The following is a 56746-nucleotide window of genomic DNA, read 5'->3' on the forward strand; positions in this document are numbered from 1 at the left end:
AGTCCGAGGCTCGCCGGGCCACCGCGTGGCTGGCCGACGCCGAGGCCCTCATCCTCGGCCGCTTCCCGCAGTACCAGACGGCGCCCACCGCCATCTCCAAGAAGGTGGCGTGCGCCATGGTGCTGCGGGTGCTGACGAACCCGGACGGGAAGCGGCAAGAGGCGCTGGACGACTACTCGTACACGGTCGACTCGTCACGGTCGCGCGGCGAGGTCTACCTCTCTGACGACGAGGCCGCCGAGCTGCGCCCCCAGCCCGGCGGGGGCGCGTTCAGCATCGTCTTGGGGGCAACGTGAACGTCGACGGCGCCCTCGCCTCGGGGCGGGCGGCGGCCGAGGCCCGCATGCGGGACACCGTCCGCCTGTACACGCAGGCCGAGGACACGTTCGACCGCCCCAGCGGGACCACGGTGCCGGGCGCGCAGTCGACGCTGTACAGCGGCAAGGCCCGGGTGAAGGCCATCTCGGCGAGCACTGGCGAGGAGACCGCGGCCGGCGAGCGGGAGATCGTGCTCCGCGAGTACGAGGTCCACTTGCCGTGGTCGACGACCCTGCCCGGCGGGACACGGGTCGTACCCGGCGCGCGCGTCGAGGTGACCGACTCCCCGGACTTGCGGATGGTCGGCCTGGTCCTGTGGGTGACGGGCGTCAGTTTCTCGGACCAGGCCACGGCGTGGCGTATCAGGACGGAGGACCGGTCGTGAGCAGCGCTCGTTTCGACATGTCGGATGTGCGGCGCCTGGAGCGGCACCTCGCCCGCGTGGTGCCCCGGGCTCGACGGGATGCCCGCATGGTGGTGCGCCGCGGCGCTCTGAACGTCAAGAAGGACTGGCGGGCCAACGCGCGCGCCTCGGCGCCGAAGCACGCTCCGTACTACCCGCGCACCGTCAACTACGACGTCGCCTCGTATGGGCCGGACGTCACCATGGCCATCATCGGCCCGGACAAGGGCGGCCCACAGGGCGCGCTCGGCAACCTGCTGGAGTACGGCAGCGTAAAGAACCCACCGCACCGCGATGGCGGCCGTGCCTTGGATGCGGAAGAGCCGCGTTTCGAGGCGCAGCTCGCGCTCATCGTCGCGCGCGGCCTGGCCTGGTGGTGAGCGATGAGCGCACCGACAGTCCTGCCGCACGTCGACGCGGTCCAGGACGCGCTTGAGGGCGTCGGCCTGGTGGTGTACCTGGGCGGCGCCCCTACCGCGTCCGGCTGGGTTCCGCCCGACCTGTACGCGGTGCTCTACCCCGAGCCTGGGGAAGCGGTGCGGGACTCCCTCGCGGACACCCGCGCCGACTTCCAGACCACGGTTCAGGTGACCTGTGTGGGCGGCTCGGCGGAGCGTGCCCTGTGGGTGGCCGACAAGGTCCGGCAGGCACTGTCCGCGCCCCTCGTTGTGGAGGGCCGGACGGCGTGGCGGCCAGAGGACTTGGGCGGGCCTCCGGTGCAGCGCGACGACGACACCAACCCACCGAGCTACTTCGTACCGGTGCAATACCGGATCAAGTCCCTACCCGCCTGACAGGAGTTCCCCATGCCTCTGCTCGCACAGCAGGCCGTCGCCCTGAGCGGCCTGACCCCGACCTACTCGGCTGCCGCCGCGTCCACCACGGTGACGTGCGGCGAGCGTTCCTTCCTGCACGTGAAGAACACGGCCGGCTCGTCCATGACGGTCACGATCAGCGCGACGGCGAAGACGCGTGGCCAGGCCGTCACGGACCTGGTCGTGACCGTCCCGGCGACCACCGGCGACAAGATGATCGGTCCCATCACCCCGGACCTGTTCGCGTCGCCCGCGGACGGCGTGAGTGCGTCGATCACCTACTCGTCGACGACCAGCGTCACCGTGGCCAGCCTCGTCATCTGACCCCGCCCGCCATCATCCGCCCTGCCCCGCCTGGGGCTTTTTTCATGCCCTGAGGAGGGCTCATGTCTGACCTGATCAATGACGGAATGACTCGGGTGTACTGGGTCCCGAGCATCGCGAACATCAACGCGCCGACCGTCGCCGAACTCAACGCCGGCCAGGACTTCACGCCGCGCATCACCCCCGACGGCCTCAAGGTGGACCCGTCCACCGCGGACGTCGACACGTCCTCGCTCGCGTCGACGTTCGACACCAAGACCGTCGGCCGCATCGGCTACGACAACGAGCTCACCTTCAAGCGCGGCACGACCGGCGCCGAGGACCTGCCGTACACGACCCTCAGGTACGGCGTGAGCGGCTACCTCGCCATTCGCCGTGGCGTGGCCTACACGACCGCCTGGGCGACGTCCCAGAAGTGCGAGATCTACCCGACCGTATGCGGCGAGCCCCAGAACGTCGCCCCGGCCGGCAACGAGGTCATGAAGTTCGTCAGCCCGATGAAGGTCACCTCGGCGCCCGCCACCGCCGCGACGGTTGCCTGATGGGCGGCAGCTTCGAGGACATCCTCGCCCGCGCCCGTCCGCGCGAGAAGACCGTCATGGTCTGCCTCGCCGGCGACCTCGCGGGCGAGGCTGAACGCCTCCAGGACGAACTGTCCCGCGTCTCCGAGGACTGGGAGCCCGAGGACCTCACGGCCGTCCACCCGGGCCGCGCGCTCGCCGAGCAGCTCAAGACAGTGCACGCGCAGGTGAGGGAGGCCGAGGAGCCGTTCACCTTCCGGTACATCGGCGACCGGGCGTACTCCGACCTGATGGCCGCGCACCCCGCCGAGAACGACAACGAGGCCTTCAACTCCGAGTCCTTCCCGCGGGCGCTGGTCGCCGCCTCGTGCGTCCAGCCCGCAATGACCGTGGAGCAGGTCGCCCAGCTCTTCGAGGTCATCAACGAGGGCGAGATCAAAAAGCTGTTCGATGCAGCGTGGGACGTCCACAACGCCTCGGACATCGTCCCTTTCTCGCTGGCCGCCTCCGCGCTCCTGGCCTCCCTCATCGGCGAGAAGTAGAGACGGCGCGAGCGTGGGGCGTGCCGCGGTCCGTGTTCCTCGGGCGCGTGGTCGCCGAGGGCGAGCCGCTGTGGCTGGACGAGGACCGCTATTGGGCGCTCGCCCTGGCCGACGTCGAGGCGGACTCCTGTCCTGACTGCAAGCAGCCCTGGGGCGAGGCCACCGACCCGGACAGCGAGGGCGCCTACACGGCGCATCTCGTGAGGTGCCACGCCTGTGCCATCTCCGCCAAGAGGGTGCGGGTCCACCAGGACAACAAGGGCGACACCGACGGCCTGCATGTGCACGTCGAACGCGACCGGAGGTGAACTGTGGCCACCCGTACCGTCACTGTGCGGCTGCGCGCCGATATCAGCAGCTACACGCGCGGCATGCGCACGGCCGCCCGCGACACCTCCCGGCTCGCTGGGGCGGGCGCCGCGGTCGGCACGGCGATGCTCACCGGGTTCGCGGTGGCCGCCGCGTCGGCCGCCAAGTTCGACAAAGCCCTCAGCAACGTGCGGGCGGTCACCGGGGCGTCCAGCGCGGAAATGGCCAAGCTGCGGGCCGCGGCGCTGGAAGCGGGCAAGACGACCTCGTACACGGCGACGGAGGCCGCCGACGCCGAGGCGGAGCTCGCCCGCGCCGGCGTCTCGGTCGCGAACATCACCGGCGGCGCTCTCAAGGGCAGCCTTGCTCTGGCCGCTTCCGGGCAACTCGACCTGTCCGAGTCGGCGACCGTCGCCGCGCAGACGATGAACACATTCGGGTTGGCGGGCAAGGACGTAGTCCACATCGCCGACGTTCTCTCCGCCAGCGCCAACAAGTCCGCGTCCGACGTGCACGGCCTGGGCATGTCGCTGCGGATGGGCGGCCTGCTCGCCCACCAAACGGGCCTGTCCCTCGAAGACACCGTGGGCACGCTCAGCGCATTTGCTGACCACGCCCTTATCGGCTCGGACGCCGGTACCTCGCTCAAGGTGATGCTCCAACGTCTTGTCCCGCAGTCCGACGAGGCCAAGGCCGCCATGGACGCCATCGGGTTCTCGGCCTACGACTCACAGGGCAAGTTCGTCGGGCTCAGCGAGCTCGCCGGGCGGATGAAGACCTCGTTCTCGAAGCTCACGCCCGAGGCCCGCAACTCGGCCATGGCCACGATCTTTGGCGCGGACGCGGTCCGCTCCGCGACGATCCTCTATGAGCTCGGCTCGCAGGGCATCGACAAGTACGTGAAGTCGGTAAACGACCAGGGCGCGGCCGGCCGCATGGCGTCGATCCAGACCGACAACCTGGTCGGCGACCTGGAGCGGCTGCGCGGCGCCATCGAGGTCGCCCTCATCGAGGGCGGATCGGCGGCGAACGGCACGCTCCGCACGATGACCCAGTGGATCACCGGCCTGGTCAACGCGTACAGCAACCTGCCGCCTGGGCTACAGCGAGCCGTTACTGGCTTCATGGGGATCGGTGGAGCGGTCACGCTCGCTGGGGCCGGCATGCTGCTGTTGATCCCGCGCATCGCTGCGACGCGCACGGCGCTGGTCGGTATGGGTGTCACGGCTGCGCGCACTCGGTTCGCCCTGATGAGCATGGCGCGCCTCGGCGTCGTCGTGGCAGGCCTCTCGGCTGTGACGTGGGGCGTCGACAAGCTCATGTCGCGCTTTGATGAGGCGCCGCCGAACGTCACCAAGATGGCGAATTCCATGCTGAATTTCGCCAAGACCGGTAAGGCTGCGGGCGAGCTCACCAAGGCGTTCGGCAAGGACCTCGACGGTTTCGGCGAGGCGGTCGCCCGAGTCGCGCACCCGGGCGTCCTGGACCGTGTGGGCGACTCCCTGTACACCATCACCCACGTCGGTGCGGACGACCACCACCTCGAAGAGGCCCGCGACAAGATCAAGTCGGTTGATGAGGCGCTCAAGGGCCTCGTTGAGGGCGGCGCCCCGGACGTCGCAGCGCAGGCCTTCAGCAAGATGGCCAAGGAGGCCGAGGCGCAGGGCACCAGCACCGAAAAGCTGCGCACCCTGCTCCCCGGGTACGCGGAGGCCCTCACGGCCGCGGACACCCAGACGAAGCTGTCCGCAGACGCACAGGCCAAGTTGGGCGAGGAAGCGGGTATCACCGCCGATGAGCTCCAGGACCAGCGGTCCGAGGCCGAGAAACTGTCGGACGCCCTCAAGACCCTAAACGGCGTCGCCATCAACGCGGCCGAGGGAGAGATCAGTTTCCGGCAGAGCCTCGCCGACCTGAACGAAGCCGTGAAGGAGAACGGCCACTCGCTCGACGTCTCCACCGACAAGGGCCGAAAGGTCAAGTCGGCATTCCTCGACGCGGCCAAGGCCGCCATGGAGCACGCGCAGGCGGTCGCCGACCAGAAGGGCAGCCAGGAAGCAGGGCAAGCGGTCCTGGAGAAGGACATTGCGCTGCTCAAGAAGGACATGCGGGCGCGGGGATTCTCCAAGGACGCAGTGGACAAGCTCGCGGCGGCCTACCTGAACTTGCCTCCCGCCGTGTCGACCGACGTCAAGGCCGACACCAAGGGCGCTATCAGCGACCTCGAAAAGGTGAAAGGCAAGCTCAAGTCCACCAAGGGGAAGACCGTCACGGTGGACGCGCTCACCAAGGATGCGCGCAAGGCTCTTGAGGACCTCGGGTACAAGATCAAGACCACCAAGGGCAAGAAACTGTCCGTCACCGCGCCGACCGGCACGGCGGTGGGCGACGTCCGGGCCCTGGCCCGAGCCATCGCGGCGCTGCACAACAAGAGCGTGACGGTGACCACGAACAAGGTCACCAAGTTCACGAGCGTGCAGGGCGGCGTGACCGTGGCCAAGCGGGATTACGCCCGCGGCGGCCGTATCCGCGGCTACGCGGGCGGCGGCGGTGTGCAGTTCGGCCCGGACGGTCTGCTGAGCGGGCCAGGCACCGGGACGTCCGACGACATCCTCGCCATCATGGCCAGCGGCGCCGTTGCCCGGGTGTCGGACACGGAGTTCGTGGTGAACGCGGCCAGCACCAAGCGGTACCTGCCGCTGCTGACCGCGATCAACGCCAACCGGATTCCTGGCTTTGCCTCTGGCGGCCTGGCCTCTGGCGGTATCCCCGGGTTCACGTACACGCCGACCGGCCAGGCCGTCCTTGGCGGCCCAACGGACGCCAAGAGCAGGTACGACCAGGAGATTGAGGACCTCAAGAAGGCCTGGGACGACCTCAACAAGGCACTGAAGGACCAGAAAAAAGCGGCCGACAACCTCAAGGCCGCGGAGAAGAACCTCAGCAAGGTGCGGCACGGCCACCACACCGCGGCACAGCTGCGGTCCGCTGAGGAGCGCCGCGACAAGGCCAAGGCTGCGAAGCGCTCGGCCGACAGCAAGGTCAAGAAGGAACGCGCCGACGTCTACGCGGCCGACAAGGAGCTCGGGCTCAAGAAGGGCGCCAAGCCGCCCAAGGCGTTCAGCCTCAAGGCCTATGAGACCCAGCTCAACGAGTCGGTCCACGACACGGAGAAGTGGCGCAAGAGCCTGGAGAAGATCGGCCGCCGCGGCGGCAAGGAACTCCAGACCATGCTTGAGGGGATGGGCGAGGAAGGCTACTCCCTCGTCAACGCCCTGGCGGGCGCCTCAGACAAGCAGTTCAAGTCCATCACGACCAAGCTCCAGAAGACTGGCGAGCTGGCGAAAGCGACGCTCGCGGACTTCACCAAGCAGCTCGGCTCCAGCACCAAGGAGTCGCAGCAGTTCGCGGCCGACCTCCAGAAGTTGGCGGCCAACGGGTTCGGCGACCTCGCGCAGGCGCTGGCCGCGCAGGGCGACGCGTCCGCGCAGGCGCTGGCGCACGAGGCGGCAGGCTCCACCAAGAAGGCCGCCGCGGCGAACAAGAGCGTCGGCAGCGCACAGAACGTGCTCACCGGCGACGAGCTCGCCGCGAGCCTGACCCTGCTGTCCACCCTGCGCGGCGGGCCCGGGAGGGGCTTCTCCGACCTCATCGCCGCGGGCCTGGACGTTGCCACCATCCGCGCCCTGGTCCCCAAGATGACCAAGCAGATCGGCGCCCTGCCCGCCGCGAACAAAGACACGTTCGTGCGCCAGTGGGTCGCGCAGGGCGGCAAGGCCATGGCAACCGGAGGCATCCTCTCCCGGCCCACCATGGTCCTCGGCGCCGAGGCAGGCGTCCGTGAGTCGTGGATCCCGTGGAACGGCTCGGCCCGGTCCGCGGCGCTGCTGGCCAAGACCGCGGCGGGCATGGGCTACCAACTCGTGCCCGCCGGCCGGTACGGCGGTGGCAGGGCGTCGTCGGCCGCGATTGCCCGGGAGGTGTCCAAGCAGATCACCGTGAACCTGTACGGCGCCAAACAGTCGGCCATCGAGCAGGCCCACGACATCGCCCGCGTCATCGCGTTCTCGGCCTGAGAGGAGTTCCCCATGCCATCCATCCCGGGCGCCGCCCTGGACGGCCTCAGGGCAAGCCTGGGCGGCGTCGACCTCGGGCGGGTCGACGCCGACGGCACCGCCTGGTACCTCCAGACCCTGGAGGGCTGGGACAGCCCAGAGTCCCGAGGGGAGTTCACGGACCGGGAGGGCGACCACGGGTCATGGGCCGGCCCGGTCTACCTCGGGGCACGGCCGATCACCCTGGGCGGCACGATCGTCGCCGCGTCCCGGGATCTCCTGGACGGCGCCATGGAACGGCTCAGGATGGCCGCTGGCCTCGCGGACACGGTGCTGACCGTGTGGGAGACCGTACCCAAGCAGGCCACCGTGAGGCGCTCGGGAAAGCCCCTGGTGCAGTACGTGACAGACACGACGGCGACCTACAGCGTGATGGTGACGGCCGCCGACCCTCGCCGCTACAGCACCGCCCTTCAGTCGGACGTCACGGGCCTGCCAAGCACCACGGGAGGCCTGGCACCGCCCGTGACTCCGCCGCTGACCAGTACTGCGGTCACCGTGTCCGGCGAGATTGATGCCGAGAACGAGGGCACGTTCGAGACGCGGGCCGTGTTCACCATCACCGGGCCGGCGGACAGCCCGCAGGTGCTCACACAGATGCCCGACGGCTCGGTCGTGTTCCTCAACTACACCGACGTCCTGGTCTCGGGCGACAGCCTCGTCATCGACACCGACGCCAAGACCTGCGTCCTCAACGGCGTGGTGAGCAGGCGCCGCTACCTCGTCACCCCGACGGGCTGGCCCACCATCCCGGCGCAATCGCAGGTCTCGTTCCAGTTCCGCGCCCGCTTCTACAACAGCTCGGCCACGCTGACCGCCTCGTGGCGTTCCGCATGGATGTGAGAGGAGACCACCCGTGACCGCCACCAATGTGTCCTGGATCGACGGCCTCGCCCTGGACGGCTACCGGCTGCGGCGTATCGACTCCCTGCTGACCATGCACAACGGCAACGCGCTCGGCGCCAGGAGCGGCGTCGTCCCCGGCGCCGGCGGCTTCAACGTGAGCATCGTCGGATCCACCATCACCGTGGGGTCCGGCATCGCTGCCGTGTACTTCGCTGGTGAGGGCGTCTTCCGGGCCCCCATGACGTCGTCGAGCACGCTCACGCTCACCGCGGCGCACGCGACGCTCTCGCGCATCGACCTGGTGTACCTGCGCGTCTGGTGTAACTCGGTGGACGCGTCCGGCCTCAACCAGGCGGACGCCGTGTACCTCGCGGGCACCGCGGCGTCCAGCCCGGTTGCGCCGACGCCGGCCGGAACGCAGATCTACATCCCGCTCGCCACGATCACGGTTCCTCCGTCCGGTGGCGGCTCGCCCACGGTGTCCCAGGCGGTCATGCCGTACACGGTCGCCCCGGGCGGCATCCTGCCCTTGCAGTCGAGCGCGCCCCCGTCGCCCTACGTCGGCCAGTACTACGACGACGGCACCAACCTGCTGCGCTACAACGGCTCCAGCTGGGACACGTACTTCAAGGTGCCTGCGGGCTGGACCGCCTACACGCCGGCGTGGACGGCATCGACCACGAACCCTTCCCTTGGCAACGGCACGATCGTCGGCCGCTACCAGAAGGTCGGACGGCAGGTCACCGTCCACATCAACCTCATCACCGGGTCGACGACCACCTACGGCAGCGGGAACTACAACTTCTCCTTGCCGTTCAGCTCGGCCAACGTGGGCGCCAGCTACATCATGCAAGCGCATCTGCTCGGCACCGACCGGTGGCTCGGGCAGACCGTCATCTCGCCGGGCGTGAACACCACCAGCGCGTTCTTCCCCACATCGGGCGGCAACAGCAAGGCCGCTTTCTGGCAGTCCAACAGCCCTGAGGCCATGGCAAACGGGACGCAAATCCGGATCACCGGAACCTACGAGTCGGCAACCTGATGGGCGCTCCCTACGAGCTCGCCTGGTACGGCTGCGACCTGCGGACCGGCGCGATCGTCGAGGACCTCCCTGTCCTCAAGCCCACCGGCGCCCTCGGCCGGAAGTTGGGTGCCACGACCACCCTTCAGTTCGACCTCGCCCTCGCGGGCGCCTCCATCGACTGGGAGGCGGCCACCGCCCCGGGGCGGAGCATGGTCGTGGCCGTCGACCAGGCCACTGATATCCCTCTGTGGGCGGGCGCCGTCCTGCCCCGGGACGGCGGCAGCTCCACCACCGTGCAGATCGGGGCGGCCACCCTTGAGTGCTACCTCGATGCCCGCTACCCAGGCACTCAGTCCCTCGTCGGCATGGACCAGGCCGCCGTCGTATCCGCCCTCGTCACGCCCGCACTCAGCTCGGGGCCGCCTATCGTCATCGACGCCGTGTCCACCGGCGTGACCATGGACTACCTGACCGACGACGGCGACGACCGGACCATCCTGTCCTGTCTCCAGGAGGTCATGAGCCTGGAGGGCGGCCCCGAGTGGACCATCGACGTCGCCTGGAACAGTGGGCATTCCGGGTTCGTGTTCCCGCTCAGGGTCCGCTCGGCGGTGGGCACTCAGGCCACCAGCCCGGAGGCCGTGTTCGACTACCCGGGCAGCGTCGCCGAGTACACGCTCAGCGAGTCCTATGAGCAGGGCAAGGGTGCCACCCGCGTCCTCGCCCGCGGTGAGGGTGAGGGGTCCTCGCGGCTCACCTCCAGCCCCCGCACGGCCACCGCGCTCATCGCAAACGGCTGGGCATTGTGGGAGTACCGGTTCACGCCCGCGACCGGGGTCACCGACCCGGACCAACTGGCCAAGCATGCCGCCAAGACGGGCGACCTGATGGCGCAGGGCGCACAGGTCTGGACGGTGCAGGGAGTGGCCTCCGAGTCCCCGCGCCTCGGCAGAGACTGGACGCTCGGCGACACCATCCGCCTGAGCGTCGACCACTCCCCCCGCCACCCGGCCGGCGCCGAGCTCGTCGCCCGCTGCTGGGCATGGGAGCTGGAGCCGTCCGCGAACCGCGTCCGCCCGATCCTGGTAGAGGAGGGCTGAATGCCCCGACAGGTCGACCAGCTGCCCACGGACGCCACTAGCCTGGTGCGCCGTATCCAGGCCCTGGAACGGCAGGTGACCGAGCTCCGCGCGGCCCGCCGTCTCACCTCGGCGACCGTCGGTACCGTGCGCACCGCACCCGATGGCGCCCGCTTGGAGCTCCGCCAGGAGAGTCAGTCTCTCCAGGTCTACGGCGACGACGGCGAAACCCTGCTCGCCGAGCTCGGGCCGGAAGCTAGTGGCGGCGGTGGCCTGTGGACCCGCGGCCTCCAGTCCCCCTACAACATGTCCGCCTATCTGGGGAGTGGAGAACTCTCCTTTCGCCCCGTACAGAACGGGCTGGTGGCGCTTCCGGCCGCTGTCACATACGACACCGACTCCACCCAGTACGTCGACCTGATCTTGTCGTCCGGGGCGCTCGGCGCCTCCGACAAGCCTGCCCGCATCGTCCTGGAAAGCACGTTCGCCGGCAGCATCCCGTGGGTGTACGTCACGGGCGCCCAGTCCGGACAGGCCAACCTCGACGTCAACGGCATCCTGTTGAGCAGGAACATGGCGTTCGGGTCGGTGAACATCACCCCCTCGGCCGTGAACACGCCGACCAGCGTCAATGTGACCGGGCTGAACCTGAAGGGCAACAGCTTCTACGCGCAGGCCACCGCCAACAGCAGCGTGCCCGGCAGCCAGGTGACCGGCGTCGGCGTCACAAACCTCACGTCCACCGGGCTCACCGTCTGGTTGACCAGGACCAACACGACTCTGACAACCGTGTACTGGATGGCGGTAGGCACGTGAGCGTGACGTTCGAGCCGGCCAAGTGGTACGCAGCGACCGCCCGGGACAACAACGAGGCCTGCGAGAACGCGGGCCGCGAGTTCGAGGTCAACCCGCTGTACTCCAATGGCGGCACCCCGCAAGTCGAGTGCGGCCTGTGCGGGCAGCCCATGGAGATCCTTACCGCCACCCTGCTGGAGCCCCAGCCCGAGATGCCGTGAGAGGCCCTGTGCTGACCTTCAACGATCTGCCGGACGTCTTCTACTCCGCGCACCGCGGCGGCGCCGGGGAGGCCCCAGAGAACACGCTCGAAGCCCTGCGCGCGGGCGCCCGCTGGGCGGAGGTCCTCGACCTGGACACCCAAGTCCTCGGCGACGGCACCCCCGTGCTCATGCACGACTCCACCGTCGACCGCACCACCAGCGCGAGCGGCCCCGTGACCGGATACGGGATCGCGCAGTGGCAGGCCCTGCGCTGCAACCCGTCCTACTGGTTCGCCTCCGGGTACCCGAGCCTGCCCGCGCCGACCGTCGAGCAGGCCCTCGACGCGTTCGGCGGGCGCCGCGTCATGACGGTGGAAGCGAAGAACCCGGACGGCGTCGACGAGCTCGCGCGGCTCATCCTGGACCGCAGCCTCGCCGAGTCCGTGCTCATCAACACCAACGACGTCGAGACCGTGGCCGCTGTCCGGTCCGCAGGCTGCCGCGCCCACCTGTGGCGTTCTGCCGCGCAGATGACAGGCGACGACTTCCCCGCCCTCGTCGCAGCGGGCGCCGACGTCCTCGACGTCGACCAGGCCGCCAGCGACACCCTGATACGGCAGGCCGTCGCCGCTGCCCCGCCGCTCGGCGCATGGGCCCACACCGTCACCCGGCGCTGCCAGCGCGACCGCCTGCTCGGCCTCGGCTGCCGCGGCATCGTCACCGACCACCCTGGATACGTCACCGGCCGCGCCCCCGCGCGCACCTCCGACAGCCTCGCCGCAGGCTGGGGCAACGGCTACGTACCCTCCGGGACCGCGCCCCGCCCCGCCCTGCTGTCCGGTGGCGTCCTGCACTTCGACTGGACGTCCGGCACTCAGGTGCTGCTGCTCGGCGAGCTCGCCCCCGTCGACGCCGGCACGTTCACGGTGGAGGCCAAGTTCTCGCTGTCGGCGGCGACCTCACGCCCGTGGGTGGGCCTGCACCTGGCGCTCGATGACGCGGACGCGGCACTGAAGTCCACCAGCGTCGTGCATGACGGCTACACCTGCCAGTTCACCGGCGGCGGGAACCTCGCCGTGTACCGCGACGACGCGGCGCCCCGGACGTCCGCTCTCCTGACGAGCGTCGCGGCCGGCGGGACGGTGGCCGCCGACACGACGTACACGCTCCGCGTCACCGTCACCCCGACGCAGGTACGGGTCACGGTTCCCGAGCTCGGTACCGCTGTCGCCACCGCGACGGACAGCACGCACCGCGGGCCCATGTCCCTGTACCTCGGCCGCGCTGCGTCCAGTGCTGGCGTCACAGCCAAGGCCTGGGACATCACGGCCGTCTGACCACCCCCCCCTTCCCATACCGCCCCGAGCCGCCCGGCCGGGGCGTTTCTCATGCCTGGAGCATTCATGGCGACACCACCCGCCGCGTCCACGTTCGCCGCGCTGCTGCGCGCCGAGGGCGTCACCGTCGTCGAGGTCGGCGACTGGGAGCACCACAACCGCAACCACAAGGGACCCTGGGGCCCCGTCTACGGCGTGATGATCCACCACACCGTCACCCGTGGCACCGCAGCCACGGTGAAGCTCTGCCGTGACGGACGCGCCGACCTGCCCGGCCCGCTGTGCCACGGCGTCATCGACAAGAAGGGCGTCGTGCACCTCGTCGGCTACGGCCGCGCCAACCACGCCGGCCTGGGAGACGACGACGTCCTGCGCGCCGTCATCGCCGAGACCGCGCTCCCCGCCGACAACGAGGCGTCGACGGATGGCAACCGGCACTTCTACGGCTTCGAGTGCGAGAACCTCGGCGACGGGAAAGACCCGTGGCCCGCGGCGCAGCTGGAAGCCATCGAGCGCGTGTCGGCCGCAATCTGCCGCCACCACAAGTGGACCGAACGCTCGGTCATCGGCCACCTGGAATGGCAGCCCGGCAAGGTCGACCCGCGCGGCTTCGGCATGGACTGGCTGCGCGGCCAGGTCCGCGACCGCCTCAAGCCCACCGTGAACTACACGGTCCGCAAGGGCGACACCCTTTGGTCGATCGCCGCCTCGAAGCTCGGCGACGGCGCGCGCTGGCAGGACATCGCCAGCCTCAACCACCTCAAGGACGCCGACGACATCGCCGTCGGCCAGGTCCTCAAACTCCCCAAGAAGTGAGGTAGACCATGCCTGAATTCACCCTGCCCGGCGAGGCCGAGACCGTCATCAAGACGGCGAAGACCTACGCGAGAGACCTCGCCGAGCGCACCCTCGCCACGGCGGTCGTCGCCGCCGGCGGCATCGCCGTCGCCGCCGGGCCGGCCGACATGTTCCACGCCAGCTTCTGGCAGACGATGGGCGCGGCCGGCATCACCGCGGCCGGCACCCTCGTGAAGGGCATGCTGGCCCGCGCGTTCGGCGAGAAGAACAGCGCCAGCCTGGTCAAGGGCGTCTGATGCCCACGGCGGTCCGGCGGCTCCGCAAGCAGCTGGGCCGCCGCGGCCACTTCCTGCTCATCATCGGCATCGGCAAGACCTGCTGGGGCGCGTCGTTCCTCGTCGACCCGCCACCCGCGCAGGGCCTCCAGTTGCTCACGCACTGGTGCGACCTGCGCCACTGGGCATGGCTGTGGATCACGTCCGGCATCGTCACCACCACGTGCGCGTTCCTCCGAGTCGGCCGCGACTGGGCTGGCTTCATAGCCGCGCTCGTACCCCCCACTGTGTGGGCTACGGCCTACACGGCCGCTGTCGTCAGCGGCCAGTACTCCCGCGGCGCCTACGTCGCACTCTGGTATCTCACCTCGCATGTCGGGGTCATCTTGTGGGCGGCCGAGGTGCCCGAGTATTCGGTCCCCCACGCGCCGAGAGCCGCCAGGAAAGGCGGGCCCGGATGAGTATCTGGGCAGGCATCGTTGCCGCGTTCGGCACGGTCGGCATGGTGGTGGCTGGACTGTTCGCCGCGAGGGCGACGACCCGAGCGGCGGCAGCCACGGCGGAGGCGACACAGGCAGCGGCACGCGTGCAGGTGGAACCTGCCCAGCGGGCCGCGGACTTGGCCGCGTTCCAAGCGATCCGCGACGACATGCAAGGTGAGCTCGAAGAGATGCGCACTGACACCCGCTCTCTGCGGTCCCTGGTGCGCGCGTTCGCCTGGTACGTGGGTGAGCTCACGGCGCAAATGCGCGGGCACGGCATAGAGCCGCCCGCGCCCCCCGACCGGGTGGACCAGTACAACCGGACCGGAGTCTGAACTCAGCGGCCTCGCCCTCCCACGGGAGGGCGAGGCCGCTTTCGTCATGCCTGGGGGTCGGCGACAAAGGACCCCATGCCCGGGGTGGTGACGATGAGCCCCTCTTCCCGTAGCGCGGCCGTGGCCTTGCGCACGGTGCCGCGGGCGACCTCGAACTCGGCCTCCAGCTGTACCTCGCTCACGAGCGCGCGGGGCGGCAGCTCGCCGCTGGCGATGCGGGCGCGGAGCACCTCGGCGATCTGCTCCCACTTGGGCCGCGTCGGGTCGTAGTCGATCACCCGTCCGACTGTAGATATTCGGGCGTATCAGGGCATAGAGAGACATAGGCATAGCTAGGCATAGACAGGGGTGTACAGGGCTCCTACGCTGCGACAACAGCAAAGCCTCCGCGACCGTGCGACCGGTCCGGAGGCGTGGACGACGCTTCGAGGAGCGACGACATGGCAGAGACTACCGACACGTCCACGCGTACGGGAGACGGCCGGCAGGGCTACGGCTGGTGCCACTGGCACCGAGGCCACTCACAGACGGCCCGCCTGGTTCAGATCATCGAGCAGAGCTCGGGCCCCGGGGCGGGCCTGTACGCGTGCGCCCCGTGCCGGGAACAGCGCGGCCTCACTCCCGTGGCGGACCGGCCATGAAGGACCCGGAGACAACTCCCGAGTGCGGCCTCAAAGAGCACGCGATGTGCCGCGGCCCGCAGGTGCTCAAGAGGCCCGGGGCGCCAGCCTGGGAGGCGCCGCTCATGACGATCCGCTGCGAGTGCTCGTGCCACGGGCGGCCCCGCAAGCGGTGAGCGCTCCCACCAGTGGCGCATGAGCGCCATGGCGCCGATCGGACACGCCAGGAGGTTTGGCGGTGGGGTCGGCGCGGCCAGGATGATCAACGGACGAGGTCGGGCAGCGGCACGCCAAGGACGTCGGCGAGCAGCAGCAGGTCCACCAGGCTCGGAACGGTCGAGGCCGTCTCCCACCGGTGCACAGTCTTGTGATCCCGCCCGATGCGCTCGGCTAAGGCGACCTGCGACAGGCAGGCGTCACGGCGGGCGCAGCGGATGCGCTCCCCGACCTCCCGCTGCCGGGTGAGTACCCATTCGGGCAGAGGGTCGCGAGGCACCCTCACACGCTGGAATGATCATGATTGAAAGTCTTTACCACCGATGGTAAAAATTGCGATCTTGACGCTGTCACCTCGGGGGACACGAGACGCCGAGGCGCTGGGGCTCATGCTCCGGAGAGGACGCCGAGGCGGACCGGGCGGCCACCCCCGTGGGTGGCCGCCCGTGTTCATGCCTGCCGACCTGTTGCCTAGGACCCTAGGGTCCTAGTAACTTGTTCTGCACTGACAAGCTGCGAGCACAGGAGCGACGATGGAGAAGCTGAACCCTGACGCGCTCGCCGAGTGCGGCGACGACCTCGACGACCGCCCCGAGGTACAGCCCGTCACCGAGACGATGATCCGCGTACACGTCATCGACAGTGGCGAGCTGCCCGAGTACAGCGCGCGCCCGTTCGCGTCATGGCTGTACGAGGTGTGGAACGACTTCAACGAGGACGGCGACCTGACCAACGGACAGGTGATCGAGGGCGCGCTCGCCGGCTGGCGCGGCAACGCTTGACGCTCGCCTTTCGGGCCAGCAGCGGGCCAGCAGGGCGGTATGAGGCGGCACGAAAACGAGCGAGCCCCCGGGCCAGATTGCCTCTGGCCTGGGGGCTCTTCGGTAGACCCTGTGGGACTCGAACCCACAACCAATGGATTAAAAGTCCACTGCTCTGCCAATTGAGCTAAGGGTCCACGCACCGGCCGAGGCCGACGCGCCGCACCGGCACGCGCCGATGCATCCCCGAGCATAGCCGGACGTGGCCGGGACTCCGATCGGGTATCGGCGCACCGGCCACGCCAAAAGCGCGCTAGGTCACGGATCGACCGGTTCGGGCGCACCCCTGCGCGCCGCCTCACGGGCGATCGTCCGTTCGTGGTCGGGATTGAGGAACCAGTGGCGGGCCGAGGCCAGCCACCAGGTCGCCGCGAACCCGAGGACCACGAGCACCGCCACCGGGGCGTAGTTGAAGGTCTCCCAGGTGACGGGCGAGACCTGCGGCAGCATGAACAGCACCGTGATGACCACGACCCAGGAGACCGCGACCACGCCCACGGGGCGCGACCAGCGGCCCAGGTGCCAGGGGCCGGGTTCGAAGGCGTCACCCTTGCGCACCCGCAGCAGCGTCGGGATGACGTACGCGACGTACAGCCCGATGACCGCGATCGAGGTCACCGCCGCATAGGCCGTGTAGTTGATCAGGTACGGCAGGCCGAGCACCAGCGCTCCCATCGCGGCCAGCCACACCGCCGCCACCGGCGTCCGCGTCCGCGGGTTCACGGTGTGCCACACATGGGAGAACGGCAGCGCCCCGTCCCGCGAAAAGGCGTAGATCATGCGGCTGTTGGCCGTCACCGACGCCATCCCGCAGAACAGCTGCGCGCCGATCACGACGAGCAGGAGCAGCTTGCCCGCCGTCGCGCCCAGCGCGTCGAGCAGGATCTGGGCGGGGGGCGCGCCCGTCGCCGAGTTCAGCTCCGCGTCGTAGGACTGGATGGCGTACGTGAAGCCCAGCAGCAGGACGAAGCCGGCGATCCACGACGTCCAGATGGACCGCACGATGCCCTTGGGGCCCGCCGTGGACGCGTCGTGGGTCTCCTCCGTCATGTGGGCGGACGCGTCGTACCCGGTGAACGTGTACTGGGCCATCAGCAGACCGACGAGGACGACGTACACCCCGCTGCCCCAGCCCGTGTTGTTGACGAACTCCGTGAACACGAAGGACGTGGACTGGTGGTGGTCCGGCACGAACGCGAGCGCGCCCACGATGACCGCCACGCCCAGCACGTGCCACCACACGCTGATGCTGTTGAGGAGGGCGACGATCCGGACCCCGAAGGTGTTCAGCAGGCCGTGCAGCACCAGGATCCCGGCGAACAGGACGACGGTACGGCCCGGGGTCACCTCGAAGTCGAACTGGAGGTTCAGATAGGCCCCCAGGAAGGAGGCCGCGCCGAAGTCGATACCGGCGGTCACCGCCACCTGGCCGAGGACGTTGAACCATCCGGTGAACCACGCCCAGGCCGCCGCGCTGCGCTCCGGGGCGAGCCGGTGCGCCCAGAAGTACAGCCCGGCCGAGGTCGGATAGGCCGAACAGATCTCGGCCATCGCCAGCCCGACGAACAGCGTCATCAGTCCGACCGCCACCCAGCCCCAGGTGATCACGGCGGGGCCGCCGGTGTTCATGCCGAACAGATACAGCGTCAGACAGCCCGACAGGACCGAGATGATGGTGAAGGAGACCGCGTAGTTGGAGAACGCCGACATGCGGCGGGCGAGAACCTGCGTGTAGCCGAGCTGGGCAAGCCGTTCTTCGTCCGACAGCCCACTCGCGATGGCGTCATCTTTCATGCCCCAGCGATTCCCTTGCCGGGGGCATGACATGCGCCCATCGGTTGGCCAAAAGAGGCCCTTGCGGCCCTGCCGTCCGCCGGCGATCTTCACCCGCGGGCTGAAGGAACCGTTCCCCTTGCCGTCGTCGCGGTACGGCGTGCCGTTCCCGTCCCCCGTCTCCCGCTCTCGGGCGACGGGAGGACGTCTGCGCGGCTCCCGTCGCCCGAACGACGACGTGGCCCCCACCCGAGTCGGGTGGGGGCCACGTCAGTTCACTGCTTCAGCGGGCGTCAGCCGTTGCGCTTCCAGCGCGGCTTCTCGTCGCGGCGGCCGAAGGAGCCGGTGCCGCGATGGTCGTCACGACGGCCGTACGGGCGGTCGTGGCTGCCGGAGCGGAAGCCGCCGGAGGGGCGGTCGCCCTGACGGTCGCGGTTGAAGGGGCGGTCGCTGCCACGGTGGCCACCGCGGTCGTCACGTCGCTCGAAGGAACGGCCACCACGGTCGTCGCGACGCTCGAAGGGACGGCCACCACGGTCGTCACGACGCTCGAAGGAACGGCCACCACGGTCGTCACGGCGGTCGTCGCGACGGTCGCGGTTGAAGCCGCCACGGTCGTCACGGTTGAAGCCGCCACGGTCGTCACGGCGCTCGAAGGGACGGCCACCGCGGTCGTCACGGCGGTCGCGGTTGAAGCCACCGCGGTCGTCACGGTTGAAGCCGCCACGGTCGTCACGGCGCTCGAAGGAACGGCCACCACGGTCGTTGTCCCGACGGAAACCGCCACGGTCGTCACGACGCTCGAAGGAACGGCCACCACGGTCGTCGCGACGGTCGCGGTTGAAGCCGCCACGGTCGTCACGGCGCTCGTAGTTGCCCCGCTCGTCGCGGCGCTGACGCGGCTGCTCGTAGGCGGGACGCTCGGCGGGCTGCTCGGCGACGGCGGCCTCGGCGGGCTCCTCCGCCACGACGGCCTCGGCGGCCTCGGCCGCCGCGGCGACGGCGGCCTCCGGGTCGTCGCCCCGCTCACGCGCGGCACGGGCGACCAGACGGTCGGCCTCCTCGCGCAGCTCGGCCGCACGACGCGTCGCACGCTCCAGCTGCTTGGTGAGGTGCGAGACCTCACGCTCGGCCTGCTGTGCGGCGTTGCCCGCGGACTCGGCCTGGACCTCGGTCATCGAGCGGGCGCCGGTGATCTCGGCGACCTCGGGCTCGAAGGCCGTACCGGAGTTGATGATGTGGCGCGAGGCGTCGACGCCCGCGTCCTCCATCAGCCGGAAGATCTGCCGACGCTGGTGCGGCAGGGACAGCGACACGACGGTGCCGGAGCGGCCCGCGCGGGCGGTACGGCCGGAACGGTGCAGGTAGTCCTTGTGGTCGCCCGCCGGGTCCACGTTCAGCACCAGGTCGATGCCGTCGACGTGGATGCCGCGCGCGGCGACATCGGTCGCGACGAGCGCGTTGACGTAGCCGTCCTTGAAGTCGGCCAGCGTGCGGGTGCGCGCGCCCTGCGTCATGCCGCCGTGCAGCGCGTCGGCCTTCACACCGGCCTCGCGCAGCTGCTCGGCGATGCGGTCGGCGCCCAGCTGGGTGCGGACGAAGATGATCGTGCGGCCCTTGCGGGAGGCGATCGCGGCGGTGACCGGCGCCTTGTCCTTGGGCTTCACGATGAGGATGTGGTGCGACATGGTCGTCACCGCGCCCTGGGCGGCGTCGACCTCGTGCGAGACCGGGTCGACCAGGTAGCGCTTGACCAGCGTGGAGATCTCGTTCTCCATCGTGGCCGAGAACAGCATGCGCTGGCCGCCGGCCGGGACCTGGTCGAGCAGCTCGGTGACCTCGGGCAGGAAGCCCAGGTCGGACATCTGGTCGGCCTCGTCGAGGACGGCGACCTCGACGTTCTCCAGGGAGCAGGCGCCGCGGTTGATGATGTCGCGCAGTCGGCCCGGGGTGGCGACGAGGATGTCGACGCCGCGCTCCAGGGCGTAGATCTGGTTGCCCATCGACGTACCGCCGCAGACGACCTTCATCTTCAGGCCGAGGACGTCGCCGTAGGGCTGGAGCGCGTCGGCGACCTGCATCGCGAGCTCACGGGTCGGCGTGAGGATGACGGCGCGCGGCTTCTTCTTCTCGGTACGGCCGTCGGCGAGGCGGGCCAGGGTCGGCAGACCGAAGGAGAGGGTCTTGCCGGAGCCGGTGCGGCCACGGCCGAGGATGTCCTTGCCGACCAGGGCGTCCGGGATGGTCGCGGCCTGGATCGGGAAGGGGGTGGTCACGCCGTTCTGCGCGAGCTTGCGGACGACGCCCTCGGGCAGACCGAGGTCACCGAAGGTGATCTCGTGAGCGCTCTGCGTGCTCTCGACGGCCTCGGCGCCCTCGTTCTCGTTGTTCTCGGGCACGACGACGTGATCAGTACTGGAAACGGACATGCGAAATGCGAACCTTCCGGAGTTCTACGGCACGCGCCCAAACTCCGTGAAGTCGCAATCGACCGCCTCAATGCGGTCCGGCCACGGCAAGGGAGAGTACGCGCCAACGCGGCGCTCTCTGCAATGGCGCCGGGCAAATGGGATCAAACGATCTACCACCATACGCACCCACCACCCCTGAAGGCAAACCGAGCCCGAAGAAGCAGGTCAGCGGCGTCCGCGGCGGTCCGCGGCCCGCGCGCCGGTCAGGCCGGTGCCCCCGCCTCGGGTGCCGGCTCCCGCTCCACGAGCTGCGCGGCCTGCTGCTCGTGCGCCGAGGACGACGGCTCCGCCGTGCCGGGATCGGTGGCCGGCGGCGGTGTCTCCGGCGGGGGGGGTGTCGGCTCGGCCGTCGCCTGCGTGGGGGTCGGCTGCCCCGGCGGCGGCTCCGGCACCGTGGAGGATCCCTTGCCGCCCTTGTCCGTGGCCTTGGCGGAAGGTTTCCCGCCCTTGGAGGGCGACGCCGACGCGGACTCGTCGCCGGACGCGGACTCGCCGGGCTTCGCCGCGCGGGAACCCCCCTTCGCCCCCTTGCCCCCGTGGAAGCCGGCGCCGCCTCCGTTCACCGCGCCGCCGCCGTCGGGAGCCTGTCCGCCGTGCTGTCCCGCCGAGTGCGAGGGCCCCGGCTGCTGCCCGTCGTCACCGACGTTCATGCAGCCGGCCGCCGCGGCTGCGGCCAGGACCGTGACGACCAGTCGGACGGGTACGTACATGGCGCGCACGGGCAGCCACCTCCGAGGGCGGGTACGGGAGTCCCCCTGCCCAACTCCCGCCGCCCGCAAGAGGACACGCGCCCCGGCGGGCCGGCCCGGCGAAGCCGGCCGCCGTCACCCGTAGCCGAGCGCGTGCAGCCGGGCGTCGTCGATCCCGAAGTGGTGCGCCACTTCGTGCACCACGGTCACCTCGGTCTCCGCGACGACGTCCTCGCGGGTGTCGCACATCCGCAGCGTCGGGCCCCGGTAGATCGTGATCCGGTCGGGGAGCACACCCGCGTACCACTCCCCACGGTCCGTCAGCGGAGTCCCCTCGTACAGACCGAGCAGCTCGGGATCCTCGGCGGGCGGTTCGTCCTCGACGAACACCGCCACGTTGTCCATCAGCCGGGTCAGTTCCGGGGGGATCCGGTCCAACGCCTCGGCGACCAGTTCCTCGAACTCCTCGCGCGTCATCTCCAGCACAAGGCCATTGTCCGGCACGACACCGCCGTACGAGAGCCGGCGACGCCCGTCCGCGAGAGCCCGCGACGACGGCACACGGGAGCGCCGACGACGGCACGGGCGGGCCGACGGCGCGCGCGAGGGAGGAGTCGACGGGCGAAGGACCCGTACGCCGGGCGGGCCGCGCCCGCATACCCGCCCGCACACCTGGGCATACGGGACCAATGGCCCGCGTCCCCGCTGCCGTGACCGCCACCGTGCACCGCATACGAAACGGCGTGCGCACGGTGCCCCGCTCCCTGACCCGCCGCCACCGCCCGCCCCGGACCCTCACGGCGGTCGACCTCGACCCCCAGCCGCGCCCCTGGACCCGTGCGCTCGGTCTGCTCTGCGTCGTCCTCCTGGGCGCCTGGCTGGGACTGCTGGTCGTCGGCAACGTCCGCGTGCCGGTCGGCCCCATGAACACCACGATGACCCTGCGTCCCTCCCTCACCGGCGGCACCAAGATCAACGTGTCTCCGCTCGGCGCGCTGGAGCTGCGCAGCCACGAGGCCCCGATCCGCCTCGACGTGGATGTCGACCAGCTCGACCCGGTCCGCTCCCAGGCCCTGGTCGACCACCCGGAACGGCTCTCGGGCCTCCAGGACGAGGTCGCCCGCGACGTCGAGCACGGCACCCTCGACGTCGCCGTGCGGTCGTGCATCGCCGTCGTGTCCGGCGCCACGGCCCTCGGCCTCGCCGTCTACCGCCGCCCGCGCCGCGCCCTCGCCGCGGGCGGGCTCGCGCTCACCCTGCTGGCCGCCTCCGGCGCGACCGCCTTCGCGACCTGGAATCCGAACTCGGTCCTGGAGCCGAAGTTCTCCGGACTGCTCTCCTCGGCCCCCTCCCTGGTCGGCAACGCACGGAGCATCGTCAGCGAATTCGACGTCTACCAGAAGGAGTTGGCCCGCCTGGTGACGAACGTGACCAAGCTGTACGACGTCACGTCCACCCTGCCCGCGTACGAGCCCGACCCGACGACGATCCGCGTGCTGCACGTCTCCGACATCCACCTCAACCCCGCGAGCTGGAAGATCGTCGCCTCGCTGGTGAAGCAGTACTCCATCAACGTGATCGTCGACTCCGGCGACACCATGGACCACGGCACGGCCGCCGAGAACGGCTTCCTGGACCCCGTCGCCGACCTCGGTGCCCCCTATGTCTGGGTCCGGGGCAACCACGACTCCCGCGTCACCCAGCGCTATCTGGAGCGGATGAAGAACGTGCACGTCCTGGACGACGGCCGGGCGGTCACGGTCGCGGGCGTGCGGTTCGCCGGCATCGGCGACCCCCAGTTCACCCCGGACCGTTCCGTCGAGCCCGGCGGCGGTGCCGCTGAGGAGCTCGCGGGCGCGCGGCTCGCCTCGGCCCTGCGCGACCAGCGGGCGGCGGGCACGCCCGTGGACGTCGCCGTCGCCCACGAACCGTCCGCGGCGCGCGAGACGGACGGCGACGTGCCCCTCGCCCTGTCCGGCCATCTGCACCACGAGGAGATGGAGGTCATGAAGTACGGCACCCGTCTGCGCGTCGAGGGGTCGACGGGGGGCAGCGGACTGCGCGCCGTGGAGGGCAAGTACCCGGACCCCATCGAGGCGTCGGTCCTCTATCTGGACCGCGACACCCGGCGCCTGCAGGCCTGGGACGAGATCGAACTGGGCGGCCTGGGCCTGACGACGGCCGAGGTCAGCCGCCATCTCCCGAAGGAGAACCAGCCCGGTGCCACCCCGACGCCGACCCCCTCCCGCACGCCCTCCCCGAGCGCCCCGTAAACCGTTTTGGCGATACCTCCCGCCATCCCATATGCTTCTCACGTCCCCGACGCGCTGAGAAGCGCGCAGGCGGGCCGATAGCCCTCATCGTCTAGCGGCCTAGGACGCCGCCCTTTCAAGGCGGTAGCACGGGTTCGAATCCCGTTGGGGGCACGCAAGACGGTGTGCGACACTAGGTTCGCCTGTTCGCACACAACAGCTTGGTCCTGTGGAGCAGTTTGGAGTGCTCGCCACCCTGTCAAGGTGGAGGCCGCGGGTTCAAATCCCGTCAGGACCGCTGAGGTTTCCACGGAAGCCTCGTGGCTGGGTAGCTCAGTTGGTACGAGCGATCGCCTGAAAAGCGATAGGTCGCCGGTTCGACCCCGGCCCCAGCCACAAGAACGAAAACCCCCTCCGGGTACTCCGGAGGGGGTTTTCGTCGCTCGTGAGACCTTAGGGGGGTTTCTTGAGACATGTCGCCAGAGGACTCGTGACGGCCGGCGCCGTCCTGGTCGGCACCTTCGCACTACCTGGCACGGCCCACGCCGCGGGGCCGAACGTCACGAACGCGTACAGCGACCAGGCCGACTGGTCGGTGCTCGACGTCCGCCTGAACTACAGCGGCTCGATCGACAAGATCACAGCGAGGCTCCGCCCGGTCGGCAGCAGCCAGTCGGACGCGCCCGTGGCCACGATCACCGACTTCACGCACAAGTACGACTACAGCCCGTGGGACGGCACGTGGGCCTCCCAGCCCATCCATCTGGACACCCTGGGCGACTACACGGTCGACGTCGAGGCCACGAACTCCTCGGGCGAGACCACCGTCCGGCAGGACGCCGGCACGCTGCACTACGCGAAGCAGCCCGTGATCACCGGTTACTCGGTCACACCGACCGCACCGGACATCGAGCACAGGACGGTCACGGCCACCGGCGACATGGTCGTCCGCGACCCCAGCACCCGCGAGACGGTGCCGCTGCCCGGCGCCACCGTGGACCTCACGTTCGACGGGAACGACGAGACGACCGCCGTCACGGACGACGCCGGCCACTTCTCCGCCTCCCACGAGACGACGAGTGGCGGCTGGGCCTTCGCCGAGTACCGCGGAGACCTGGGCTTCGCCTCCGTCCCCTGGGTCGATGTCAGGCCGAAGGCCGCGCCGACCCGGTTCGTCCTCGACAAGAGCAGCTTCCACGTCACCGCGAACGACAAGTTCACCGTCACCGGCACGCTCCAGTACCAGAGCGGCACGGAGTGGAAGCCACTGTCCGGCATCCCGCTGGAGATGGACTACAAGGACTGCACCACCTGCAGCCCCGTCCAGTCGACCACCGACGCGAACGGCCGCTTCTCCTTCACCAGGTACGCGTACGGCAGCAAGGAGGTCTACGAGGTCGGCTTCCCGCCGTACCCGTACAACCCCTTCATCCAGCGCACCGCGACCGCCGACGTCACCGTCGCGGCCACCGCCACGACGAAGTTCACCGAGTTCACGGCGCGGCTGGACGAGTACGCGCGGCTGGACGTCACCGGCAGCGTCGAACTGGTCGGGCGGGAGGGCAACGACAAGATCGCCGTCGACATCCAGTACTCGCCCGACGGCAGCACCGGCTGGAGCACCAAGAAGACGGTGCAGACCACCGACGGCTCGCAGTTCGTCGTCGAGAAACTGCCGGGCTACACGGACGGCTACTGGCGGCTGCACTACGCCGGCTCCGCCACCAAGGACATCAAGGGCGGGGTCAGCAGCAGCCTGCACAGGTACCGCGCCCTCACCCGGATCAAGGACGCCAACGCGTCCCCCGAGCCTGTCACCAAGGGCCGGACGATCACCGTCAAGGGCGTGCTCCAGTCGCGCGCGGCCGGCACCACCACCTGGAAGGCGTACGGCGCCAAGAAGGTGCAGATCCTCTTCCGGCCCAAGGGCAGGACGACCTGGTACCTGATGTCCACCGTGACCACGACGTCGAGCGGGTCCTTCAGCAAGGGCTTCAAGGCCCAGCAGGACGGCACCTGGGTGCCCGTCTTCCTGTATCCCGACAGCAAGCACTTCGTGGGCGAGGGCCGGGAGGACTACGTCGACGTGCGATGACAGCCGCGCGGACGGCTCGAGCAGGGGCGGACCCGAACGGGTCCGCCCCTTGTCCGTGCACGGGGACAGGCGTGATCACCGGTGCGGCCGGCTCGCTTGGCACCGCACTCGGTCGGCGCTACCTTCTGGCTGATCGAACGGGTTCCATGGGGGGCGGGGAAGACATGAGCCGGGACGAGGCCACGGTCGTTCGGGACACCGAACTGGAGAGGTACCGGGCGCGGTACGGGCTGCTGTCGGTCGTCATCAGCAATCTCGCCATCGCCGGCGTCGCGGTCTTCGGGGTCTGGCGGCTCGACGGCGACAAGGCCGTGATCGTCGGCGTGCTCACCTCCGCGTTCACCGCGGTGAGCAGCATGACCACCGCCTACCTGGGCATCAAGGCCATCTCCAACACCGCCCGGTCCATGGCCCCGGGAGCCGGTCCGGCCGGTCACCGGCGGGAGCCCGCACCCACCCGGGAGCCCGCGCCCGCCGCACCCGCCGCAGCGGCGCCCGAACCCCCCGCGCAACGCGCGCCCTGACCCCGCGGCCACGCGCGAGACAAAAGCGTTCGCCAGTCATTTCGCCGAGGTGAGATCCTGGACCGCGTATGTCTACGCATCCCGCCCCCGCCCTGGGCGATCTCGCCCCCCGCCTGGCCGAGCTGTCCCTGCGCGACGCGCACCGGCTCGGGCGCAGGCTCGAAGGCGCACGCAAGATCCGCAAGCCCGAGGCCCGCACGGCCGTCCTCGCCGAGATCGAGGCCGAGGTCGCCAAGGGCGAATCCCGCATGGCCGAGCGCGCCGCGCGCATACCTGCGGTCACGTACCCCGAACAGCTGCCGGTCAGCCAGAAGAGGGACGAGATCGCGGACGCCATCCGCGATCACCAGGTCGTGATCGTCGCGGGCGAGACCGGCTCCGGCAAGACCACCCAGATCCCCAAGATCTGCCTCGACCTGGGACGCGGCGTGCGCGGCATGATCGGGCACACCCAGCCCCGCCGCATCGCCGCCCGCACGGTCGCCGAGCGCGTCGCGGAGGAGCTGGACACCCCCCTCGGCGAGGCCGTCGGCTGGAAGGTCCGCTTCACCGACCAGGTGAACCAGGACAACACCTTCGTCAAGCTGATGACGGACGGCATCCTGCTCGCCGAGATCCAGACGGACCGCGAGCTGCGCGCGTACGACACGATCATCATCGACGAGGCCCACGAGCGGTCCCTCAACATCGACTTCCTGCTGGGCTACCTCGCCCAGCTGCTGCCCAAGCGGCCGGACCTCAAGGTCGTCATCACCTCCGCGACCATCGACCCGGAGCGCTTCTCCCGGCACTTCGGGGACGCCCCGATCGTCGAGGTCAGCGGGCGGACGTATCCCGTGGAGGTGCGGTACCGGCCCCTTCTGGAGGAGGACTCCGAGGACGCCGACCGCGACCAGATCACCGCGATCTGCGACGCCGTCGAGGAGCTCCAGGCCGAGGGCAAGGGCGACATCCTGGTCTTCCTCTCCGGCGAGCGGGAGATCCGTGACACCGCCGACGCGCTGACGAAGAAGAACTACCGGTTCACGGAGGTGCTGCCGCTGTACGCCCGCCTCTCGCACGCCGAGCAGCACCGGGTGTTCCAGCCGCACACCGGCCGCAGGATCGTTCTGGCGACCAACGTCGCCGAGACCTCGCTGACCGTCCCCGGGATCAAGTACGTCATCGACCCGGGCACCGCCCGGATCTCCCGCTACAGCCACCGCACCAAGGTCCAGAGGCTGCCCATCGAGCCGGTCTCGCAGGCGAGCGCCAACCAGCGCAAGGGCCGCTGCGGCCGTACGTCCGACGGCATCTGCATCCGCCTGTACTCCGAGGACGACTTCGACGCACGCCCGGAGTTCACGGACGCGGAGATCCTCCGTACGAACCTCGCCTCCGTCATCCTCCAGATGACCGCGGCCGGCCTCGGGGACATCGAGAAGTTCCCGTTCATCGACCCGCCGGACCACCGCAACATCCGTGACGGCGTCCAACTCCTCCAGGAACTGGGCGCGTTGGACCCGGCCCAGAAGGACGTACGCAAACGGCTCACGCAGACCGGCCGCAAGCTCGCCCAGCTGCCGGTGGACCCGCGCCTGGCCCGCATGGTGCTGGAGGCCGACAGGAACGGCTGTGTGCGCGAGGTCATGGTGATCGCCGCCGCGCTCTCCATCCAGGACCCGCGCGAGCGCCCCTCCGACAAGCAGGCGCAGGCCGACCAGCAGCACGCCCGCTTCAAGGACGAGACGAGCGACTTCCTCGCCTTCCTGAACCTGTGGCGGTACGTCCGTGAACAGCAGAAGGAGCGCGGTTCGTCCGCGTTCCGTCGCATGTGCAAGCAGGAGTACCTGAACTTCCTGCGCATCCGCGAGTGGCAGGACATCTACTCCCAGCTGCGCACGGTCGCCAAGCAGATGGGCATCCACCTGAACGAGGAGGACGCGGCCGACCAGAGCGTCCATGTGTCCCTGCTCGCGGGCCTGCTCTCGCACGTCGGGATGAAGGACGTCAAGGACGGCGCGAAGAACGAGTACCTGGGTGCCCGCAACGCCAAGTTCGCGGTCTTCCCGGGCTCCGCTCTGTTCAAGAAGCCCCCGCGGTTCGTGATGTCCGCCGAGCTGGTGGAGACCTCGCGACTGTGGGCGCGCGTCAACGCGAAGATCGAGCCCGAGTGGGTCGAGCCGCTCGCCGGGCACCTCTTGAAGCGGACGTACAGCGAACCGCACTGGGAGAAGGACCAGGCCGCGGTGATGGCGTACGAGAAGGTCACGCTCTACGGCGTGCCGATCGTCGCCCAGCGCAAGGTGAACTACGGGCGGATCGACCCGGAGGCGTCCCGCGAGCTTTTCATTCGCAATGCCCTCGTCGAGGGCGACTGGCGCACGCACCACAAGTTCTTCGCCGACAACCGCAAGCTGCTGACCGAGGTCGAGGAGCTGGAGCACCGGGCGCGGCGCCGCGACATCCTCGTGGACGACGAGACGCTGTTCGACTTCTACGACCAGCGGGTGCCCGAGCACGTGGTGTCCGGGGCGCACTTCGACTCGTGGTGGAAGCACAAGCGCCACGACGAGCCCGAGCTCCTCGACTTCGAGCGCTCGATGCTGATCAACGAACGCGCCGGCGACGTCAGCAAGGACGACTACCCGGACACGTGGCGGCAGGGCCGGCTGAAGTTCAAGGTCACCTACCAGTTCGAGCCGGGAGCGGACGCGGACGGTGTGACCGTCCACATTCCGCTCCAGGTCCTCAACCAGGTCACGGACGAGGGCTTCGACTGGCAGATCCCGGGCCTGCGCGAAGAGGTCGTCACCGAGCTCATCCGCTCCCTCCCGAAGCCGATCCGCCGCAACTACGTCCCGGCCCCGAACTTCGCCCAGCGATTCCTGGAGCGGGCGGTTCCCCTCCAGGAGCCGCTCACCGTGACCATGGCGCGCGAGCTGAAGCGGATGGTCGGCGTGCCGCTCACGGCCGACGACTTCGACTGGTCCCGGATCCCCGACCACCTGAAGATCACCTTCCGGATCGTCGACGAGCGGCGCCGCAAGCTCGCCGAGGACAAGGATCTGGAGGCGCTGAAGCTGCGCCTGAAGCCGAAGGCGCGCAAGGCGATCTCGCAGGCCGCGGCCGCGACGGCCGAGCGCACGGGCGGCGAGTCCCTGGAGCGCGCCGGGCTGGCCGACTGGACGATCGGCTCGCTGACGCGCGTCTTCGAGACCCGCCGGGCGGGCCAGCCCGTGAAGGCGTACCCGGCGCTCGTCGACGACGGCGACACCGTCTCCGTACGGCTCTTCGACACGGAGGCCGAGCAGCAGCAGGCCATGTGGAAGGGCACGCGCCGGCTGATCCTGCGCAACATCCCGGTCAACCCGGGCAAGTTCGCGTCGGACAAGCTCAGCAACGCCCAGAAGCTCGCCCTGTCGGCGAACCCGCACGGCTCGGTGCAGGCCCTGTTCGACGACTGCGCCATGGCGGCGGCGGACAAGCTCATCGGTGACTTCGGCGGCCCGGCGTGGGACGAGGAGTCGTACCGGAAGCTGTACGACAAGGTGCGCGCCGAGATCGTCGACACGACGGTCCGCACGGTCGGGCAGGTGCAGCAGGTGCTGGCCGCCTGGCAGGCCTGTGAACGCCGTCTGAAGGGCGTCAGGAGCCCCACGCTGCTGACGAACCTCACGGATGTGCGCGGCCAGCTGGACGCCCTGGTGAAGCCCGGCTTCGTCACGGAGACCGGGCTGCGCCGGCTGCCCGACCTGATGCGCTACCTGGTCGCCGCCGACCGCCGGCTCCAGCAGATGCCGACGAACGTGCAGCGGGACACCACGCGCATGGAGAAGGTCCACGAGATGCAGGACGAGTACGCGTGGCTGCTGGAGCAGCTGCCGCAGGGCCGTCCGGTTCCGCAGCAGGTCCTGGACATCCGCTGGATGATCGAGGAGCTCCGGGTCAGCTATTTCGCCCACGCGCTCGGCACGGCGTACCCCGTCTCCGACAAGCGGATCGTGAAGGCGATCGACGCGGCAGCGCCGTAATCGAGCCTGCACGCTGGGTGAGTTCGACCCCGGGCCCACCCTCCTGTACAGTCTCTTCTCGCAGCGCAACGCACGAATCGCACTGCGAAACCTGGTCCTGTGGAGCAGTTTGGAGTGCTCGCCACCCTGTCAAGGTGGAGGCCGCGGGTTCAAATCCCGTCAGGACCGCAGTGGACAAAGGCCCGGAGCTTCGGCTCCGGGCCTTTCGCGTGTGCGGGCAGCGGCGGGGCCCGTCGGCGCGGCCCCGAAGCGCGGAGGCCCGCAAGCGCCCACAGTGGCCCGTACGCGTCAGCAGCGGCCGTGCGCGGCCCGGAGGCGGGCCGCGAGGGCGCACCGTCTCTTGACGGCGTCACATTCCGCCGGTACCCCGGAAACCAGGGCCCTCGACCCCCTGGAGGTGCGTATGGCGGCGTCCGCTAGGCACGAGACGCGAGCACTGCTGCGCGCCCACCTGTCGGCCGCCTCCGGGTACCGCCATCTGACGCGGCACTGCCCGATCTGCCACCAGCTCCTGCGACTCGCCATGGAACCCGGCCCGCGCGGCGAGGAGGACGTCGAGAGCGCCGCCGAGGACGAAAGTCCCTCGAAGGCGTGACCAAAGGGGTGCGACGCGGTCACCACCCGATGGCACGCTGGGCGTGCGCCCCGGCGCACATGGCCCCAACTCCCTTAGCTCAGAAGGCTCGCGCGTAACAAGGACTGTGGCATGTGACGGGAGTCACCGCATAAGTTTTCAGAAGTGCGGAACTTACACCCCGCCTACAACTGGTCAATTTAATATGTGCAATTGCACCGCTGATCGGGGCCCCGCACAGGAGATCCGACACCGCCCCCCAGACTCCGACAAGGCCGCTCACAGGCCGGTCACCGGGGCGCGGTCCGGGCACAAAAAAGATCGCGCTGGACCCGGCGGAGTCCAGCGCGATCGACGACGCACCCTTGTCACTTGCCTAGAAAGCCTGGGCGTGGGCCCTGTTGGGGCAGAACCCGCGTCGCTTGGAGCTTTGGTGTGGACGCCTCGGCGGGTTGGGGGACCCGTCGATTTGCCCGGTTATGTAGTTGTTCAGGCCTCGCTGCGCTGCTGCGGGATACCCGCGAGCAGTGCGCGGACCTCAGCCTCGCGGTAACGGCGGTGCCCGCCGAGCGTGCGAATGGATGTGAGCTTGCCGGCCTTCGCCCACCGCGTGACCGTCTTGGGGTCGACGCGGAACATCGTGGCGACCTCAGCCGGGGTCAGCAGCGGCTCGGCATCAGGGGTGCGAGCGGTCATGAGCGGCCTCCTCGGGAGAACCGAACCTTCTCGGTTCTTTCCTCTAAATTCTGCACCTTGACCCGCGTTGCCCGAAATGGTGGACGCGAGTCGAGTCGGTTATAGGACGAACGGCTTGTCCTCGGCACTACAACTACACCATCTGTCCAGCCGCGTCGGCCAAACCGATGGAATTGCCCTCCCAGGTGTTCATCAGCGACGGAAGCCGATGGACCATGCCATAGCGGACAGTCACGCCACTGTGACGATCAGTCACAGGGCGATCAGGAGTCATCAGACCCCCCATAGCGTGCAATGCTGAGATTCCACCCATACGTGGGCGGATAGAGTCCTCCCCCGGACTCCTTGTCCTATTTTGGCATGGGGAGGGGCAAGCGATGCAAGAGTCAGGTAAGTGCCGTCCGTCACCCTTGACACACGCTTGACGCATAAGCCCGGATCAGGACCTACGTCCTGGGGTGAGGGTTCTTCAGCGTGTGAGGACCATACGCGAGTTCGACACCCGGCCGGTGAGAAGCAGATCACACCCGTGGAGACCGCCCCGGGCGGGCCCATCGCCCGCCGTGCGTCAGTTCGCGGAGCGCCGGTCCCGGACCGCGCGCCAGCGCTCCACCAGCCGCCCGTACGCCTCGCCCGCCGCGGCGCCGTCCCCGGCGCGCAGCGCGTCGATGCCCTCGGCGACGTCCGCGGCCGAGTGGTCGCCCTCCAGGTGCCCGGCCGGCAGGGCGTGCACGAGCCCCCCGTAGTCCAGTTCCACCAGCGAACGCGGGTGGAACTCCTCCAGCCAGCGCCCCACGTCCACCAGGCCCTCGATCAGGGGGCCGTCGTCGAGGGTGTCCTTGAGCGTCTTCAGGGCCCGGGCCGTCCGTCGCCGGGCCTGCACCATCGGCGTCCGGTAGCGCAGCACCGGCTCGGCCCCGCCGGGCCCCGCCCCCTTCTCGTACTCCCGCTCCTCGTCGGAGACCAGCACGAACCAGTTCAGCGGCACCTGCCAGGTCGCGGTGCGGATCCACGGGCGGGCGTCGGGGTTGGCGGCCAGCCAGCGCTCGTAGTCCTGGGTGGCCTGGTGGCGCACCAGGGGCGGCAGGACCGCGTCGAGCACGGGCGCCGGGAACTCCTCGGCCAGGTCGCCCAGCGCCAGCCAGCCGCGCAGCCGGGTCCGCCAGGGACAGACGCACACCACACCGTCGACCTCCAGCACGAAGGCCTCCCCGCTCTCGTGCACCGGGACGGCAACGGGCGGGGTGGGCAGCAAGTCGGCCAGCGAGCGGCGCAGTTCGTCCTGGTACGAGGGGCGGTCGGCACGACGGGCGTAGCGCGCCCAGCGACCGCGCTCCGGTTCCGGAAAGGCGGCCAGCGGTTCGTACACCCGCAGGTACGACGCATAGGGGACGATCACGGAGGACACCTTCGGCACGCCTGCTCCCTCCCCCGTCGGCAACCGGGAAAACCAGCGAAATCCACGCACGACCTGACGAGAAATCTATGCAAATCGAACCATGGCTGTACGCCACAGGTAGGTGATCCTGAACACTGCACCGATAGCGGGCGGGTGCAGGCTCTACCCTCATGCCCACGGAGCCCGCCACCCGCACGGGCTCCGCACTCAACCGCCGCTTATTACCTGGGAGTCACCACAGTGACCGACGTAACCGACGGCGTCCTGCACACCCTGTTCCACTCGGACCAGGGCGGCCACGAGCAAGTCGTGCTCTGCCAGGACCGCGCCACCGGCCTCAAGGCCGTCATCGCCATCCACTCCACCGCCCTGGGCCCCGCCCTCGGCGGTACGCGCTTCTACCCGTACGCGAGCGAGGAGGAGGCCGTCGCCGACGCCCTCAACCTGTCGCGCGGGATGTCGTACAAGAACGCCATGGCCGGTCTCGACCACGGCGGCGGCAAGGCCGTGATCATCGGCGACCCGGACCGGATCAAGTCCGAGGAGCTGTTGCTCGCGTACGGACGGTTCGTGGCCTCGCTCGGTGGCCGGTACGTGACCGCCTGCGACGTCGGCACGTACGTCGCCGACATGGACGTCGTGGCGCGCGAGTGCCGCTGGACCACCGGCCGCTCGCCCGAGAACGGCGGCGCCGGCGACTCCTCCGTGCTCACCGCCTTCGGCGTCTTCCAGGGCATGCGGGCCTCGGCCCAGCACCTGTGGGGCGACCCCACCCTGCGCGGCCGCAAGGTCGGCGTCGCCGGTGTCGGCAAGGTCGGGCACCACCTGGTGCAGCACCTGCTCGACGACGGCGCCGAGGTCGTGATCACCGATGTGCGGCCCGAGTCCGTGCAGCGGATCCTGGAGCGGCACCCCTCCCGCGTCACGGCCGTCGCCGACACCGAGGCACTCATCCGCACCGAGGGCCTCGACATCTACGCGCCGTGCGCGCTGGGCGGCGCGCTGAACGATCTGTCCGTGCCGGTGCTCACCGCGAAGGTCGTGTGCGGTGCCGCCAACAACCAGCTGGCGCACCCGGGCGTCGAGAAGGACCTCGCGGACCGCGGGATCCTGTACGCCCCCGACTACGTCGTCAACGCGGGCGGTGTCATCCAGGTCGCCGACGAGCTGCACGGCTTCGACTTCGACCGGTGCAAGGCGAAGGCGTCGAAGATCTTCGACACGACGCTGGCCATATTCGCACGTGCGAAGGAAGACGGGATTCCGCCGGCCGCCGCGGCCGACCGGATCGCCGAGCAGAGGATGGCCGAGGCGCGGCGCCGCTGACCCGGAACCACACATTCCGGCCCCTCGGGCACTTGTCAGGGACCCGCCGACGGAACGCTTAGAGAGAACTCTCACGTCTGTCGGCGGGTCGTACGCCAAGAAGAGGTTAAAATCGCGGTTGACCAGCGGGGACGGGGCACCTCGCGGGTTCTGGGCGAAGGCGCGTCCTGCGGGCGACGTACCGTATGGGCGCGGGCTCAGGTACCGTGGAAGCCCTACGGACCGGTCTCTCCACGGAGAGCCCGTTCCAGATCATGAACGCGTGTCAAGACTCTGGGGCCACCGAGCCCCGTATCCGAGGGGGTCGAGCCATGGGGCGCGGCCGGGCAAAGGCCAAGCAGACGAAGGTCGCCCGCCAGCTGAAGTACAGCAGCGGCGGGACTGACCTCTCGCGTCTGGCCAATGAGCTGGGCGCTTCGACTTCGAGCCAGCCGCCGAATGGCGAGCCGTTCGAGGACGACGACGAGGAAGACGACCCGTACGCCCAGTACGCGGATCTCTACAACGACGACGACGAGGACGAGGACGATCAGTCCGGTCCGCAGTCGCAGCGTCGCGGCGCTTGACGCAAGCGCCCTTCGCAGTTCCCGCGATCTCTCGTAGCGGATTTCTCGTAGATCTCGCCTAGCGGACGTCTCGTAGCAACTGCATCTGTGCACCTCACCCGGTCCGGGCCGTCAGCGCCGGACCGGGTTTCGTGCTGCCTGACGGGCCTCAGTTCGCGTAGTCGCCGACCAGCTCCGCGCCCGTCGCGTGGTCGCCGCGCTCGGTGATCTCACCGGCGATCCAGGCGTCCACACCGCGGTCCGCGAGGGTGGCGAGGGCGACGTCCGTGGACTTCTCGGGGACGATCGCGATCATGCCGACGCCCATGTTGAGGGTCTTCTCCAGCTCCAGCCGCTCGACCTCGCCCCGCTTCCCGACCAGGTCGAACACCGGGGCGGGGGTCCAGGTACCGCGGTCGACGACCGCGTGCAGGCCGTCCGGGATGACACGGGCCAGGTTGGCCGCGAGCCCACCGCCGGTGACGTGGCTGAAGGCGTGCACCTCGGTGGTCCGGGTCAGCGCCAGGCAGTCCAGCGAGTAGATCTTGGTGGGCTCGAGGAGCTCCTCGCCGAGCGTGCGGCCGAACTCCTCGACGTGCTGGTCGAGGCTCAGGTTCGCCCGGTCGAAGAGGACGTGCCGGACCAGCGAGTACCCGTTCGAGTGAAGGCCGGAGGCCGCCATGGCGATCACCGCGTCACCCGTACGGATGCGATCCGCGCCCAGCAGCTGGTCCGCCTCCACCGCGCCGGTGCCGGCGCCCGCGACGTCGAAGTCGTCCGGACCGAGCAGGCCCGGGTGCTCCGCCGTCTCGCCGCCCACGAGGGCGCAGCCCGCGAGGACACAGCCCTCGGCGATGCCCTTCACGATCGCGGCGACGCGCTCCGGGTGGACCTTGCCGACGCAGATGTAGTCGGTCATGAAGAGCGGCTCGGCGCCGCACACCACGATGTCGTCCATGACCATCGCGACCAGGTCGTGGCCGATCGTGTCGTAGACGCCCATCTGGCGGGCGATGTCGACCTTGGTGCCCACGCCGTCCGTGGCGGAGGCGAGCAGCGGACGCTCGAAGCGCTTGAGGGCCGAGGCGTCGAAGAGGCCGGCGAAACCGCCGAGGCCGCCCAGGACCTCGGGGCGCTGCGTCTTCTTCACCCACTCCTTCATCAGCTCGACGGCGCGGTCGCCCGCCTCGATGTCGACGCCGGCAGCCGCGTAGGAAGCACCGGAAGGACTGGTCTCAGACATTGCCTGGGATCTTTCGGGTTGGTGAAACGGGGCTCTGCGGCGCTTACGGGCGACGGATGGCGTCAGCCGCGGCCGTGGCGGCGGGACCCGCCGCCAGCTCGGTCTCCAGGAGCTGCTTGCCGAGCAGCTCGGGGTCCGGGAGCTCCATCGGGTACTCGCCGTCGAAGCAGGCCCGGCACAGGTTCGGCTTGGCGATGGTGGTCGCCTCGATCATGCCGTCGATGGAGATGTACGAGAGGGAGTCGGCACCCAGCGAGACGCCGATCTCCTCGATGGTCATGCCGTTGGCGATCAGCTCGGCGCGGGTCGCGAAGTCGATGCCGAAGAAGCAGGGCCACTTCACCGGGGGCGAGGAGATCCGGATGTGGACCTCGGCGGCGCCCGCCTCGCGGAGCATGCGCACCAGGGCGCGCTGGGTGTTGCCGCGCACGATCGAGTCGTCGACGACGACCAGACGCTTGCCCTTGATGACTTCCTTGAGGGGGTTCAGCTTCAGACGGATGCCGAGCTGGCGGATCGTCTGCGAGGGCTGGATGAAGGTCCGGCCGACGTAGGCGTTCTTCACCAGACCGGCACCGAACGGGATGCCGGAGGCTTCCGCGTATCCGATCGCGGCGGGCGTCCCGGACTCCGGGGTCGCTATCACCAGGTCGGCCTCGACAGGGGCTTCCTTGGCGAGCTTGCGGCCCATCTCGACACGCGAGAGGTACACGTTCCGGCCGGCGATGTCGGTGTCGGGGCGCGCCAGGTAGACGTACTCGAAGACACAGCCCTTGGGCTTCGCTTCCGCGAACCGAGAGGTGCGCAGGCCGTTCTCGTCGATGGCGACGAACTCGCCCGGCTCGATCTCGCGGACGTAGCTGGCGCCGCAGATGTCGAGGGCGGCGGACTCGGAGGCGACCACCCAGCCGCGCTCCAGACGGCCGAGGACCAGCGGGCGGATGCCCTGCGGGTCGCGGGCCGCGTAGAGGGTGTGCTCGTCCATGAAGACGAGGCTGAAGGCGCCCCTGACCTGCGGGAGGATCTTGGCGGAGGCCTCTTCGATGGTCAGCGGCTTGCCGTCGTCGTCCACCTGGGCCGCGAGCAGCGCGGTCAGCAGGTCGGTGTCGTTGGTGGCCGCCACGCGCGTGGTGCGGCCGTCCTGCTTGGGCAGGTCGGCGACCATCTCGGCGAGCTGAGCCGTGTTGACGAGGTTGCCGTTGTGGCCGAGCGCGATGGAGCCGTGCGCGGTGGCACGGAACGTCGGCTGGGCGTTCTCCCAGACGGAGGCGCCAGTGGTCGAGTAGCGGGCGTGACCGACCGCGATGTGACCCTGGAGCGAACCGAGGGAGGTCTCGTCGAAGACCTGGGACACGAGGCCCATGTCCTTGAAGACGAGGATCTGGGAGCCGTTGCTGACCGCGATTCCCGCGGATTCCTGACCCCGATGCTGGAGGGCGTAGAGCCCGAAGTAAGTGAGCTTGGCGACCTCTTCGCCCGGGGCCCAGACTCCGAAGACGCCGCAGGCGTCCTGGGGGCCTTTCTCACCGGGGAGCAGATCATGATTGAGTCGACCGTCACCACGTGGCACGGCTCCGAGTGTAGGCGAGATCGACCACTGGTCCGAATTGGGGATACGGGACCCTGATGCGTCACCGTTCGGCCACGGCACTGACGACGGAGCCGTTTGTGCTGGTCAGCGTGAGGTTCCGGTGATCCAAGTCGTAGCGGACCGTGCTGTCGAAGAGGCCCAGCAGGGTCTTCTCGGTGGCCATGAGTGAGCCGTCGCACATCATGCGGGTGGTCTTGGCCCTGCCGAGGGTGAGGTGGCCGTCGCGGACGGTGGTCTCGGCGGACACGTGGTTGCAGCCGAGGCGGCCGGACAGCGTGCCGTCCTTCTTGTCGAGCACGAAGTAGGCGTCGGCCCCCTTGGGCAGGGACTGGGAGACGTTCGCGTCGCCGAGCGCGGTGACGGTCCACTTCGTGCCGTAGAGGGGAGCGTCCTGCTCCTTGGTGAGGTTGACCCGGTCACCGTCACGGGTGGTGAGGGTGAGCTTGTCGCCCTTGACCTCGCTGGTGAGCCCGCCGTCGGCGATCGCGCGGCCGAGACGCTGCTCGAAGACCATGGGGGCCTTCTGGCAGCCCATGTCGGTCATGCTGACGTCCCCGAAGTCGACCCGGTCGCCCTTGACGGTGGCGGTCGAGCCGAAGCTGTTGCAGCCGGCGTTGCCGCTGACGCGGCCGTCCGCGCCGATCCGCAGGTAGGCGCTCGCGGGTGCCTTCGTCGTCGTGCCGTCCACGGTGAGGCTGTCGACGGTCCAGTGGACGCCGGTGACCGGTGACGAGCCCGGTCCCACGGAGTTGCTGCCGCTGCCCGGCTCGGTGCCGCAGGCCACCGCGAGGGGGAGCAGGGTCAGGGCGGTGAGGGTCAGTCGCTGCTTGTCCATGCCGGTGTGACGGGAGGGGTGGGGTGGTCGGTTCCCCTCCGGGGTGACGGCGGGCCCGTCCCTGGAGGGCGGCCGGCCCGTCCGTGGAGGGCGGCGGGCCCGTGCCTGGAGTGGCGGCGGATGCGCGACCGAGGTCCGGCGGGCCCTTCAGGGAGGCGCCGCCGACAGGGCGCGGCGGGCTCGCCGCGCGGGCGGCGGTACCGGGATCTCTCCGCGCGGGCACGGGCTCAGCTCATGAGGGGCAGCAGGGCGCCGAGATCCGCCCGTTCACCGCTCGCGCTGACCTTCGCGTCCTCGACGGCCGCCTTCCACTGCGTGCGTCCGGCCGCCAGCCGGATCCAGGTCAGCGGGTCGGTCTCGACGACGTTCGGCGGGGTGCCGCGGGTGTGCCGCGGGCCTTTTACGCACTGCACGACGGCGTACGGCGGGATCCGCACCTCCGTGGACGCACCGGGCGCCTTCACAGCGAGGGTGTCGGCCAGCAGCCGGGTGCAGGCGGCGAGCGCCTGGCGGTCGTACGGGATGTCGAGTCCGGGCACGGCGCGGTTCAGGTCGTCGGTGTGGACGACGAGTTCGACGGTGCGGGTGACCAGGTAGTCGGCCAGCGGCAGGGCGCCGGCGCTGGTGTCGAGCAGCCGGGTGCCCGGGTGTTCGGCGAGGAGCGCGGTGAAGTGCCGCTCGGTGTCGGCGAGGTGGGCGGCGAGGTCGGGGGTCCGCTCGGCGAGCTCATGGGCGTACGCGGCGATGGCCGGGGAGTCGGCGTGGATGGCGGACGGCCAGTCGAGCAGCGTGCCGTCCTGCCGTGCCGGCTCGGGCCGGCCGAGCAGCACGCCCACCGCGCCGAGGGCCGTCCCGATGTGCGCGACGAGTTCCCGCACGCTCCAGTCGCCCAGCCCGGTGGGAAGCGCCAGTTGCCCCGGCGTCAGGGAGTCGACGCCCTGACGTACGTTCCCGAACTGGGCGAGGACCGCCGCGCGGATCTTGGCGGGGTCGTACGTGCGTACGCGCTTCTTGGCCGGGGGCATGACCGCGAGCCTATGCCTTCACGGCGTATCCGCTCAGGCCGTTCTCGATCAGTGCGAAGGCGTGCCGGGCACGTTCGGCGGCGTCCGCGGCGACGGCGTCCGGGCTCTCGCCCGCGGCGATGCGGTCGTGGTGCTCCTCGATGAGGGCGTTGCGGGCGGCGCTCAGCATGGCGGCGGCGATGACGGCGAGCATCGGGTCCCCGGTCTCCTCGGCGAGGAGGGCGGCCAGGTCGCGGGTGCCCTTCTGGGCACCGAGGACGGCGCGTTCCATCAGGACCGGGGTCTCCATGACCAGCCGGCGCACCTGGCCGGCGAAGGGCTCGGCGTGCAGGCCGACCGCCGGGTCGCGGGTCTCGACCATCTCCAGGAACTGCCGGCGCACGGCGTCCACCGCGGACTCGCCGGGGTGCCGCTCGCGCACGGCCCGGGCGGCGTCGCCGAAGTGCTCCTCCATGGGCCGGAAGACCAGGTCCTCCTTGGAGCCGAAGTAGTTGAAGACGGTCATCTTCGACACCTCGGCGGCGTCGGCGACCTCCTGCACGGACACGTTGTCGAAGCCGCGCTCGACGAACAGCGCGACGGCGATCCGGTAGATCCGCTTCGCCGTCTGGATCTTCTTGCGTTCGCGCAGTCCCATCGCTTCGGCCATACCGGCACTGTACCAAGGCGAAATTTGAGCCAGGCCGAAAAATGATCCGAGAAAAAACATTGACTCGGTATACGGATGGAGTCCAGGCTTGTCCCCATGACCGAGACCCAGCGCAAGATCGGCTTCCTCGTCTGCCTCGTGACGATCGTCCTGGCCCTCCTGGACCTCCAGATCGTGTCCGCGGCCACCGTCCCGATCGTCCGGGACCTCGACCCCGACCACGGCATCGACACGATTCCTTGGCTGGTCAGCGCCTACGCCCTCGCCTCGGCGGCGATGCTCCCGCTCTACGGCAAGCTCTGCGACACCCTCGGCCCCAAGCGCGTCTTCACCGGCGCCATCGCCGCCTTCCTGCTCGGCTCCGCACTGTGCGGCGCCGCCCAGTCGATGACCCAGCTCATCGCGGCCCGCGCCGTGCAGGGCCTCGGCGGAGGCGGGCTGATGAGCGTCACAATGGTCGTCATCGCCCACCTCAAGGGCCCCGAGGAGAAGGGCGCGGGCAAGGGCGGCAACGCCGGCGGGCTGGTCGCCGGCGGTGCGATGGCGATCGGCCCCTGGATCGGCGGCCTGCTGGCCGACCACGCGAACTGGCGCTGGATCTTCTACGTCAACCTGCCGATCGGTCTGGTGGTCCTGACCGCGTCCGCCCTCGCCCTGAAACTCCCCGGACAGCACGTGCGCCGCCCGGTCGACTACCCGGGCGCGCTGCTCGCCGCGGCGTTCTCCAGCGCCCTGCTCCTGGTCACGGACTGGGGCGGCAACCGGTACGCGTGGTCCTCCCCCGCCGTCGTCGGCCTGATCGTGACGGCCGTCGCGACCCTCGCCCTCTTCCTGTGGCGGCAGACCCGGGCACCCGAACCGGTGCTCCCGCTCTCCCTGTTCCGCGTCCGCGAGGTGCGCCTCGGCTTCGCCGTCCAGGCGATCCTCGGCGGCGCGATGATGTGCGCCATCTACTACGTGCTCGTCTACCTCCAGGTCGCCCGCGGCATCAGCAGCTCCTCGGCGGGCCTCTACCTGGTCCCCTTGGCCGTCGGTCTCACCGCGGTCGGGCTGCTGTCCGGCCCGCTCGGCGCCCGCGGCTGGTCCGCGCGCACCTTCACCGTCAGCGGCACGGTCACCACCGCCGTCGCCTTCGCCCTGCTGGCCACCACGACCGGACCGCACACCTCGCTGTGGCTGGTCCGCGGGGAGCTCCTGCTGGCCGGGGCCGGGTTCGGGCAGCTCGTCGGCCAGCTGATCCTGCTGGTGCAGGACTCCGCCCCGCGCCACCAGCTGGGCGTCGCCACCACCGGCATCCGCTTCTTCCAGACCCTGGGCAACGCCCTCGGAACCGCCGTCTTCGGCACCGTGCTGGCCCGCCTGTACGCGGCGCACGGCCCCGGGGGCGACATCAGCGCGCTGGCCCGGCTGACCGGGGCCGCCCACGCGGACGGCGTGCACGCCTTCGTCGACGCGACCCGGTTCGTCTTCTGGGGAGGCGCCGCGCTGATGGGCCTGGCCGCGGTGCTGGCGCTCAGGCTCCCGCGGCCCCACCGCACGCGGACGGTCGCCGGGTCCTCCGCGGAGCGCACCGAATCGGTCACGGCATGACGAAGGCCCCGCCCGTGGGAACGGGCGGGGCCTTCCGACGTGTGCGAGCGCCTGCGGGCTACGCGAGCAGCGCCGGGATGGTCGCCTCGTGCGCCTCGCGCAGCTCCTCCAGCGAGAGCGCGAACTCGCCCTGCACGTCGACCGCGTCGCCGTCGACGACACCGATGCGGGTGACGGGCAGACCCCGCGCGCCGCACATGTCGGTGAAGCGGAGCTCCTCCGAACGCGGGACGGCGACGACCGCGCGGCCCGCCGACTCCGAGAAGAGGAAGGTGAACGCGTCCAGACCGTCGGGCACGACCAGACGCGCGCCCTTCCCGCCGAGCAGCGCCGACTCGACGACGGCCTGGACCAGACCGCCGTCGGACAGGTCGTGCGCGGAGTCGATCATGCCGTCGCGGGAGGCCGAGATGAGGATCTCGGCGAGCAGCCGCTCACGCTCCAGGTCGACCTGCGGCGGCAGACCGCCGAGGTGGTCGTGGATCACCTGCGACCAGGCCGAGCCGCCGAACTCCTCGCGGGTGTCGCCGAGCAGGTAGAGGAGCTGGCCCTCTTCCCGGAAGGCGACCGGCGTGCGCCGGGCCACGTCGTCGATCACGCCGAGGACGGCGACGACCGGGGTCGGGTGGATGGCCGCCTCGCCCGTCTGGTTGTAGAGGGAGACGTTGCCGCCGGTCACCGGGGTGCCGAGCTGCTGGCAGGCGTCGGCGAGCCCGCGGATGGCCTCCGCGAACTGCCACATGACGGCCGGGTCCTCGGGCGAGCCGAAGTTCAGGCAGTCGGAGACGGCGAGCGGCTTGGCGCCGGTCGTCGCGACGTTGCGGTACGCCTCGGCGAGGGCGAGCTGCGCACCCGCGTACGGGTCGAGCTTCGCGTACCGGCCGTTGCCGTCGGTCGCGATGGCGACGCCGAGCCCGGTCTCCTCGTCGATGCGGATCATGCCCGAGTCCTCGGGCTGCGCCAGCACCGTGTTGCCCTGCACGAAGTGGTCGTACTGCGAGGTGATCCACTTCTTGGACGCCTGGTTGGGGGAGGCCACCAGCTTCCGGACCTGGTCCTTCAGCTCCTCGGCGGTCTCCGGGCGCGGGAGCTTGTTCGCGTCGTCGGCCTGGAGGGCGTCCTGCCAGGACGGACGGGCGTACGGGCGCTCGTAGACCGGGCCCTCGTGCGCGACCGTGCGCGGGTCGACGTCGACGATCTTGCCGCCGTGCCAGTAGATCTCCAGGCGGTCGCCGTCGGTGACCTCACCGATGACGGTGGCGATGACGTCCCACTTCGCGCAGATCTCCAGGAAGCGGTCGACCTTCGCCGGCTCGACCACCGCGCACATGCGCTCCTGCGACTCGCTCATGAGGATCTCCTCGGGCGAGAGCGTGGAGTCGCGCAGCGGTACGTCGTCGAGGGTGACGCGCATGCCGCCGGAGCCGTTCGAGGCCAGCTCCGAGGTGGCGCAGGACAGACCGGCGGCGCCGAGGTCCTGGATGCCGACGACGAGCTTCTCCCGGAAGGCCTCCAGGGTGCACTCGATGAGGAGCTTCTCCTGGAAGGGGTCGCCGACCTGGACGGCGGGACGCTTCGACGGCTTGGCGTCGTCGAAGGTCTCGGAGGCGAGGATGGACGCGCCGCCGATGCCGTCGCCGCCGGTGCGGGCCCCGTAGAGGATGACCTTGTTGCCCGAGCCGGACGCCTTGGCGAGGTGGATGTCCTCGTGCCGCATGACGCCGATGGCGCCGGCGTTGACCAGCGGGTTGCCCTGGTAGCAGGCGTCGAAGACGACCTCGCCGCCGATGTTGGGCAGACCCAGGCAGTTGCCGTAGCCGCCGATGCCGGCGACCACGCCGGGCAGGACGCGCTTGGTGTCGGGGTGGTCGGCGGCGCCGAAGCGCAACGGGTCGACGACCGCGACCGGGCGGGCGCCCATCGCGATGATGTCGCGCACGATGCCGCCGACGCCGGTGGCCGCGCCCTGGTAGGGCTCGACGTACGACGGGTGGTTGTGCGACTCGACCTTGAAGGTCACCGCGTAGCCCTGGCCGACGTCGACGACACCGGCGTTCTCGCCGATGCCGACGAGGAGGGCGTCGGACTGCGGGGCCTTCTCGCCGAACTGGCGCAGATGCACCTTGGAGGACTTGTAGGAGCAGTGCTCGGACCACATGACCGAGTACATGGCGAGCTCGGCGCCGGTCGGGCGGCGGCCGAGGATCTCCACGACCCGCTCGTACTCGTCCTTCTTCAGACCGAGTTCGGCCCAGGGCAGCTCGACGTCGGGGGTCGCGGCCGCGTTCTCGACCGTGTCCAGAGGCGTGCGGCTCATGCGTTGACCAGCTTCTTGAGGATCGAGGTGAAGAAGGGGAGGCCGTCGGTACGACCGGTACCGATCAGCGGCTCGACGGCGTGCTCGGGGTGCGGCATGAGGCCGACGACGTTCCCGGCCTCGTTGGTGATGCCGGCGATGTCCCGCAGCGAACCGTTCGGGTTGAAGTCCAGGTAGCGGAAGGCGACCCGGCCCTCGGCCTCCAGCATGTCGAGCGTGCGCTCGTCGGCGACGTACCGCCCGTCCATGTTCTTCAGCGGGATGTGGATCTCCTGGCCGGCCGTGTAGTCGGCGGTCCAGGAGGTCTCCGCGTTCTCCACCCGCAGCTTCTGGTCGCGGCAGATGAAGTGGAGGTGGTCGTTGCCGAGCATCCCTCCCGGGAGGAGGTGCGCCTCGGTGAGGATCTGGAAGCCGTTGCAGATGCCGAGGACCGGCATTCCGGACTTCGCCTGCTCGATCACGGTCTCCATCACGGGCGAGAAGCGCGAGATGGCGCCCGCCCGCAGATAGTCGCCGTACGAGAAACCGCCGGGCAGCACGACGGCGTCGACCTGCTTGAGGTCCTTGTCCTTGTGCCAGAGAGCGACGGGTTCGGCACCGGCGAGCTTGATCGCGCGCTGCGTGTCGCGGTCGTCGAGGCTGCCGGGAAAGGTGACGACTCCAATACGAGCGGTCACTTTCCGGCCCCCACCTTCTCGTCCTCCACCTTGACGGTGAAGTCCTCGATCACGGTGTTGGCGAGGAAGGATTCCGCGAGTTCACGGATGCGGGCGAGCGCGGCGTCGTCCACCGGTCCGTCCACTTCCAGTTCGAATCGCTTTCCCTGACGTACGTCGGAGACACCTTCGAAACCGAGGCGCGGCAGTGCACGCTGCACCGCCTGGCCCTGGGGGTCGAGGATCTCCGGCTTGAGCATGACGTCGACTACGACGCGTGCCACTGGCACTCCCGGTGTGTGGTGCTGAGCAGGTCCCTTCAGACTACCTGCACAAAATTTCTACTCGCGTAGATTCGTAGAATCCTACGTGACCCCCATCACGATCCCGCATCGACGCGGGGACCTGCACGGAAAATCCTGGGAAAAACCGCAGAAGAACGGCAGGGGCCCATTGCCTTCGGACACGCGCAAGGTTTTAGTCGGGCTTCACAATGCAATGCCGGGCACTGTACAAAGGAATTGGCAATAGCCGATACTTTGCCCAATAACAGCCGGACAGTCGACATCTCCCCGACAACTCCGTGACGTCTGCGCACGTCATGACCGTTGATCGCAGAGGTGCCGCACGAAGGGACCGATATTCGTGGCGCAGCGTGTCGTGGTCACTCTCTTTGACGACATCGACGGCTCAGAAGCGGCGGAGACGATCGCCTTCGGACTCGACGGCAAGTCGTACGAGATCGACCTCAATCCAGCCAATGCCAAGAAACTGCGTAAGGTGCTCGCGCCCTACGTCGAGGCCGGCCGCAAGCGGGCGAAGTCCGGGAAGGCGTACACGCACACCGCGCTGACCCCCGACCCCGCCGCCGTCCGCGCCTGGGCCCGCTCCAACAAGATGGACGTGCCGCCCCGCGGACGCATCCCCAAGAAGGTCTACGAGGCGTTCACCGAGGCGCACTGACCGCACGGGTCCTCCGGGGGCGCCCGCGAGGACCCGTCACCGGGCCCTGGGAACAACCGACTTGCGCTGACCCCCCGCTGATCAGCTAAAGTCTGGAGCACGCCGAGGGGCAAGGCCGAAAGGCCGGACCCCGAGGAGTCGTGCGGGTGTAGTTCAGTAGCAGAACATCCCCCTTCCAGGGGGAAGGCGCAGTGTGCAATTCCTGTCACCCGCTCTGCACCTCTTACCGATCGGGCTTGTCGATCAGGTAGGGTGGTGCTCGCGCCGATCGGTGAGAGCCGGTCGGAGGCAATGCGGACGTAGCTCAGTTGGTAGAGCGCAACCTTGCCAAGGTTGAGGTCGCGAGTTCGAGCCTCGTCGTCCGCTCCACGGAGCAAAGGCCCCGGTCATCGACCGGGGCCTTTCTCGTGTCCGCTTCGGCGGCGACTGACATTTGTCATGCGGAGCGATGACACCGCGCACTGCCGACCCGCCCGGTCCGCGGCGACGCTGAATTCATGAACACGAACGAGCACGGCGACGTGATCGAGGTCACTGACCTGCGGCGCGTGTACGGGGGAGACGGGCGGGGCCGGGGGGCGTTCGAGGCCGTGCGTCACGTCACGTTCTCTGTCGGCCGCGGTGAGATCTTCGCCCTCCTCGGCACCAACGGCGCGGGCAAGACGTCCACCGTCGAGGTACTGGAGGGCCTCGCTCCCCCGGCCGGCGGCCGGGTACGGGTTCTCGGGCACGACCCCTACCGGGAGCGGGCCGCGGTACGGCCCCGGATCGGCGTGATGCTCCAGGAAGGCGGCTTCCCCTCCGAACTGACCGTCGCGGAGACCGTCCGGATGTGGGCGGGCTGCACCAGCGGAGCGCGCCCCACGGCCCAGGCCCTCGACCTGGTCGGCCTCACCCGGCGGGCGGGCGTACGCGTGAAACAGCTGTCCGGGGGCGAGAAGCGCCGCCTGGACCTGGCCCTCGCCCTCCTCGGCCGCCCCGAGATCCTCTTCCTCGACGAGCCGACCACCGGACTCGACACCGAAGGGCGACACAGCACCTGGGAGTTGGTGCGCGCACTGCGCGACGGCGGCACCACGGTGCTGCTGACCACCCACTACCTGGAGGAGGCGGAGGAACTCGCCGACCGGCTCGCGATCCTCCACGAGGGGCGCGTCGCGGCCTCCGGCACACCCGCCGAGGTCACCGGCACCCAGCCGGCCCGCATCTCCTTCGAACTGCCCGACGGCTATCACCTCGGAGACCTGCCCCCGCTCGCCCGGCTCGGCGTGTCCGGCCACGAGACGGCCGGCCGCGCCGTACGCCTGCGCACCGACACCCCGCAGCGGACCGCCACCGCGCTGCTGCAGTGGGCGGACCGGGCACAGGTCGAACTGCGCCGGCTCGACGTGCGCTCCGCCTCCCTGGAGGAGGCCTTCCTGCGGATCGCCCGGGACGCGGCGGCACACGGCACGGACCACCGGGACAAGGAGACGGCGGCATGAGCGCAACGACGGCGGGCCCCGGCCGGGCGCCGGCGAGGACCACGGCCGCGGCACGGCTCCGCGCGCTCGCACGTGCCGAGCTGACCCTGCTGGGCCGCACGAAGGCGACGCTGGCGACCGCCGTGTCCGTGCCGCTCCTGATGCCGTTCATGTTCCGCTCGACGGTCGACGGGATGGACTTGAAGGGCACCGGACTGACGGTCGGCTCCGTGCTGCTGCCCTCCTCGATCGGCTTCTCCCTCCTCGTCGCCGTCTACAGCTCGCTCGTGAGCGTGTACGCGGCCCGGCGGGAGGAACTCGTCCTCAAACGACTGCGCACCGGGGAGTCGCGCGACGCGGAGATCCTCGCCGGGGCGGCCCTGCCGTCGGTGGCGATCGGTCTCGCCCAGTGTCTGGTCCTGACCGTCGCCTACGTCGTGACGCTCGACGTCGGGGCACCGGCATCACCCCACCTCGTCGTGCTGGGCCTGCTGTTGGGGCTGGTGACCTGGCCCGCGCTGGCCGCGGTCACCGCGAGCTTCAGCAGGAGCGTGGAGGGTGCCCAGGTGGCCGCCCTGCCGCTGATGATGGTGTCGCTGCTCGGCTCCGGCACCTTCATCCCGCTGGAGACCCTGCCCGACCGGCTGGCCTCGTTCTGCGAACTCCTCCCGCTCACCCCGGTGATCACCCTGCTCCGGGGCGGCTGGACCGGGCACCTCTCCGCGCACGACACCCTGGGCGCCGTGGGCACGGCGGTGGCCTGGACCGCGCTCGCGGTGTTTGCTGTACGACGGTGGTTCCGCTGGGAGCCGCGGCGATGACCGGGAGGGAGCCGGGCGCGCCAGCTGCGGAACCGGCGGGCACGAGCCGGGCCGGACGGCCGAGGGCGGGAACGGGAACGAGCGGGCCGCACGGCCGGTTGCGGGGGTGCACATGAGCGGGCCGGACGGCTGGTGGCGGGCGAAGAGCACGCCCGCGAAGGTCGAGACGTACACCCGGTGGTCGTTCCACTCCTTCGCGGTGATCGAGGCCGTCACGCTCGCTCTCCCCCTCTTCGGAAGCCTCTCGCCCGTGCCGGCCTGGCTGCTGTTCCTGCTGGTGTGCGGCCACTCCGCGCTGTGCGCGGCGACCTCCTCGCGGGCGCTGGACTGGATACGCGGCACCCGGAAGCAGCCCCGGCGGCTCGCGGCCGCGCTGGCCGTCGCCACGTTCGCGGTCGCCCTCGTCGCGCTCACTCTGGAGGGGACCGACTGGCGTCCGGCGACCGACGCCGAGGCCCGGGTGGGCACCACGCTCTTCGTCGGCGTCATCGCCTTCGGCGCCGGCACCCTCGCACTCGCCACGCGCAACCGGCGGCGGATGACCCATGTGGTGCTCGGCGCCGGCGCGGGCGCGGGGTCCGTCTCCTTCCCCCTCGGCCTCCCCGGCCCCGCCGCGCTCGTCACGGCCGGGGTGGTGCTGCTCGCCGCGGGGTTCCTCACCTTCACCGCCGCGTTCTCGGTCTGGCTGCTCAACGCCGTCTACGAACTCGACGAGGCGCGCGAGACCCGTGCCCGTCTCGCCGTCGCCGAGGAGCGGCTGCGGTTCGGACGCGACCTGCACGACGTGATGGGCCGCAACCTCGCGGTGATCGCGCTCAAGAGCGAGCTCGCCGTGCAGCTGACGCGGCGCGGCCGGCCCGAGGCCGTGGAGCAGATGGTCGAGGTGCAGCGGATCGCCCGCGACTCCCAGCGTGAGGTGCGCGAGGTCGTCCGCGGCTACCGCGACGCCGACCTGGGCTCCGAACTCGCGGGCGCACAGGGCGTACTGTCGGCCGCCGGCCTCGACTGCGAGGTGACCGGCTCGGCGGCCGGACTGCCCGCGCAGGTCCAGTCGGCGCTCGGCTGGGTCGTACGGGAGGCGACCACCAATGTGCTCAGGCACGGGGACGCCGGGCGGTGCGCCGTCTCGCTGCGCCGGTCGGAGGGCCGGGTGACGCTCACCGTCGAGAACGACGGGGCACCGGTGGTGACGGACTCCGGACGGCCGGGCGACGGTTCCCCGCCCCGGCCGGGATCCGGGCTCGCCGGGCTGCGGGAGCGGCTCGGGGCGGTGGACGGGGTGCTGCGGGCCGGGCCCGCCGGTGACGGAGTGTTCCGGCTCACGGCCGAGGTACCCCTCCCGCCGGTCCAGGACCGACGGTCCTCGCCGTCCTCCGTTCCGCGACACATCAGTGAGGTCACCCCATGACATCCGTACCGCCCACCACACTCGTCACACCAGCCCCATCCGTTCGGCCCGTACGGCTGCTGCTCGCCGATGACGAACACCTCATCCGGGGAGCGCTCGCCGCGCTGCTGGCACTGGAGGAGGACCTGGTCGTCGTCGCCGAGGCGGCGACCGGGCCCGAGGCGCTGGCGATGGCGCGGGCCCACGAACCCGATGTCGCCGTCCTGGATCTTCAGATGCCGGGGGCGGACGGTGTGAGGGTGGCCACATCGCTGCGGGCCGAACTGCCCGGCTGCCAGGTGCTGATCGTGACGAGTCACGGACGGCCGGGGCATCTGAAGCGAGCGCTTGAGGCGGGTGTGCGCGGGTTCGTCCCGAAGACGGTCAGCGCACAGCGGCTCGCCGAGATCATCCGCACGGTGCACGCCGGAAACCGTTACGTGGACCCCGAGTTGGCCGCCGACGCGATCTCCGCCGGGGACTCGCCACTGACGCCTCGCGAGGCCGAGGTGCTCGAATTCGCCGCCGACGGGGCGCCCGTCGCGGAGATCGCGGAGCGGGCCGCGCTGTCCCAGGGAACCGTGCGCAACTACCTGTCCTCGGCCGCCTCCAAGCTGGGGGCGGAGAACCGGCACGCTGCGGTGCGTCTCGCACGTGAGCGAGGTTGGGTATAGTAGCTGTCGCGCCACGGCGCAATGCGGACGTAGCTCAGTTGGTAGAGCGCAACCTTGCCAAGGTTGAGGTCGCGAGTTCGAGCCTCGTCGTCCGCTCCGGTGACAAGCCCCCGATCTGTCTCAGGTCGGGGGCTTCGTCGTATGCCCGGGAGCCGGGTGTTCCTGCTGCGGGCCGCGGGTGCGCCGGGGAGCGGGTGCGCCCGCGCCGGGGAGCCGGGGCACGGCCACCCGCACGCCACGAGACGGAGCGCCGCCGCACGTGCGGCGGGACCCGGCTCGTCGCCGGGTCCCGTCGGGAGTCGCGCCGGGGGCTACGACCAGCTGGTGCCCGTCAGACGCTCGTACGCCTCGATGTACTTGGCGCGGGTCGCCTCCACCACCTGCGGCGGCAGCGCGGGCGGCGGCTGCTCGCTCCTGCGGTCCCAGCCGGACTCGCCGGAGGTCAGCCAGTCCCGGACGAACTGCTTGTCGAAGGACGGCTGGGCGTGGCCCGGCTCCCACGCGTCGGCGGGCCAGAAGCGGGAGGAGTCCGGGGTCAGCACCTCGTCGGCCAGCACGAGCGTCTCCCCGTCGAAGCCGAACTCGAACTTGGTGTCCGCGAGGACGATGCCCCGCTCACGGGCGATGTCGCGGGCACGGCCGTAGACGTCGAGGGTCGTCCGGCGCAGCTGGGCCGCCGTGTCGGCGCCCACCTGCCGGGCCACCTCCTCGTACGACACGTTCTCGTCGTGCTCACCGACCTCGGCCTTGGTGGCCGGGGTGAAGATCGGCGAGGGCAGCTCCGAGCCGTCGACGAGGCCTTCGGGGAGGGCGAGGCCGCACACGGTCCGGGACTCCTGGTACTCGGCGAGGCCGGAACCGGTGAGATAGCCGCGTGCGACGCACTCCACCGGGACCATCCGCAGCGACTTGCAGATCAGGGTCCGGCCCTCCCAGTCGGCGGGGGCGCCCGGCGGGAGCTCGGCACTCAGCACGTGGTTGGGCGCCAGCTCGGCGAGCTGGTCGAACCACCACAGCGAGAGCCGGGTGAGGGTGCGGCCCTTGTCGGGGATCTCCGTGGGCAGCACCCAGTCGTAGGCGGAGATACGGTCGCTGGCGACCATCACGAGGTCGCCCGCCTCGTTCTGGTACAGGTCGCGCACCTTGCCGGTGTGCAGATGCACCAGACCCGGCACCTGAAGGGGCTCGGGCTTTTCGACGAATCCGGACACGGTTCCTCCCCGTGGTTCTGTCCAAGTGGCTCGATTCTCCCGTATGCCGGGAGCGGCTCCGGCCACGGGGGTGCCGGACGGCGCGCGGCACGCCCGGCGTCCGGCGCCCGGTCAGTCGCGTTTGCAGATGCGGTCGAGGAGGTTGGCCGTGGCTCGCTGGATACGGGTGTCCACGTGCCCGGGACGGTCGAGTGCCGGGGACCATGCGAACGTTCCGGATGCGAAGACGAGGGCGCCGGACGGGGCCCGGTACAGGGAGGTCTCCTGGTGACGGACCGTTCCCTCACTGTCCTCGTAAGGGGAGTGGGCGAGCAGGATCCGGCCCTGGTGCTCGGGCAGCGGGGTGCGCGGGAAGTACCGGTCGGCCTCGCCGGCGACCATGCCCTCCAGTTCGTCGCCCTCGTGCGCGCCGGTCGCCTCCCACAGCCAGTGATCGGCGTTGCGGACGACCAGGGGGTGGGGCTCGGGTACCCGCCCCGCGTACTGGATGCCGATGATCTGCTGCTCCGGGCGGTCGATCTCCCGCCACAGGGCCGGCCTTCCGGGGCCGCGGCGCTTGCGGCAGGTCAGCAACCGGTCGGCGACACCCGACGGGGAGGGCCCCAACTCCACCTGCCAGTACATGGTGTTGGCGGAGAGGAAGACGAGCGAGGTGCCGTGCTCGCGGGCGAGTTCCACGGTGCGGCGCATGTGCGCGGACCAGTACTCGTCGTGGCCCGGGAAGACCAGGCCGCGGTAGCGCGAGGGGTCGACGCGGCCGGCGTGCAGGTCGCGGGCGTCGGCGTACGCGAGGTCGTAGCCGTAGCGCTCGGCCCAGCGGATGAAGTCGTAGGCGTGGCCGACGTGCAGGGGCAGGCCCGCGCCCGCGTACGGCCGGTCGAAGGAGACCGTCGTCGCGGCGTCCGCCTCGCCGAGCAGCCGGCCGGCCTCGTCCCACGCGTGGTACAGACTGGCGCCCGTGTGACCGTCCTCCGGGTACAGGTTGTACGCCTGCCAGGTGACGTCAGGGAGCAGGAGCAGCAGGTCCGCGGGGTGGTTGTCGCGGATGGTGAACGGCACGTGGGAGCGATAGCCGTCGAGGGTGGTGAGCACGGCGACATAGGCGCCGATGCTCCAGTACGACGGGATCTGGAGCCGCCAGGACAGCCACCAGTGGTGGCAGGAGACCGTGCGGTCGGCGGTGAGCGGCGGGGGCTGGACGATGCCGGACAGCCGCGGGCTGGTGGTGATCTTGCTGGCGCCGTCGCCTCCGTAGTGCCCGATGCGGTAGATGTCGACGCTGAATTCCTGGGGCGGGTCGACGGTGATGTGGAAGTCGATGGCCTCGCCGGGCGCCGCCGCGCCGGTGGAGGTGAAGCCCTTGATCTGGCGGTGGACGTCGTCGGCGGAGCGGGGGCCGCCGGCCCGGGGGTGCGGAATGGCCCGCACGGCTCGCGCCTTCGCGTCCCGCTCGTCGCGCACGAGGGTGGCGCCGTGGGCCGGGTCGATGTGGTCGATGTACCAGGGGACGACGTGACCGGTGTCGTCGAAGTAGTGCTCGTCGCCGCGGAGCCACGGGACGGGACCCTGGCCGAAAGGATCCGTCACGGCGTGCGCGAGCGCGCCCGACTCCCAGCGGCGAATCTGCTCCGACCCCATGCCTGCTCCCCTCCCTCGTGCCCCCGTCGTCTGTCTGTAAGCCCTTGCCCTGTGCGCGATCGGTCCCAGCACATCACATTACGCACGCACTCCGTCACCGTTCGTCGCGAATTGACGCGAGTGGAACCCTGGGCTCCGCCCGTGCGTACGGGTCGCGGGCCCGTCCCGTCGCCGCGTCCGGGCCCGTTCGGGGCGCCACGACGAGGCCGCCCCGCCCGGACCGCGGGTGCGGGCCGAGCCGGCGGGAGCCGGGCGGACCGGGACACACGGGGCGAAAAATCGCCGACGCCCGCCGCCGTCCCGGGCGAGCCGCGCGCCGCGGACGGGAGCGAGCCCCGGGCGAGGCGCGCGCCCCGGGCGGGCGAGAACGGCCGGGAACCGCCGGGTCGGCACGCGCCGCCGCACCCGTGCAGGCAACAGGCGCCGTCGAGCCGGCAGGCGTCCTCGGGTCAGACGAGGCGTACGGGCTTCTCGGGCCGGACGCCGAGGTGCGAGAGCCACTCCCGCAGGGGGCCGGGATCCCCCGTCTCGACGAGGGTGCGGACACGTGGTCCGAGGTCGCCGGCCCGCTCGCCGCCGACGAGCAGGGAGGGCCCGTCCAGCCAGTCGAGACCGGGCGCCGCCCCCACCGTGTCCATCGCGGAACAGCACACCATCGCCGTGACGTGGTCGGCCAGCAGTTCCCGGCCGGTCCTGGGCGGCTGGAGGGGGAAGAGGGGAAGCGTCCCGTCGTCCCACAGCGCCCGGTCCGGGTCCTGCTGCTCCGCGCCCCCGCCCGGTGCGGGCGCCGCGGCCGGAGCCACGGTCTCCTCACGGGCGAGCTCCGCGGTGAGCCCGGCCGCCAACGCGGCCGAACGCTCGCTCCCGAGGCCGAGCTCGTCCTCGTCCATCCCCATCCCCGCGTACGCCGCCGGGCCCCCGACGGTGCCGTCATCGGCGTCCGGACCTGCCGTGGGCCGGTCCTCCGGCGGCACGGAGAGGTGGTCCATCACCCTCGCCAGCGTCGGCCCCTCCGGGTCGGGTGCCGCCGGGTCCGCCGACTGCCGGATGCCCAGTGCGTCCAGCACGCGGTGCAGGCGGGCCGCGTCGGTGCGCCACTTCCGGTCGACGACCTCGTCCGGGTACTCCTGCCAGTCCACCGGCGCCCAGTCCGGACCCGGTTCGGCGGGACCGCCGTGGAAGAGGCGGGCGGCGAGGAGAGAGGTCGCCTCGTCTATCGCGCCGGGCTCTTCGAGCAGGTCGCATGCGGGGCGCTCGCCGAGACGGGAGGCGAATCCCTCGGCCAGACGGTCGCGGCGGGACAGTTCGGTGAGGGCCGCGACCACGCCGGCGTCCAGCCGGGACGGCCAGCGGCCCATCCGCCAGGCGGGCAGCGCGACGCGGGTCAGCAGCCGGTCCCAGCCCGCGTACGCCAGGCCCACCTGTTCCTGGGCGACGATCCGCAGGCCGTAGTCCACAGCCTGTGCACGCTCGGCCGCCGCGGCCGCCACACCGCGCTCCATCTCGGCCGCGTGGCCGCGGCAGCTGCGCAGCAGCAGACGGGTCACCCAGCCGACACCCGCGCGGACCGTCCGGGACAGGGAGCCGCCGGCGGGCGCCGAGGTCACGGCCACCGCCGCGTCCAGGCCCCGTACGAATCGGCGGGCCGCGGCTATGTCGGGTTGCGCGGACGGGCCCGTCCCGGCGACCACCGGGGCGAGGACCGCGCGCAGCTCGCCGACCCGCATCCACCACAGGAAGGGGGAGCCGATGACGAGGACGGGGGCCGAGGGGGAGCGGCGCGACCGTGCGGACAGGCCCCGTACGCCTTGGGCTCCGCGTATGCCGCGCAGTGCGTCCAGGCCGTCCTTCTCGTCCCGCTCCGCGGGGGGCGGGCCGTGCGCCGGATGCGTACGGTCCTCCAGCCAGCTGTCGCAGTCGGGGGTGAGCGCTATCGCGGAGGGGGCCGGCACGTCGAGGCGGTCGGCCAGGTCGCGGACCATGCGATACAGGTCCGGGGCGGATTCCTCGGCGATCGGGACCGTGGGGCTGACGGCGGGCCGGGCCCTGGCGACGACGAGGGCGATGCCCGCGGCCGCGAGGAGGACGACGACGGCCAGGACCGTCACGACCCAGCGCGTGACGCCCCAGTGCCCGCCGACGATGTGGCCGGTGGAGCCGCCGACGAGCAGCACGACGGCGACGGCCGCGGGCAGCAGGGCGACGGCCAGCGCTCTGCTGCGGATGCGCAGCACGGCGAGAGCCCGGGAGCGCGCTGCCTGCGCGCCCACCTCCACACCCATACCGGTCACGACCGGACGTCACCCCCTACGTGTCCGTCCGGCACCGGCTGTCGCACAGCCCGTGCCGACGGATGTCCTGGCGTTGCTCACTCCCCCACTGTGGCACCCGCCACGGACATCGCAATGCCGGTGGGCCAAGTGCCGGAACGCTTTCGCCGCACCCTAGTTGGGGCCCCGGTCCCCGTCAGCCGGATAGGACATCGGTCACTCGATGGAATGGCTTTGGGGAAAGGTGAATGACAGTGGGCAATGATCAGGCCCCGGATTCCTTGCGGAGTCCGGGGCCCTGGGCCTCGCACGACGGCGGCGGCCCGCACGAGCGGAGCGGGACGCCCGGGCCGGCAAAGAGGGCCCGGGACGACCTGAGGCGACCGGGGGTCAGGCCTCCGCGGCGGCCTTCGCCGCGATGTCCGTACGGTGCTGCGAACCGTCGAGGCCGATCCGGGCGACCGCCGCGTAGGCGCGCGCACGGGCCTCGGTGAGGTCGATGCCGGTCGCCGTGACGGACAGCACCCGGCCGCCCGCGCTGACCACGGCCTCGCCGTCACGCTTCGTCCCGGCGTGCAGGACGTACGCGTGCGGGGCGTCCTGGGCGGCGACCTCGTCGAGTCCGGTGATCGGGTCCCCGGTGCGCGGGGTCTCCGGGTAGTTGTGCGAGGCCACGACCACGGTCACGGCCGCGTCGTCGCTCCAGCGCAGCGGTGCCATGTCGGCGAGGGTGCCGTCGGCCGCGGCGCGCAGCACACCCGCGAGGGGGGTCTTCAGGCGGGCGAGGACCACCTGGGTCTCCGGGTCGCCGAAACGGGCGTTGAACTCGATGACCCGGACGCCGCGGCCGGTGATCGCCAGACCGGCGTAGAGGAGGCCCGAGAAAGGCGTGCCGCGGCGGCGGAGTTCGTCGACGGTCGGCTGGAGGACGGTCTGCACGACCTCCTCGACGAGCTTCGGGTCCGCCCAGGGCAGCGGCGAGTACGCGCCCATGCCGCCGGTGTTCGGGCCCTCGTCGCCGTCCAGGGCGCGCTTGAAGTCCTGGGCGGGCTGGAGCGGGACGACCGCCTCGCCGTCCGTGATCGCGAACAGGGAGACCTCGGGGCCGTCGAGGAACTCCTCGATGACCACGCGGTCGCACGCGTTGGCGTGCGCGCGGGCCTGCTCCAGGTCGGCGGTCACGACGACACCCTTGCCGGCCGCGAGCCCGTCGTCCTTCACGACGTACGGGGCTCCGAAGGCGTCGAGCGCCTCCTCGACCTCCTCCGGCGTCGTGCACACGTAGGAGCGGGCGGTGGGCACGTCCGCCTCCGCCATCACGTCCTTGGCGAAGGCCTTGGAGCCCTCCAGCTGCGCGGCCTCCTTCGAGGGGCCGAAGCAGGGGATACCCGCCGCGCGCACGGCGTCGGCGACACCCGCGACGAGCGGGGCCTCCGGGCCCACCACCACCAGCTCGGCGCCGAGCTCGGTGGCCAGCGCGGCGACGGCGGCACCGTCGAGGGCGTCGACCGCGTGCAGCTCGGCCACCTCCGCGATGCCTGCGTTCCCGGGGGCGCAGTGCAGGGCGGTGACGTCGGGGTCGAGGGACAGGGAACGGCACAGGGCGTGTTCGCGGGCGCCGCTACCGATGACGAGGACCTTCACGGGGTCAGCCTAACCGCCGGGGGCCGATGCCTTTGTGGGGGCTTCCGAAGCGAAGGGCCTCGGACGTTGGTGGGATCCTCCAGAAGAAGGGGTGCCGACGCGGCGCGGACCACCGTCACTCGTTCGAGAACTCCTCCACCACGGTCGCCCCCAGTTCGCGGACGATCAGGTCGTGGCCGGAGAGGGCCGACTCGTCGAGGTCGGGGTCGTCGTCCTCGGGGATGTCGTCCTCGA

53 protein-coding genes, 8 tRNA genes and 2 pseudogenes (2 of these 63 running past the window's edge) are annotated in these 56746 nt (G+C 70.5%); 41 read left to right on the plus strand and 22 right to left on the minus strand.

Going from position 1 to position 56746, the window contains the following annotated elements:
• From ABEB03_RS37560 to ABEB03_RS37655, 19 genes and pseudogenes are all read left to right on the plus strand, one after another.
• Nucleotides 1-296, plus strand: the 3' portion of a protein-coding gene (locus ABEB03_RS37560; protein ID WP_345657416.1) for a hypothetical protein. It extends 55 nt beyond the left edge of the window; the window shows 296 of its 351 coding nt (coding positions 56-351); the start codon falls outside the window, past its left edge; its stop codon occupies nt 294-296.
• Nucleotides 293-703, plus strand: a complete 411-nt coding sequence (locus ABEB03_RS37565; protein WP_345657417.1) for a DUF6093 family protein — start codon at nt 293-295, stop codon at nt 701-703. The genes ABEB03_RS37560 and ABEB03_RS37565 overlap by 4 nt, the downstream gene beginning before the upstream one ends.
• On the plus strand, nt 700-1101 hold the full coding sequence (locus ABEB03_RS37570) for a hypothetical protein (protein WP_345657418.1): 402 nt from the start codon (nt 700-702) through the stop codon (nt 1099-1101). The genes ABEB03_RS37565 and ABEB03_RS37570 overlap by 4 nt, the downstream gene beginning before the upstream one ends.
• Before the next feature lie 3 nt (nt 1102-1104).
• Nucleotides 1105-1515: a hypothetical protein gene (locus ABEB03_RS37575; RefSeq protein WP_345657419.1), complete on the plus strand. Its 411-nt coding sequence runs from the start codon at nt 1105-1107 to the stop codon at nt 1513-1515.
• Between the two features lie 12 nt (nt 1516-1527).
• Entirely contained in the window at nt 1528-1860 is a 333-nt protein-coding gene (locus ABEB03_RS37580) for a hypothetical protein (protein ID WP_345657420.1), read from the plus strand.
• A 62-nt stretch (nt 1861-1922) separates the two neighbouring features.
• Nucleotides 1923-2402 (plus strand): phage tail tube protein, encoded by a 480-nt coding sequence (locus ABEB03_RS37585; protein WP_345657421.1) that lies wholly within the window; start codon nt 1923-1925, stop codon nt 2400-2402.
• A complete protein-coding gene (locus ABEB03_RS37590) occupies nt 2402-2923 on the plus strand; it encodes a hypothetical protein (RefSeq protein ID WP_345657422.1) in 522 nt (173 codons plus the stop codon). Before ABEB03_RS37585 ends, ABEB03_RS37590 begins: the two co-directional genes overlap by 1 nt.
• A 20-nt stretch (nt 2924-2943) precedes the next feature.
• On the plus strand, nt 2944-3231 hold the full coding sequence (locus tag ABEB03_RS37595; protein WP_345657423.1) for a hypothetical protein: 288 nt from the start codon (nt 2944-2946) through the stop codon (nt 3229-3231).
• A 3-nt stretch (nt 3232-3234) separates the two neighbouring features.
• A complete protein-coding gene (locus ABEB03_RS37600; RefSeq protein ID WP_345657425.1) occupies nt 3235-7308 on the plus strand; it encodes a phage tail tape measure protein in 4074 nt (1357 codons plus the stop codon).
• Nucleotides 7309-7320: 12 nt separating this feature from the next.
• Complete coding sequence (locus ABEB03_RS37605) at nt 7321-8190, plus strand: phage distal tail protein (protein WP_345657426.1); 870 nt, start codon at nt 7321-7323, stop codon at nt 8188-8190.
• Nucleotides 8191-8203: 13 nt separating this feature from the next.
• Entirely contained in the window at nt 8204-9235 is a 1032-nt protein-coding gene (locus ABEB03_RS37610; RefSeq protein ID WP_345657427.1) for a hypothetical protein, read from the plus strand.
• The gene (locus ABEB03_RS37615; RefSeq protein WP_345657428.1) at nt 9235-10317 is read left to right on the plus strand and encodes a hypothetical protein; all 1083 of its coding nucleotides are present in this window, start codon (nt 9235-9237) and stop codon (nt 10315-10317) included. Before ABEB03_RS37610 ends, ABEB03_RS37615 begins: the two co-directional genes overlap by 1 nt.
• On the plus strand, nt 10318-11112 hold the full coding sequence (locus ABEB03_RS37620; protein WP_345657430.1) for a hypothetical protein: 795 nt from the start codon (nt 10318-10320) through the stop codon (nt 11110-11112). It abuts the gene before it with no gap.
• A 2-nt stretch (nt 11113-11114) separates the two neighbouring features.
• Nucleotides 11115-11312 carry a hypothetical protein gene (locus ABEB03_RS37625; protein WP_345657431.1) on the plus strand — a complete coding sequence of 66 codons (198 nt, stop codon included), beginning with the start codon at nt 11115-11117 and terminating at the stop codon, nt 11310-11312.
• Nucleotides 11313-11320: 8 nt separating this feature from the next.
• The gene (locus ABEB03_RS37630; RefSeq protein ID WP_345657432.1) at nt 11321-12631 is read left to right on the plus strand and encodes a glycerophosphodiester phosphodiesterase; all 1311 of its coding nucleotides are present in this window, start codon (nt 11321-11323) and stop codon (nt 12629-12631) included.
• Nucleotides 12632-12697: 66 nt separating this feature from the next.
• Nucleotides 12698-13285: pseudogene (locus ABEB03_RS37635) on the plus strand (N-acetylmuramoyl-L-alanine amidase); the annotation flags it as partial.
• Between the two features lie 170 nt (nt 13286-13455).
• Complete coding sequence (locus ABEB03_RS37645) at nt 13456-13725, plus strand: hypothetical protein (protein ID WP_345657433.1); 270 nt, start codon at nt 13456-13458, stop codon at nt 13723-13725.
• Nucleotides 13725-14165, plus strand: a complete 441-nt coding sequence (locus ABEB03_RS37650; protein WP_345657435.1) for a hypothetical protein — start codon at nt 13725-13727, stop codon at nt 14163-14165. The genes ABEB03_RS37645 and ABEB03_RS37650 overlap by 1 nt, the downstream gene beginning before the upstream one ends.
• Nucleotides 14162-14521, plus strand: a complete 360-nt coding sequence (locus ABEB03_RS37655) for a hypothetical protein (protein ID WP_345657436.1) — start codon at nt 14162-14164, stop codon at nt 14519-14521. The genes ABEB03_RS37650 and ABEB03_RS37655 overlap by 4 nt, the downstream gene beginning before the upstream one ends.
• Before the next feature lie 44 nt (nt 14522-14565).
• Here the strand turns inward: ABEB03_RS37655 and ABEB03_RS37660 are convergent, their stop codons facing one another.
• Nucleotides 14566-14799 (minus strand): GntR family transcriptional regulator, encoded by a 234-nt coding sequence (locus ABEB03_RS37660; protein WP_345657437.1) that lies wholly within the window; start codon nt 14797-14799, stop codon nt 14566-14568.
• A 162-nt stretch (nt 14800-14961) separates the two neighbouring features.
• Between ABEB03_RS37660 and ABEB03_RS37665 the strand changes: the two genes are divergently transcribed.
• On the plus strand, nt 14962-15162 hold the full coding sequence (locus ABEB03_RS37665) for a hypothetical protein (protein WP_345657438.1): 201 nt from the start codon (nt 14962-14964) through the stop codon (nt 15160-15162).
• A gap of 241 nt (nt 15163-15403) precedes the next feature.
• Here ABEB03_RS37665 and ABEB03_RS37670 read toward each other — a convergent pair whose 3' ends face one another.
• Complete coding sequence (locus tag ABEB03_RS37670) at nt 15404-15637, minus strand: helix-turn-helix domain-containing protein (RefSeq protein ID WP_345657439.1); 234 nt, start codon at nt 15635-15637, stop codon at nt 15404-15406.
• 253 nt (nt 15638-15890) lie between these two features.
• Here ABEB03_RS37670 and ABEB03_RS37675 point away from each other — a divergent pair, with 253 nt between their 5' ends.
• Nucleotides 15891-16139, plus strand: coding sequence for a hypothetical protein (locus ABEB03_RS37675; RefSeq protein ID WP_345657440.1), 249 nt, complete (start codon nt 15891-15893; stop codon nt 16137-16139).
• A 103-nt stretch (nt 16140-16242) separates the two neighbouring features.
• Here ABEB03_RS37675 and ABEB03_RS37680 read toward each other — a convergent pair.
• The 5 genes from ABEB03_RS37680 to ABEB03_RS37700 form a co-directional block, all read right to left on the minus strand.
• A tRNA-Lys gene (locus tag ABEB03_RS37680) sits at nt 16243-16315 on the minus strand.
• 121 nt (nt 16316-16436) lie between these two features.
• Nucleotides 16437-17972 carry an amino acid permease gene (locus ABEB03_RS37685; protein ID WP_345657442.1) on the minus strand — a complete coding sequence of 512 codons (1536 nt, stop codon included), beginning with the start codon at nt 17970-17972 and terminating at the stop codon, nt 16437-16439.
• A 272-nt stretch (nt 17973-18244) separates the two neighbouring features.
• On the minus strand, nt 18245-20380 hold the full coding sequence (locus tag ABEB03_RS37690; protein WP_345657443.1) for a DEAD/DEAH box helicase: 2136 nt from the start codon (nt 20378-20380) through the stop codon (nt 18245-18247).
• 245 nt (nt 20381-20625) lie between these two features.
• A complete protein-coding gene (locus tag ABEB03_RS37695; RefSeq protein ID WP_345657470.1) occupies nt 20626-21132 on the minus strand; it encodes a hypothetical protein in 507 nt (168 codons plus the stop codon).
• 114 nt (nt 21133-21246) lie between these two features.
• Nucleotides 21247-21597 carry a metallopeptidase family protein gene (locus ABEB03_RS37700; protein ID WP_345657444.1) on the minus strand — a complete coding sequence of 117 codons (351 nt, stop codon included), beginning with the start codon at nt 21595-21597 and terminating at the stop codon, nt 21247-21249.
• 203 nt (nt 21598-21800) lie between these two features.
• Between ABEB03_RS37700 and ABEB03_RS37705 the strand changes: the two genes are divergently transcribed.
• From ABEB03_RS37705 to ABEB03_RS37745, 9 genes are all read left to right on the plus strand, one after another.
• Nucleotides 21801-23384, plus strand: a complete 1584-nt coding sequence (locus ABEB03_RS37705; RefSeq protein WP_345657445.1) for a metallophosphoesterase family protein — start codon at nt 21801-21803, stop codon at nt 23382-23384.
• Between the two features lie 80 nt (nt 23385-23464).
• Nucleotides 23465-23537: transfer RNA gene (locus ABEB03_RS37710), tRNA-Glu, on the plus strand.
• Nucleotides 23538-23586: 49 nt separating this feature from the next.
• Nucleotides 23587-23661 (plus strand) — tRNA-Asp (locus tag ABEB03_RS37715).
• Nucleotides 23662-23685: 24 nt separating this feature from the next.
• Nucleotides 23686-23759, plus strand: a tRNA-Phe gene (locus ABEB03_RS37720).
• A 94-nt stretch (nt 23760-23853) separates the two neighbouring features.
• Nucleotides 23854-25458 (plus strand): hypothetical protein, encoded by a 1605-nt coding sequence (locus ABEB03_RS37725; protein ID WP_345657446.1) that lies wholly within the window; start codon nt 23854-23856, stop codon nt 25456-25458.
• Between the two features lie 164 nt (nt 25459-25622).
• A complete protein-coding gene (locus ABEB03_RS37730; protein ID WP_345657447.1) occupies nt 25623-25982 on the plus strand; it encodes a hypothetical protein in 360 nt (119 codons plus the stop codon).
• Between the two features lie 68 nt (nt 25983-26050).
• The gene (gene hrpA / locus ABEB03_RS37735) at nt 26051-29995 is read left to right on the plus strand and encodes an ATP-dependent RNA helicase HrpA (protein ID WP_345657448.1); all 3945 of its coding nucleotides are present in this window, start codon (nt 26051-26053) and stop codon (nt 29993-29995) included.
• Between the two features lie 93 nt (nt 29996-30088).
• A tRNA-Asp gene (locus ABEB03_RS37740) sits at nt 30089-30163 on the plus strand.
• 235 nt (nt 30164-30398) lie between these two features.
• Nucleotides 30399-30590, plus strand: a complete 192-nt coding sequence (locus ABEB03_RS37745) for a DUF6274 family protein (RefSeq protein WP_345657449.1) — start codon at nt 30399-30401, stop codon at nt 30588-30590.
• Nucleotides 30591-31058: 468 nt separating this feature from the next.
• Here the strand turns inward: ABEB03_RS37745 and bldC are convergent, their stop codons facing one another.
• Both bldC and ABEB03_RS37755 read right to left on the minus strand, forming a co-directional pair.
• Nucleotides 31059-31265, minus strand: a complete 207-nt coding sequence (bldC, locus tag ABEB03_RS37750; RefSeq protein ID WP_003949541.1) for a developmental transcriptional regulator BldC — start codon at nt 31263-31265, stop codon at nt 31059-31061.
• Between the two features lie 568 nt (nt 31266-31833).
• Nucleotides 31834-32682 carry a hypothetical protein gene (locus ABEB03_RS37755; protein ID WP_345657450.1) on the minus strand — a complete coding sequence of 283 codons (849 nt, stop codon included), beginning with the start codon at nt 32680-32682 and terminating at the stop codon, nt 31834-31836.
• Nucleotides 32683-32904: 222 nt separating this feature from the next.
• Between ABEB03_RS37755 and ABEB03_RS37760 the strand changes: the two genes are divergently transcribed.
• Nucleotides 32905-33990, plus strand: a complete 1086-nt coding sequence (locus tag ABEB03_RS37760) for a Leu/Phe/Val dehydrogenase (protein ID WP_345657451.1) — start codon at nt 32905-32907, stop codon at nt 33988-33990.
• Between the two features lie 311 nt (nt 33991-34301).
• A complete protein-coding gene (locus tag ABEB03_RS37765; RefSeq protein ID WP_037615441.1) occupies nt 34302-34556 on the plus strand; it encodes a DUF3073 domain-containing protein in 255 nt (84 codons plus the stop codon).
• Between the two features lie 148 nt (nt 34557-34704).
• Here the strand turns inward: ABEB03_RS37765 and purM are convergent, their stop codons facing one another.
• The 5 genes from purM to ABEB03_RS37790 form a co-directional block, all read right to left on the minus strand.
• Nucleotides 34705-35778 carry a phosphoribosylformylglycinamidine cyclo-ligase gene (purM, locus tag ABEB03_RS37770; protein ID WP_345657452.1) on the minus strand — a complete coding sequence of 358 codons (1074 nt, stop codon included), beginning with the start codon at nt 35776-35778 and terminating at the stop codon, nt 34705-34707.
• Nucleotides 35779-35821: 43 nt separating this feature from the next.
• A complete protein-coding gene (gene purF / locus ABEB03_RS37775) occupies nt 35822-37348 on the minus strand; it encodes an amidophosphoribosyltransferase (protein WP_028804528.1) in 1527 nt (508 codons plus the stop codon).
• Nucleotides 37349-37409: 61 nt separating this feature from the next.
• The gene (locus ABEB03_RS37780; RefSeq protein WP_345657453.1) at nt 37410-38204 is read right to left on the minus strand and encodes an META domain-containing protein; all 795 of its coding nucleotides are present in this window, start codon (nt 38202-38204) and stop codon (nt 37410-37412) included.
• A gap of 227 nt (nt 38205-38431) precedes the next feature.
• Nucleotides 38432-39229, minus strand: coding sequence for a maleylpyruvate isomerase family mycothiol-dependent enzyme (locus tag ABEB03_RS37785; RefSeq protein WP_345657454.1), 798 nt, complete (start codon nt 39227-39229; stop codon nt 38432-38434).
• 10 nt (nt 39230-39239) lie between these two features.
• Nucleotides 39240-39878, minus strand: a complete 639-nt coding sequence (locus ABEB03_RS37790; protein ID WP_345657455.1) for a TetR/AcrR family transcriptional regulator — start codon at nt 39876-39878, stop codon at nt 39240-39242.
• A 96-nt stretch (nt 39879-39974) separates the two neighbouring features.
• On the opposite strand from ABEB03_RS37790, the gene ABEB03_RS37795 reads away from it, so the two are divergent.
• Nucleotides 39975-41468, plus strand: a complete 1494-nt coding sequence (locus ABEB03_RS37795) for an MFS transporter (RefSeq protein WP_345657456.1) — start codon at nt 39975-39977, stop codon at nt 41466-41468.
• A gap of 58 nt (nt 41469-41526) precedes the next feature.
• Here the strand turns inward: ABEB03_RS37795 and purL are convergent, their stop codons facing one another.
• From purL to purS, 3 genes are read right to left on the minus strand one after another with little or no spacing between them, the layout of a single operon-like run.
• Entirely contained in the window at nt 41527-43785 is a 2259-nt protein-coding gene (gene purL, locus ABEB03_RS37800) for a phosphoribosylformylglycinamidine synthase subunit PurL (protein ID WP_345657457.1), read from the minus strand.
• Nucleotides 43782-44462 (minus strand): phosphoribosylformylglycinamidine synthase subunit PurQ, encoded by a 681-nt coding sequence (purQ, locus tag ABEB03_RS37805; RefSeq protein ID WP_345657460.1) that lies wholly within the window; start codon nt 44460-44462, stop codon nt 43782-43784. The genes purL and purQ overlap by 4 nt, the downstream gene beginning before the upstream one ends.
• Entirely contained in the window at nt 44459-44725 is a 267-nt protein-coding gene (purS, locus tag ABEB03_RS37810; RefSeq protein ID WP_028804522.1) for a phosphoribosylformylglycinamidine synthase subunit PurS, read from the minus strand. The genes purQ and purS overlap by 4 nt, the downstream gene beginning before the upstream one ends.
• Nucleotides 44726-45086: 361 nt before the next feature.
• Here purS and ABEB03_RS37815 point away from each other — a divergent pair, with 361 nt between their 5' ends.
• The 8 genes from ABEB03_RS37815 (at nt 45087) to ABEB03_RS37850 (ending at nt 49845) form a co-directional block, all read left to right on the plus strand.
• On the plus strand, nt 45087-45404 hold the full coding sequence (locus ABEB03_RS37815) for a histone-like nucleoid-structuring protein Lsr2 (RefSeq protein WP_095935310.1): 318 nt from the start codon (nt 45087-45089) through the stop codon (nt 45402-45404).
• Nucleotides 45405-45546: 142 nt separating this feature from the next.
• A tRNA-Gly gene (locus ABEB03_RS37820) sits at nt 45547-45618 on the plus strand.
• 79 nt (nt 45619-45697) lie between these two features.
• A tRNA-Gly gene (locus ABEB03_RS37825) sits at nt 45698-45773 on the plus strand.
• A 128-nt stretch (nt 45774-45901) separates the two neighbouring features.
• The gene (locus tag ABEB03_RS37830; RefSeq protein WP_345657462.1) at nt 45902-46888 is read left to right on the plus strand and encodes an ABC transporter ATP-binding protein; all 987 of its coding nucleotides are present in this window, start codon (nt 45902-45904) and stop codon (nt 46886-46888) included.
• Nucleotides 46885-47688 (plus strand): ABC transporter permease, encoded by an 804-nt coding sequence (locus ABEB03_RS37835; RefSeq protein ID WP_345657463.1) that lies wholly within the window; start codon nt 46885-46887, stop codon nt 47686-47688. The genes ABEB03_RS37830 and ABEB03_RS37835 overlap by 4 nt, the downstream gene beginning before the upstream one ends.
• Nucleotides 47689-47800: 112 nt before the next feature.
• Nucleotides 47801-49096 carry a sensor histidine kinase gene (locus ABEB03_RS37840; RefSeq protein ID WP_345657464.1) on the plus strand — a complete coding sequence of 432 codons (1296 nt, stop codon included), beginning with the start codon at nt 47801-47803 and terminating at the stop codon, nt 49094-49096.
• Nucleotides 49093-49749 (plus strand): response regulator transcription factor, encoded by a 657-nt coding sequence (locus ABEB03_RS37845; protein ID WP_345657465.1) that lies wholly within the window; start codon nt 49093-49095, stop codon nt 49747-49749. The genes ABEB03_RS37840 and ABEB03_RS37845 overlap by 4 nt, the downstream gene beginning before the upstream one ends.
• Nucleotides 49750-49772: 23 nt before the next feature.
• Nucleotides 49773-49845: transfer RNA gene (locus ABEB03_RS37850), tRNA-Gly, on the plus strand.
• A 215-nt stretch (nt 49846-50060) separates the two neighbouring features.
• Here ABEB03_RS37850 and ABEB03_RS37855 read toward each other — a convergent pair.
• The 5 genes and pseudogenes from ABEB03_RS37855 to ABEB03_RS37875 form a co-directional block, all read right to left on the minus strand.
• Nucleotides 50061-50960: a phosphoribosylaminoimidazolesuccinocarboxamide synthase gene (locus ABEB03_RS37855; RefSeq protein WP_345657466.1), complete on the minus strand. Its 900-nt coding sequence runs from the start codon at nt 50958-50960 to the stop codon at nt 50061-50063.
• A gap of 111 nt (nt 50961-51071) precedes the next feature.
• Nucleotides 51072-52598: a N,N-dimethylformamidase beta subunit family domain-containing protein gene (locus tag ABEB03_RS37860; protein WP_345657467.1), complete on the minus strand. Its 1527-nt coding sequence runs from the start codon at nt 52596-52598 to the stop codon at nt 51072-51074.
• 449 nt (nt 52599-53047) lie between these two features.
• The gene (locus ABEB03_RS37865; protein WP_345657471.1) at nt 53048-54880 is read right to left on the minus strand and encodes a hypothetical protein; all 1833 of its coding nucleotides are present in this window, start codon (nt 54878-54880) and stop codon (nt 53048-53050) included.
• Between the two features lie 378 nt (nt 54881-55258).
• Nucleotides 55259-56512 carry a phosphoribosylamine--glycine ligase gene (gene purD, locus ABEB03_RS37870; RefSeq protein ID WP_345657468.1) on the minus strand — a complete coding sequence of 418 codons (1254 nt, stop codon included), beginning with the start codon at nt 56510-56512 and terminating at the stop codon, nt 55259-55261.
• A 115-nt stretch (nt 56513-56627) separates the two neighbouring features.
• Nucleotides 56628-56746, minus strand: a pseudogene (locus ABEB03_RS37875) (DNA polymerase III subunit gamma and tau) (its annotated part continues 563 nt past the right edge of the window); the annotation flags it as partial.

This window comes from Streptomyces siamensis (genome assembly GCF_039543605.1).
Taxonomy (GTDB): domain Bacteria; phylum Actinomycetota; class Actinomycetes; order Streptomycetales; family Streptomycetaceae; genus Streptomyces; species Streptomyces siamensis.

Bases quoted from the DNA above. Each gene is read 5' to 3' on its own strand.
- ABEB03_RS37620 (WP_345657430.1), top strand. From the start codon at position 10,318: ATGCCCCGACAGGTCGACCAGCTGCCCACGGACGCCACTAGCCTGGTG.
- ABEB03_RS37765 (WP_037615441.1), top strand. From the start codon at position 34,302: ATGGGGCGCGGCCGGGCAAAGGCCAAGCAGACGAAGGTCGCCCGCCAG.
- ABEB03_RS37675 (WP_345657440.1), top strand. From the start codon at position 15,891: ATGGAGAAGCTGAACCCTGACGCGCTCGCCGAGTGCGGCGACGACCTC.
- ABEB03_RS37655 (WP_345657436.1), top strand. From the start codon at position 14,162: ATGAGTATCTGGGCAGGCATCGTTGCCGCGTTCGGCACGGTCGGCATG.
- ABEB03_RS37865 (WP_345657471.1), bottom strand. From the start codon at position 54,880: ATGGGTGTGGAGGTGGGCGCGCAGGCAGCGCGCTCCCGGGCTCTCGCC.
- ABEB03_RS37845 (WP_345657465.1), top strand. From the start codon at position 49,093: ATGACATCCGTACCGCCCACCACACTCGTCACACCAGCCCCATCCGTT.
- ABEB03_RS37785 (WP_345657454.1), bottom strand. From the start codon at position 39,229: ATGCCCCCGGCCAAGAAGCGCGTACGCACGTACGACCCCGCCAAGATC.
- ABEB03_RS37830 (WP_345657462.1), top strand. From the start codon at position 45,902: ATGAACACGAACGAGCACGGCGACGTGATCGAGGTCACTGACCTGCGG.
- bldC (WP_003949541.1), bottom strand. From the start codon at position 31,265: ATGACCGCTCGCACCCCTGATGCCGAGCCGCTGCTGACCCCGGCTGAG.
- ABEB03_RS37615 (WP_345657428.1), top strand. From the start codon at position 9,235: ATGGGCGCTCCCTACGAGCTCGCCTGGTACGGCTGCGACCTGCGGACC.
- ABEB03_RS37585 (WP_345657421.1), top strand. From the start codon at position 1,923: ATGTCTGACCTGATCAATGACGGAATGACTCGGGTGTACTGGGTCCCG.
- purL (WP_345657457.1), bottom strand. From the start codon at position 43,785: ATGAGCCGCACGCCTCTGGACACGGTCGAGAACGCGGCCGCGACCCCC.
- ABEB03_RS37695 (WP_345657470.1), bottom strand. From the start codon at position 21,132: ATGTACGTACCCGTCCGACTGGTCGTCACGGTCCTGGCCGCAGCCGCG.
- ABEB03_RS37835 (WP_345657463.1), top strand. From the start codon at position 46,885: ATGAGCGCAACGACGGCGGGCCCCGGCCGGGCGCCGGCGAGGACCACG.
- ABEB03_RS37650 (WP_345657435.1), top strand. From the start codon at position 13,725: ATGCCCACGGCGGTCCGGCGGCTCCGCAAGCAGCTGGGCCGCCGCGGC.
- ABEB03_RS37790 (WP_345657455.1), bottom strand. From the start codon at position 39,878: ATGGCCGAAGCGATGGGACTGCGCGAACGCAAGAAGATCCAGACGGCG.
- ABEB03_RS37860 (WP_345657467.1), bottom strand. From the start codon at position 52,598: ATGGGGTCGGAGCAGATTCGCCGCTGGGAGTCGGGCGCGCTCGCGCAC.
- ABEB03_RS37575 (WP_345657419.1), top strand. From the start codon at position 1,105: ATGAGCGCACCGACAGTCCTGCCGCACGTCGACGCGGTCCAGGACGCG.
- ABEB03_RS37705 (WP_345657445.1), top strand. From the start codon at position 21,801: ATGGCCCGCGTCCCCGCTGCCGTGACCGCCACCGTGCACCGCATACGA.
- ABEB03_RS37665 (WP_345657438.1), top strand. From the start codon at position 14,962: ATGGCAGAGACTACCGACACGTCCACGCGTACGGGAGACGGCCGGCAG.
- hrpA (WP_345657448.1), top strand. From the start codon at position 26,051: ATGTCTACGCATCCCGCCCCCGCCCTGGGCGATCTCGCCCCCCGCCTG.
- ABEB03_RS37690 (WP_345657443.1), bottom strand. From the start codon at position 20,380: ATGTCCGTTTCCAGTACTGATCACGTCGTCGTGCCCGAGAACAACGAG.
- ABEB03_RS37590 (WP_345657422.1), top strand. From the start codon at position 2,402: ATGGGCGGCAGCTTCGAGGACATCCTCGCCCGCGCCCGTCCGCGCGAG.
- ABEB03_RS37605 (WP_345657426.1), top strand. From the start codon at position 7,321: ATGCCATCCATCCCGGGCGCCGCCCTGGACGGCCTCAGGGCAAGCCTG.
- ABEB03_RS37685 (WP_345657442.1), bottom strand. From the start codon at position 17,972: ATGAAAGATGACGCCATCGCGAGTGGGCTGTCGGACGAAGAACGGCTT.
- ABEB03_RS37780 (WP_345657453.1), bottom strand. From the start codon at position 38,204: ATGGACAAGCAGCGACTGACCCTCACCGCCCTGACCCTGCTCCCCCTC.
- ABEB03_RS37580 (WP_345657420.1), top strand. From the start codon at position 1,528: ATGCCTCTGCTCGCACAGCAGGCCGTCGCCCTGAGCGGCCTGACCCCG.
- ABEB03_RS37730 (WP_345657447.1), top strand. From the start codon at position 25,623: ATGAGCCGGGACGAGGCCACGGTCGTTCGGGACACCGAACTGGAGAGG.
- ABEB03_RS37745 (WP_345657449.1), top strand. From the start codon at position 30,399: ATGGCGGCGTCCGCTAGGCACGAGACGCGAGCACTGCTGCGCGCCCAC.
- ABEB03_RS37645 (WP_345657433.1), top strand. From the start codon at position 13,456: ATGCCTGAATTCACCCTGCCCGGCGAGGCCGAGACCGTCATCAAGACG.
- ABEB03_RS37795 (WP_345657456.1), top strand. From the start codon at position 39,975: ATGACCGAGACCCAGCGCAAGATCGGCTTCCTCGTCTGCCTCGTGACG.
- purM (WP_345657452.1), bottom strand. From the start codon at position 35,778: ATGTCTGAGACCAGTCCTTCCGGTGCTTCCTACGCGGCTGCCGGCGTC.
- ABEB03_RS37840 (WP_345657464.1), top strand. From the start codon at position 47,801: ATGAGCGGGCCGGACGGCTGGTGGCGGGCGAAGAGCACGCCCGCGAAG.